We start from the raw sequence: 57671 nt of genomic DNA on the forward strand, positions 1-57671 counted from the left end.
GGTCCACCTACGCTCAGGGCAGCCTGCGCGCCGTGCGCTATTTGGCCACTCAACAGCGCGGCCTGTTCGACATGTTTGACGTGTTGAACCTGCGCTGACGTCCCCAAGCCCATTGCCATGAGCCTCAACGATTTTTTGCTGCACAGCGACCTCGTCAGCCGCGTGCTGGCCTTGGCCTTGTTGGTCTTGTCGGTGGGCAGCTGGGTGGTGATGGTTTGGAAATGGCGCTTGCTGTCGCGTGTTGGCCTGGACATGCGCCGCAGCATCGCGGCGTTTTGGCAAGCCACCGCCTTTGACGATGCCCGCCAGCGCGTGGTCCAGTTTGACCGCGATGCCTGCATCACCCCCTTGCTCGAAGCGACCTTGCTGCCCGTGGGCGGCACCCTGGCCACGGCCGGAGACCGCAGCCCCCAGCTGACGCGGGTGTTGCGCGATGCCCTTCATGGCGTGCTGCGGCGCTTGCAGTGGGGCCAGGTGTGGTTGGCCACGGCAGGGTCGATCTCGCCTTTTGTCGGACTTTTGGGCACGGTTTGGGGCATCTTCAATGCCTTGACGGGCATGGCCGAAGCCGGGCAGCTGACCATCGATAAAGTCGCTGGCCCGGTGGGCGAGGCCTTGATCATGACCGCCGCAGGCTTGGCGGTGGCCATCCCGGCGGTGCTGGGCTACAACGTGTTGGGCCGAAAAGTGAACCAGATTGAGGCCGACCTGGAAGGCTTTGCGCATGATCTGCTTGGCTTGCTGGCCGATCCACAGGACTGAGCCATGGCCTTCGGTCGCCTGGAATCGCGCCAACCGGCCGCCCCCATGAGCGAGATCAATGTCACCCCCATGGTCGACGTGATGCTGGTTTTGCTGGTCATTTTCATCCTCACCGCCCCCTTGATGACCAGCGCCATTCGACTGGACCTGCCCCAAAGCGAGGGCACTCAGGCCGGGGCTGCCCCGCTGGCCGTGATTTTGGTGGTCGATGCCCAAGGCACCTTGTTTTTGAACGACAAACCCATCACGCCAGAAGCCCTGCGTCAGCGCCTGTCAGAGGTGGCCAAGCACAACCCCCAAACCGAGCTGGAACTTCGCGCCGACCAATCGGTGCCTTATGGCCGGGTGGTCGAGGCCATGGGCTTGGCCCAAAAAGCCGGTCTGTCGCGCATCGGTTTTGTGGCGCAAACAGCCCCAGCGCTCGCCCGCTGACATTCTCCGGGGGAGACCGCCCCTCTACAATCGCAGGCTATGCAAGACAAGTACAACCACCTCGAAGTCGAACCCGCAGCACAGTCCCGCTGGACGGCCCGCGATGCCTACCGCGTCACCGAAGACGCAAGCAAAAAGAAGTTCTACGCCTGCTCCATGCTGCCCTACCCCAGCGGCAAGCTGCACATGGGCCATGTGCGCAACTACACCATCAACGACATGCTCACGCGCAGCCTGCGCATGAAGGGCTACAACGTCTTGATGCCCATGGGCTGGGACGCTTTTGGCCTGCCTGCCGAAAACGCGGCCTTGAAAAACGGCGTGCCGCCGGCCAAGTGGACGCACGAAAACATCGCTTACATGAAAAAGCAGATGCAGGCGATGGGTTTGGCGGTGGACTGGTCGCGCGAAGTGGCCACCTGCGACCCTACCTACTACAAATGGAACCAGTGGTTGTTCCTCAAGATGCTCGAAAAAGGCATCGCTTACCGCAAGACCCAAGTCGTCAACTGGGACCCGGTGGACCAGACCGTGCTGGCCAACGAACAGGTCATCGACGGCAAAGGCTGGCGCACCGGTGCCCCGGTTGAAAAGCGTGAGATTCCGGGCTATTACCTGAACATCACGTCTTACGCTCAAGAGTTGCTGGACCATGTGCAGATCGGCAACGACAAGGCCACGCTGAACGGCTGGCCTGACAAAGTGCGCTTGATGCAGGAAAACTGGATCGGCAAGAGCGAAGGCGTGCGCTTTGCGTTCCCCCACGACATCCGCGATGCCTCTGGCGAGTTGATTGGCGACGGCAAGATGTACGTCTTCACCACCCGCGCTGACACCATCATGGGCGTGACCTTTTGCGCGGTGGCGGCCGAGCACCCGCTGGCGCTGCATGCGGCCGCAAGCAACCCTGCGTTGGCGGCGTTTTTGGAAGAGTGCAAGAGCGGTGGCACCACCGAAGCCGAGCTGGCCACGCAAGAGAAAAAGGGCATGGCCACTGGCCTGTTTGTCACGCACCCATTGACCGGTGCGCAGGTTGAGGTGTGGGTGGGCAACTACGTGCTGATCAGCTACGGCGACGGTGCGGTGATGGGCGTGCCTGCGCATGACGAGCGTGATTTTGCGTTTGCCTTGAAATACGCCTTGCCGATTCGACAGGTCGTGGGCTTGGTGCCGGCTGCCTCAGCCGACGCGCGTGTGTTTGATGCGACCGCATGGTCCGAGTGGTATGCCACCAAAGACGGTGTGTGTGTCAACTCCGGTGAACTCGACGGCCTGGCCCAAAAAGCCGCTGTCAACAAAGTGGCCGAGCTGCTGGCTGCCAAAACCCACAACGGGGTGAGCCTGGGCGAGAAAAAAATCACCTGGCGTTTGCGTGACTGGGGCGTGAGCCGCCAGCGCTATTGGGGCACGCCGATCCCGATCATCCATTGCGACGAGCACGGTGCCGTGCCCGTGCCCGAAAAAGACCTGCCCGTGGTCTTGCCGCAAGACTGCATCCCTGATGGCTCAGGCAACCCCTTGCACAAGCATGAAGGTTTTCACGCGGGCGTGACCTGCCCGGTGTGCGGCAAACCCGCCCGCCGCGAGACCGACACCATGGACACCTTTGTGGACTCGTCTTGGTACTTCATGCGCTATTGCGACCCGAAGAACACCGAAAAAATGGTGGCTGGCGGCACCGACTACTGGATGCGGGACCAGCACAAGGCCACTGGCGGCAGCGGCATGGACCAGTACATTGGCGGCATCGAGCACGCGATCTTGCACCTGCTTTATGCCCGCTTTTGGACCAAGGTCATGCGTGATCTGGGGTTGGTCAAGGTCGATGAGCCCTTCACCAAACTGCTGACGCAGGGCATGGTGCTCAACCACATCTATTCGCGCCGCACCGCCAAAGGGGGCAAAGATTATTTCTGGCCGCACGACGTGGAGCATGTGCTCGACGACACCGGCAAAGTCGTCGGTGCCAAGCTCAAGAATGAAGCCGACAGCGGCGATGGCAAGTTGCCCGTGGGCACCGCCATCGACTACGAGGGCGTGGGCACCATGTCCAAGTCCAAAAACAACGGCGTGGACCCGCAAGACCTGATCGAAAAATACGGCGCTGATACGGCGCGTCTGTACACCATGTTCACTGCGCCGCCCGAGGTCACTTTGGAGTGGAATGACTCGGCCGTGGAGGGCAGCTACCGCTTTTTGCGCCGGGTCTGGAACTTCGCGTTCAAGCACCACGAGCTGCTGCGCACCGCTTCGGGCCAGGACCTGAGCCAAGCGGCTTTGGGCGATTCGGCGAAGACCTTGCGCCGCGAAATGCACCTGGTGCTCAAGCAAGTGGGCTACGACTACGAGCGCATGCAATACAACACCGTGGTGTCCGGTTGCATGAAGCTGTTGAACGCGTTGGAAGACTTCAAGCCCGATGGCAGCGCGGGTGACACTGCCGCCCTGTGTGAAGGCGTGTCGCTTTTGACGCGCATGCTCTACCCTGCCTGCCCGCACATCACGGACGAGGTCTGGCAGCAGCTGGGTTATGCCAAGGCCGTGGGCGAGTTGCTGGATGCTCCGTGGCCCATCGTGGACGAGTCGGCACTTGAGCGCGATCAGATCGAGCTGATGCTGCAAATTAACGGCAAGTTGCGTGGGGCCATCTTGGTGCCTGCTGCGGCAGACAAGGCGCAGATCGAAGCTGCCGCACTGGCCAGTGAGGCGTTTGTCAAGCAAGCCGAAGGTGCTGCACCCAAAAAGGTCATCGTGGTGCCTGGCCGCTTGGTCAACGTGGTGATCTGAGAACGCGCCCGATGACACCCTCACGCCGACTCTTTTTGACCGCTTTGGGCTTGGGCACCGTGCCTGTGTGGCTCGCCGGCTGTGGGTTTCAGCTGCGGCAAGCCCAGGACTTTGCGTTCAAAACCCTGTATGCCAATTTCTCGACCACATCGCCTTTGGGTGTGGAACTGCGCCGCAATTTACTGGGCTCAGGCCGTATTCAGTTAGGGACCGATCCCAAGCAGATGCTCAAGGCCGATGCGATTCTTGACATTCTGAGCGAAGAGCGCCAGCAGGTGGCCGTGGGCGTGAGCGCGACAGGCCAAGTGCGCGAGCTGCAATTGCGGCTGCGAGTGCGCTTTCGCCTGCGCACGCCACAGGGTGTGGAGTTGATCGAGTCGGTGGAGTTGTTTCAGCAACGTGACTTGAGCTTTAACGAAACTGCGGCGCTGTCCAAAGAAATCGAGATCGGCATTTTGTACCGTGACATGCAGACCGACATCGTGCAGCAGATCATGCGCCGCTTGTCGGCCGTCAAGCCGCGCAATACACCGCAACCTGCCTGAACGCGCCCATGCAATTGGCTCTTCCACAGTTGGCGGCACACCTGCAAAAGGGCTTGCGCAGCCTGTATGTTTTGCATGGCGACGAGGCCTTGCTGATCCAGGAGGCGGCCGACGCCATTCGCGCCACCGCCCGCGCCCAGGGCTACACCGAGCGCAGCGTGCACACCGTCTCGGGGGCGCATTTTGACTGGAGCGAAGTGCTGGCCGCAGGCGGCTCTCTCAGCCTGTTTGCCGACAAACAAATCGTGGAAGTGCGCGTGCCCTCTGGCAAGCCAGGCAAGGAAGGCAGCACGGCCATTCAGCAACTGGCCTTGTCTGCCCAAGGCAATGACACGACCTTGACCTTGTTTTTGTTGCCGCGCCTGGACGCGGCCACCCGCAAAGGGGCTTGGTTTGCCGCGCTGGAAAATGGGGGCGTTTCGATTCAGGTCGATCCAGTTGACCGCATTGCCTTGCCTCAATGGATCGCGCAGCGCCTGCAACAGCAAGGCCAGCGCGTGGTGGCGGGCGAAGAAGGTCAGCGCACCTTGCAGTTTTTTGCCGACTGCGTAGAAGGCAACCTGCTGGCGGCACACCAAGAGATTCAAAAACTCGGGTTGCTCCACCCGCCAGGCGAACTCAGCCAGGAACAGGTGGCGTCGGCGGTGGTCAATGTGGCCCGTTACGACGTGTTCAAGTTATCAGAGGCCGTGTTGTCGGGGCAGGTGGCGCGGGTGCAGCGCATGCTCGACGGTCTGCAGGCCGAAGGCGAGGCCGCTGTGTTGGTGCACTACACGCTGGCCGAAGACATCCGCGCCTTGAAACGTGTCAAAGACGCCATCGCCAGCGGCAAGCCCATGCCCTTGGCCTTGCGCGAACAGCGTGTGTGGGGCCCGCGTGAACGCCTGTTTGAACGCGTGTTGCCCCGCATGACCGAAGCCCGTCTGAATGGCTTGCTGCAAGCGGCGCACCAGGTGGATGGCATCGTCAAGGGTCTGAAAGTGCCTGAATGGCCCACCGACGGCTGGCAGGCACTGCAGCGGCTGGCCATGCGCTTCTCGCGCTTTTGCATCGTCCGTTGATTCGGCCCGCCGCGGCCGTGCCCGGCCTGTCCTTGTCATGCCCGGCTTGACCGGGTATCCATCACGGCCGAAGGCATTGACCCTCAATCGAGTCGCGGGTGACGGCTCTACTGAGCGCGAGCCCCTTGCTCGCGAATGTGTGCAGTTCCATTACAGCCATTCGGCCGCTGGGGCAGCCTCCCACAAAAACCCGGTCCGCATCTGCGAAAATGTTTGAATGACTGAATTGAACACCGCCGCACACGTCCAAGCATTGGGCCAACAGGCCAAAAATGCTTCGGCCATGATGGCCAAGGCATCGGCTGCTACCAAAAACAAGGCTTTGCGCCATTTGGCTGCCTTGTTGCGCGAGAACACCGACGCTTTGCAGCTGGACAACGCCAAAGACCTGGAGCGCGCCCGCGCTGCCGGGCTGGCCGAACCGATGGTGGACCGCCTGAAACTCACGCCCAAAGTGCTGGAAACTTGTGCGCAAGGCTGCGAGCAGTTGGCGGCCATGCCCGACGTGATCGGCGAGATCATTGGCATGAAGCAAGTGCCCAGCGGCATCCGTGTGGGCCAGATGCGTGTGCCGATTGGCGTGTTTGGCATGATCTTCGAAAGCCGTCCGAATGTGACCATCGAAGCGGCCAGCCTGTCTATCAAAAGCGGCAACGCCTGCATCTTGCGTGGTGGCTCAGAAGCCATCGAGTCGAACAAGGCCTTGGCCAAGCTGGTGCAGCAGGCGCTCACCGACAGCGGTTTGCCCATCGACGCGGTGCAACTGGTGCAAACCACCGACCGCGCCGCCGTGGGCCAGCTGATCACCATGCCACAGTTTGTGGATGTGATCATTCCACGCGGCGGTAAGGGCCTGATTGAGCGCATCAGCGCCGAGGCCAAGGTGCCCGTCATCAAGCACCTGGACGGCAATTGCCACACTTATGTGGACGATCCGTGCGACATCGACATGGCCGTTAAGGTGGCTGACAACGCCAAAACCAACAAATACAGTCCCTGCAATGCCAGCGAAGGCTTGCTGGTGGCACAGGGCGTGGCCGCCGAGTTTTTGCCCAGAATCGGTGCCATTTATGCTGTCAAAGGCGTCGAGATGCGTTGCTGCCCCAAGGCCAAGGCCATTCTGAGTCAAGTTGACGGCGCTCAATTGAAGGATGCCACCGAGAAGGATTGGTTCGAGGAATACCTCGCACCCATCATCAGCATCAAGGTGGTTGACGGGGTGGATGAGGCGATTGCCCACATCAATCACTACAGCAGTCACCACACCGATGCCATCCTGACGCGTGACCACATGCACGCCCAGCGCTTTTTGCGCGAGGTGGACTCGGCCAGCGTCATGGTCAACACCAGCACCCGTTTTGCCGATGGTTTTGAGTTTGGTTTGGGTGCCGAGATCGGTATCAGCACCGACAAGTTCCACGCCCGGGGCCCGGTCGGCATCGAAGGGCTGACGTCGCTCAAATATGTGGTGTTGGGTGAAGGCGAAGTCCGCACCTGATCTGTTTGTCTTGGGTGGCCGGGTTCACATGCCCTTGGCTTCTGTCGGGTCAGTGCTTGCAAACGCGCTGACTGGCCCCATATGATTATCTTGTTTTTGTCGTTTCAGCCCCATAAAGGTCGCCCATGGTTCCCCATCTTGTCACTGCCCTGACCGGCCCTATTAATGAGCTGGAGCAGCGCATCCTCGACTCCATGCCCGCAATTGAACGCTGGTTTCGTCTGGAATGGATGGAGCACACACCGCCGTTTTACACCTCGGTTGACATTCGCAACGCGGGCTTCAAGCTGGCCCCGGTGGACACCAACCTTTACCCCGGCGGCTGGAACAACCTGACGCCTGAAATGCTGCCTTTGGCCGTGCAGGCAGCCCAGGCAGCGATCGAAAAGATCTGCCCCGAGGCCAAAAACCTGCTGATCATTCCCGAGAACCACACGCGCAACACCTTTTATTTGACGAATGTGGTGCAGTTGCAGCGCATCTTTCACATGGCGGGGTTGAACGTGCGCATCGGCTCGATCAACCCTGAGATCAAGGAACCGACCACCATCGAGCTGCCCAACGGCGAAAGCGTCACCTTGGAGCCGGTGGTGCGCAGCAAGCACCGTCTGGGCCTGAAAGACTTCGATCCCTGCACCATCTTGCTTAACAACGACTTGTCGGCGGGTGCCCCGGGCATTCTGGAAGACCTGCACGAGCAATACCTGCTGCCACCGCTGCACGCAGGCTGGAGCGTGCGCCGCAAAACCAAGCATTTTCAGAACTACGAAGAAGTGGCCAAGCGTTTTGGCAAGCTGTTGGGCATCGACCCCTGGCTCATCAACCCGATGTTCAGCCAGTGCGGCGACGTGAACTTTGCCGAAGGCACGGGCATGGAATGCCTGCGCAGCAACGTGGACGCGCTGCTGACCAAAATCAAGCGCAAATACAAGGAATACGGCATCAACGAGAAGCCGTTTGTGGTGGTCAAGGCCGACAACGGCACTTACGGCATGGGCATCATGACCGTGCGCGATGTGGCCGACCTGGACGCTCTGAACCGCAAGACCCGCAACAAGATGAACGTCATCAAGGACGGCCAGACCGTGAATGATGTGATCATCCAAGAGGGCGTGCTGACCAACGAACGCATCAACGACGCGGTGGCCGAGCCGGTGGTCTACATGATGGACCGCTATGTAGTGGGTGGTTTTTACCGCGTGCACGCCGAGCGCGGTGTGGACGAGAACCTGAATGCACCCGGCGCCAGTTTTGTGCCACTGGCCTTCGCCGATACCCCGCACTTGCCCCAGCCCGGCGTCAAACCGGGTGCCAGCGTGCCCAATCGCTTCTATATGTATGGCGTGATTGGCCGCTTGGCCATGCTGGCGGCCAGTTACGAGCTGGAAGCGACCGACCCCGAAGCCGAGGTTTACGACTAAAGTTGCTGCACCGCAACAAAATCCCCAAAAGGACGGTGACACGGGGCTGAAATCAGGCGCAAAATAGCCGACTTGTTTCTTATCCGGCTTGACGCAGGTCAGGTCCTAGCCCGTGTCTTCCAACCGTTCTTCACTCGTCGCATTGACTTTGGGCGCCATTGGCGTGGTTTATGGCGACATCGGCACCAGCGTGCTGTATGCGATGAAAGAGGTTTTTGGCTCCGGCCATGTGCCTTTCACGCCGGGCAATGTCTATGGCATTCTTTCAATCTTTTTCTGGACCCTGACCACCATCGTGTCGGTCAAGTACGTGGTGTTGGTGCTGCGTGCCGACAACCATGGTGAGGGCGGTTTGGTGGCCATGCTGGCGCTGGCCTCGCAATCGGTCAAAGACCGACCCCAGTTGCGTAAAGTCTTGCTGGTGGTCGGCATCTTTGGCACCTGCCTGTTTTATGGCGATGGCGTCATCACCCCGGCCATCTCGGTGCTCTCGGCGGTGGAAGGCCTGGAGATCATCTCGCCAGCCTTCAAAAAATCAGTGATTCCGCTGACCTTGGTGATCCTGTTCCTGCTGTTTTGGGTGCAAAAGCGCGGCACGGCAGGCATCGGCAAGTTCTTTGGCCCCATCACCTTGGTTTGGTTTGTCGCCATCGCGGTGCTGGGGGTCTCCCACATTGTTCAGCGCCCTGAAATCCTGTTCGCCATCAGCCCGCATTACGCCTTGAGCTTCATGTGGCACGAGCCGGGCACCACGTTCATCATCTTGGGTGCGGTGGTCTTGTGCGTCACAGGCGGCGAGGCCTTGTATGCCGACATGGGCCACTTTGGCAAAAAGCCGATCCGCCTGGCCTGGTTCAGCGTGGTCATGCCCTGTCTCGTGTTGAATTATTTTGGTCAAGGTGCCTTGTTGCTGTCTGAGCCCGAGGCCGTGAAAAATCCGTTTTACATGATGGCCCCTGACTGGGCGCTGGTGCCGCTGGTCGGCTTGGCCACCATGGCCACGGTCATCGCCTCGCAGGCATTGATTTCAGGCGCTTTCAGCGTGACCAAACAAGTGATTCAGCTGGGGTATTTGCCACGCTTGCAGGTCATGCACACCAGCGAAACAGACACGGGCCAAATCTACATGCCCTTTGTGAACTGGGGCCTGTTTGTGGCCATCGTTTTGGCGGTGATCATGTTCAAGTCGTCCAGCAACCTGGCGGCGGCCTACGGCATCGCCGTGTGCACCGACATGCTGATCACCACGGTGCTCACCTTCTTTGTGATCCGTTACGCCTGGAAGCTGCCATTGGCGCTGTGCATCGGTGCGACGGGTTTCTTTTTTGTGGTCGATCTGGCGTTTTGGGCGTCCAACCTGCTCAAGCTGTTTGACGGCGGCTGGTTCCCCTTGCTCATTGGTGCGGCGGTTTTCACCCTCATGCTGACCTGGCACGATGGCCGCCGCTTGCTCAACGACTCCTTGCGTTCGGATGCGCTGAAGCTGAACGATTTTCTGGAAGCGGTTTTCATCGCGCCGCCCACCCGCGTGGAAGGCACAGCCGTGTTTTTGACGGCCGAAACAGGTGCGGTGCCCAACGCGCTGCTGCACAACCTCAAACACAACAAGGTGCTGCACGCGCAAAACCTGTTTGTCACGGTGCGCAGCCACGAAATTCCGCGCATGGAAGCAGGCAAACGCCTCGAAATTGAGTCGCTGGGCCACGACTGCTGGCAGGTGATTGTCAATTACGGCTTCAAGGACAACCCTGATTTGCCATCGGCCCTGTCTGCCATCGAGGGCGAGGGCTGCAAGCTCGACCCGATGATGACCAGTTATTTCCTGTCACGCGATATCGTGATTCCTACCATTGGTGGCGGCATGGCCACGTGGCGCGAAAAACTCTTTGCCCAGATGCACCACAACGCCAGCGCAGCAGCCGAGTTTTTGAACCTACCCACCAATGCCGTGGTCGAATTGGGCTCAAAAATCGAAATTTGAGCGCAAGCAGCGGCCTTGGCGGTGTGCGGTGTGTGGATACCCCAAGCACCGCCGTGTTGAATACAAGAGGGGAGTGCCATGCAGCGGTCTTTGCATTTAGCCCATCAATTCACGCGACGTGTGGCGTTTGGCCTGCCGCACGATGCAGCCATGCCGGATGACCCTTTGGCATGGGCAAAAGCCCAGTTGAAACGTGTGCCACCGATGGACATTCTGGAGCGGGATGGCACACGGCGCACCGATCTGCCCGATTGGGTCCAATTGCTTTGGCGCATGGACGATGTGATGCAGGCGTTTGAAAAGCACCGTCGACTCGAAGCCGAATCTTTTGACAAGGCCAAGCGCATGTCCAAAGAGCAGTACGAAGCCGAGCGCAAGCGCGATATTGGGACACCCTATTGGCAGATGGAGCACTGGAAAGAAGTCCAAGCCCGCGCGACCACCGCCTTGTATGGCCAAGCACCTGTCTTTGAAAGGTTTTGGCATTTTTGGTCCAACCACTTCATGGTGGCGCCAGGCAACCAGAACAACGACACTTTGGTGGGGCCTTTCCAACGCAGTCTGCGAGAAAAAATGACGGGGGACTTTCAGGCCCTGCTTTGGCATGCCACGACCCATCCCGGCATGTTGGTCTATCTGGACAACAACACCAACACGGGGCCCCGTTCGCGTGCTGCTCGCGAAAAATGGACCACCCACAGCATCAACGAAAACCTGGGGCGTGAACTGTTGGAACTGTTCACATTGAGCCCAGAGAGCGGCTATACCCAAAAAGATGTGGAGGCGGTCACCCTGATATTGACCGGGTGGCGCGACATGCGGCCAGACAAGCACCACAAGGCTGGAGTCCCGCTGGGTACATTTTTTGATTTCAATCACCATGAACCGGGCTCTCAAGTGGTGATGGGAAAAACCTACTCGGCCGTGTTCCGCCCATCAGCCAAGTTGGAAGATTTGATTGCTGACTTGGCCGTCCATCCGGCAACGGCAAGGCATTTGGCCCGGAAGATGTGTGTTTATTTTCTTGACGACGACCCACCTGCTGCGGCGATTCGCCACGTTGAGCAAGTTTTCTTGCAAACCAAAGGGCATCTGCCTGCCGTTCACGATGCCGTGCTCGAGATGTGTTGGGCGCACTTGGAGACCACGCGCAAATTTTTGTCGCCAGAAACATGGCTTTTACAGACCTGGAATTTGATGGGCGTTACCCCACCCAGAACAGCTCCGTTGGATGACCGAGGCGGTCTCAAAACTCAAAATGTTTTGGGCGACTTGGGGCAACCATTGCCACGTTGCCCACAACCCAACGGGTGGCCTATTCGGTCGAGCGACTGGATCTCCAAGGAAATGCTGGACCGTCGGGTGCGCTTCATGTCAGTGGTCACCAGGGATTGGTTGCAACAGGCGGCACAACCCCGTCAAACCCTGAATCAATTGTGCGAAAAGCATTTCTCACCTGACAACCCAGAGCTCGCTTTGATTCAAAACGTCATAGCCAAAGGCGATGTGCGCTCTGCACACACCTTGTTCCACGCCAGCCCCACACTGCTTTGGAGTTGATCACCATGCAAAGAAGACAATGGTTGAAAGGTGCTGGTGCGGCTGCACTGAGTTTTGCAGGCATCCCGTCTGCGTGGGCCAATGGCGCTGCCACTGCACCCCGGCTGCTGGTCGTGCTGCTGCGAGGTGGCATGGACGGATTGGCCGCTGTTCCGCCTATCGGCGATGCAAACTACGCCGCCATTCGGCCCACCATCGCGGTCCAGAACAGTTTGCGGCTGGATGGCTCGTTTGGCCTGCACCCATCGCTCAAGCACCTGCACCAGTTGTGGGGTCAAGAGCAACTGGCGGTGGTTCACAGCACCGGCTTTACTTATGCCGGGCGGTCGCATTTCGAGGGGCAGGACGTGATGCAATCGGGCATGCTAAAGCCCTACACCTCGGCGTCAGGATGGCTGGGTCGGGCGATGCAGGTGGCGCGGGTGGCAGGCGGCGTTTCGATTTCAATACCCATGCCTTTGATTCTCCGGGGCAACCCAGAATCTTCCACGAAATTTCCCAACTGGATGCCTCCCTTGACGCCGACCGTCGCAGACTCTCTGGAAGCTTTGTGGTCGAAAGACGGACTGATGTCACCCTATGCGTCCATCATCCGAGCCGAGGCGGCAACCCAGCGGCAAAGTGCCATGAATCGACAGGATTTCTCCAGCGCACGTTCTTTGCCAGAGCTGGGCCGCCTGGCCGGACAAGAAATGAGTCAACCACAGGGCCCCCGTGTGGGCCTCATCGATTTCACACACGGGTTTGACACGCACGCCAGCCAGGGTGCCGATCAAGGCGGGCACGCTGACCAATTGCTTAAGGTCGATCAATTGGTCCAGAACTTTCAAGCCGCGATGGGGCCCATGTGGGCCAATGCCCTGGTGGTGACCGTGACCGAGTTTGGCCGAACAGCGGCTGAAAACGGCACCACAGGCACAGACCATGGCGTGGGCACTTGCTGCATGCTGGCGGGCGGTTTGATTGGTCGCTCGAAGGTCTATGCCGATTGGCGTGGCCTGCACAAAGACCAATTGTTTGAAGGCCGCGACCTGCCGCCAACGATCGATGTGGCGGCGGTCTATGCGAAAGTGATTGAGCGGGTGTTTGAGGTCACCCCTGCTGCCATTCAGCAGCAGGTCATTGCGCACAAGCCCCATGCCGCATTGAACGGCCTGCTGATTTAAACCCCCCGATTAATCCAACAAGCCCATCGCCTCGCCCATCACGATCGGGCGGGTGGGCGTCCAGTCCTTGTTGAACTGCATCACGCCTTGGGGGAACAACATCACCACGGTAGAGCCGAGCAAAAAGCGGCCCATCTCTTCGCCCTGCGCCAGGCTGATGTTGCCCATTTCATAAGCCCATTCGCGCACCGTGCCTGGACGCGGTGGGTTGACCACCCCGTGCCACACCGTGGCCATGCTGCCCACAATGGTCGCGCCCACCAGCACCATCACAAAGGGGCCGTGCTCGCCTTCAAACACACACACCACCCGTTCATTGCGCGCAAACAGGCCGGGCACGCCGCGCGCCGTGGTCGGGTTGACCGAAAACAAATCGCCGGGCACATAAATCATGCGCGTCAAGCGGCCCGCGCAAGGCATGTGGATGCGGTGGTAGTCGCGGGGGCTCAGGTAAAGGGTGGCAAATTCGCCATCTTGAAACTGCGCCGCCAAGGCCGCGTCACCGCCCACCAGCGCTTGCGTGCTGTAGCTGTGGCCTTTGGCCTGAAACACCAGATCGCCCGCGATGGGGCCGCACTGGCTGATGGCCCCGTCAACCGGGCTGACAAAAGCCGCCGCCGCCAATGGGCGTGCGCTGGCTTGGAGCGGGCGGGTGAAAAATTCGTTGAAGCTTTTGTAGCTGGTTGTGTCGGGGTTGGCCGCTTCGGCCATGTTCACGTTGTAGCGCTTGACGAACCAGTCGATGATGCGGGTGGTCGTGCCCCCCCACTGGCTGCCCGCCACCCAACCCGCAAAAGCGGTCAGGGCTTGTTTGGGAATCAGGTATTGCGGCAAGACCGCCAAGCGGTCAGAAAAAGAAGGGGACATGAAGAGGCCGCCAGGGCGGTTCAAGAGAAGGCCTTGATTTTATCGGGCGATGGCCACGGGTTTCCCCGTGGGGCAGCAGGCACAATCCCAGCATGAACACCCCTTTGCTTTCGGTCGATCATTTGGTCAAGCGCTACGGCGACGCCACCGTGGTCAATGACCTGTCTTTCCACATCAACCCCGGCGAATGCCTGGGTGTGATCGGCCCCAACGGGGCTGGCAAAACCACCACACTGCGCATGTGCCTAGGCTTGTCGCAGCCCGATGGCGGCGACATCGTCTACTTTGGCGGCCAGCAAATGCCGCGCGACGCGCTGGCCATCAAGTCGCAGCTGGGCGTGGTCGCGCAGATGGACACGCTGGACCCTGACTTCACATCGGAAGAAAACCTGCTGGTCTTTGGCCGCTACTTTGGCCTGCCCGACGCCACCATCCGCGAGCGCATTCCGCAGCTGCTGGAGTTTGCCGCGCTCACCCATAAAGCCAAAGCCAAACCCGGCGAATTGTCGGGCGGCATGAAGCGACGCCTGAGCCTGGCCCGCGCCCTCATCAACCACCCGCAACTGCTCATGCTGGACGAGCCCACCACCGGCCTGGACCCGCAGGCGCGGCACCTCATGTGGGAACGCCTGCAAGTGCTGCTGCAAGAAGGCAAATCCATCTTGCTCACCACGCATTTCATGGACGAGGCCGAACGCCTGTGTTCACGCCTGTTGGTGCTGGACCAAGGCCGCAAGATCGCCGAAGGCAAACCTCGCGACCTGATCGCCGAGCACCTGGAGCCCGAAGTGGTCGAGGTGTTTGGCCAAGGCGCGGTGGCGCTGGCGCAAGAAGCCGACCTCAAAGCGCTGGCGGGCCGCATCGAAGTCAGCGGCGAAACCGTGTTCTTCTACACCCACGACAGCCGTTCGCTGCTGGCGGCCTTGCAAGCCTGGCCTGCGCTGCGCACGCTGCACCGTCCTTCCAATTTGGAAGACCTGTTCTTGAAATTGACCGGACGCCAAATCCGCGAAGAAGGTTGAGCCATGAGTCAGATTCAAAACAACATCTGGGCCGCGCCCCAACTGTCCATGCGCTGGTGGCCTGTATTTCTGCGCAACTGGTTGGTCTGGAAAAAACTGGCCATCCCCAGCCTGGTGGGCAACATCGCCGAGCCGCTGATGTGGCTGGTGGCCTTTGGCTATGGCCTGGGTTCGCTGGTCGGGCAAATTGAACTGGGGGGCGAGAAAGTGCCCTACATCCTGTATTTGGCCAGCGGCAGCATCTGCATGAGCGCCATGAACGCGGCCACCTTTGAGGCGCTGTACTCGGCCTTCTCGCGCATGCATGTGCAAAAAACCTGGGACGGCATCATGAACGCCCCAGTGCGGCTTGATGACGTGGTGCTGGCCGAAATGCTGTGGGCCGCCTTCAAGGCGCTGTTCACCGTCACCGCCATATTGGGCGTGATGCTCGCTTTGGGCATCAGCCACAGCTGGAAGCTGCTGGTGGCCTGGCCCGTGCTGTTGGGCGTGGGCATCACCTTCAGCTGCATGGCGCTGATCTTCAACGCACTGGCCAAAGGCTACGACTTCTTCACCTATTACTTCACCTTGTTCCTCACGCCCATGATGTTCCTTTCGGGCATCTTTTTCCCGCGTGAACAACTGCCCGGCTTTGTGCGTGTGATCGCCGATTGGCTGCCGCTGTCGGTGGCGGTGGATTTGGTGCGCCCCCTCTTCATGGACCACTGGCCCGACCAGCCGCTGCGCCATGTGCTGGTGCTGGCGGGGTTTGCGGTGGTGTCCTTTTGGGTGGCGCTGGCGCTGACGAGGAAGCGGTTCAGGAGTTGAATAGCTAAGGCCGAATGAGGTTTTTAGATTTAACGTGGTTTCAGTGACTGACGCTTGCCCAGGTCAAATAACCCCAGAGCACCACATACAGACACGACCCCGCAGTCAAAGCTTGTGACGAATACGTCCCCATGAACCGTTCTGTGAACAACCCCCACAGCGGTATAAATTGCTGGGCGTGTACACCCAAGAAATGGGATGGGCGAATATCCCTGTCAAGATGCCAGCCGACAATAGGCAGGCCTGACCCTGCAGGGGGCTGGTGTCCTCCCAACATGAATCCGCTGATCGTGGAAAGCACGAAGGTCAGCACCAATCCAACGATGACGGCCCATGCCGTCACTGTGAGTGGGGTAGCGCCCCGTGCTGCCCATATTTCCCAAGCCAACCAGGCTTGAGATGAAGTCAGTCCGACTGCCGCAAAGCCCATCAGACCAAACATGAAGGCATGCCAAGAATCGCTGGTGTTGTAGTGGGATGCAGCCCCTTGGGACGCCTGGTAGGTGATGTACACCACCTCGAAAAGTGATGTGAGCACGATCAATGCGCAAACGCCCAGGTATGCCTGCCCCTGCGTGATGGCTGAGTTAGCCAGTTCGGCAACCCACACGGTGGTCCAGACAAACAAGGCGGTGGCCGCCATGAATTTCATGGGCTTGACCCAGATGCCCACCTCGCGCAGGGTCCGCACATCGCTCAGCGAAAAGAGGTAAGTCAGCCCGCAGGCCAGCCACATCAATGCGCCGTAGACCATCAATGATTTGGATATCCATGACAGTGCAGAGACGTCGAAAGGTGGCCACCATGGGCCATGGCTAACGTAGGCTTCTTGCATTAAAAATCTCAAATATTGGCGCTGTGAACGCCAGGCGCATGAAAGACGCGGGAGTCAGTGAATGGCGTAGTAGCCTTCATGGCGTATTTTGCAATGTCCGCAGCATGCACTTCAGCGCAATCCAAAAATGGAAAGCCCGGGTCGGAATTTTTATTGAAAACCAGTGCCAGATCGGTACCTGCCAGCAGGATGGATTCGCAGCCTTCTTCGTCTATCAAGGCATTGGCGGCGCTCAGAAATACCGCGCGATGCTGTTCTGTCGCCACGCCTTGGCTTGCCATGGACACGTAGGCCTCGTGCACTTGCGTCAACTTGGAGGTTGGTGCAAGCACTTGGACGCCATTGAGCACGCCGTAAAACTGCGACTCCATGACCACGCGCGTGCCCAGTAAGCCTACTCTTTTTAAGCCTCGGCGATCAACCTCTGCCTTGACTGTTTCAAGAAGATCGATGACTGGGATTGGAGAAATTTTTTTGAAAGCCTCAATGCAAAAATGTCCGGCGATCGACGTCACGGCGATCATTTCTGCACCGCACTGTTTTAAGCGTTTGGCCAGTTCCATGTAAATAGCCACTTGTGCAGACTGGTCGCCCGCTGCTTGATGGCGCAGCAGTGAGGGCGTGTCAGCATGGGCCATCGTGAGTTGCAAATCCACACCTGCTTTGGCCATGGTCGCAATCAGTTGCCGATAGTAATAGTCCGTGGCAGCAGGGCCAATGCCAACGATCATGCCGATGTGCATGGATGAACTCCCAAAAAGCACTGAATGTTAGCGGGTAGAAACGACAAGGCGACATCCTCGATAACCCCATGCCCGCAACCCGGGTTGGGCCTATCTCGGCCGTCAGGCCCGTGTGAAACAGCCCCGTTAAGATGTTTGCAAATCCCATTTACCCGTTTTGAAGGACAGAACATGAGCATCCAAACCGTAGGCATCATTGGCGCAGGCACCATGGGCAATGGCATCGCACAGGCGTGTGCTGTGTCGGGCATTCCGGTGGTGATGGTGGACATTTCTGAGGCGGCCGTGGCCAAGGGCATCGCCACCGTATCGGGCAGTCTGGACCGCTTGGTTAAAAAAGAAAAGATCACCGAGGCCGACAAGGCCAAGGCGTTGGGCCTGATCAAGGGCAGCACTTCTTATGACGACCTGAAGGCCACCCAGTTGGTCATTGAGGCCGCCACCGAGAACCAGGACCTCAAGGTCAAAATCCTCAAGCAGCTCGATGGCATGTTGCCTGCCGACGTGATCATCGCCTCCAACACCTCGTCGATCTCGATCACCCAGCTGGCCGCTGCCACGCAGCGTGCCGACCGTTTCATCGGCATGCACTTCTTCAACCCCGTGCCCATGATGGCCTTGGTCGAGATCATTCGCGGCCTGCAAACCAGCGACGCCACCCACGACGCGGTGCACGCGCTGGCCACCGCCTTGGGCAAGACCCCGATCACCGTCAAAAACGCGCCCGGCTTTGTGGTCAACCGCATTTTGGTGCCCATGATCAACGAAGCGCTGTTTGTGCTGGCCGAAGGCCTGGCCACGCCCGAAGACATCGATGCGGGCATGAAGCTCGGCTGCAACCAGCCGATCGGCCCCTTGGCGCTGGCCGACATGATCGGCCTGGACGTTTGCCTTGCCGTGATGGAGGTCTACCTCAAGGAGTTCGGTGACAGCAAATACCGCCCTTGCCCTTTGCTGAAAGAAATGGTCGCTGCCGGGCGTTTGGGCCGCAAGACAGGACAGGGCGTTTACGCCTACTGATGCCTTGGTTCGAAGCCTCGGGCCGCGGCTTCGGTCGTGCGCCACAATCGGCGCATGACCGACACGAACGCTTTGCACCCTTACGCTGAACTCACCCCGGACCGCGTGATGGACGCTTTGACCGATTTGGGCCTTTGGCCCGATGGCCGTTTGCTGGCGCTCAGCTCTTACGAAAACCGCGTGTACCGCGCCCACCTGGACGAACCGGTGCAAGGCGCGTCGGCGGTGGTGCTCAAGTTTTACCGGCCTGGCCGCTGGAGTCGTGTGCAGATTCAGGAAGAGCACGACTTTGCCGCCGAACTGGTGGCCGCCGAGGTGCCTGTGGTCGCACCGATGACCCTGAATGGGCAGACCTTGCACCCAACGGCAGGCTTTGATTTTTCGGTCAGCCCTTTGCGTGGGGGGCGTGCGCCCGAGCTGGATGACTTCGAGGTGCTGGAGTGGATTGGCCGCTTTCTGGCCCGCATCCACACCGTGGGCGCGGTCAAGCCTTTTGCACACCGGCCCACGCTCGATGTGCAGACCTTTGCGCTGGAGCCTGCCCAATGGCTGCAAACCCATCAGATGATTCCGCTGGAAGTCGAGCGCGAATGGCGCGATGCGCTGGTGCCTGCGCTGGCCTTGATCGAAGCGGCGTTTGCGCAAGGCGCGTCAGAGCGACGCTTGCTGCGCCTGCATGGCGACTGCCACCCCGGCAATATTTTGTGGACACCAGCCGAGCTGCCCGGAGGTGGCCCGCACTTTGTGGACTTGGACGATGCCCGCATGGGGCCAGCGGTGCAGGACCTGTGGATGCTCTTGTCGGGTGACCGCCGTCAGCGCACGCAGCAGTTGTCGGCGCTGCTGGACGGTTATGAACAGGTGCGCGACTTTGACCGCGCAGAGTTGCAGTTGATCGAGGCGCTGCGCACGCTGCGCTTGATCCATTACAGCGCTTGGCTGGCGCGGCGGTGGCAAGACCCGATTTTCCCGATCAATTTTCCGTGGTTTGGCACGCCCGACTATTGGCGCGGGCAGGTGCTCATGCTGCAAGAGCAGGTGGAACAAATGCAGGAAGCGCCGCTCAGCGTGTGAACTGAGCGTGTGTGCTCAGCGCCGCGCAGGCTGCACGCCCAGCGCCATGGCGCAGCCAATCAAGGCCGGTTGTTCGGCGCGGATCACGTAGGTGGGGATGCGCTTCATGTAGTTTTCAAAACGGCCTTTGGCCTCAAACGCCGCCCTGAAACCCGATTGCTCAAAGTAGTCGCCCAAGCGCCCGATCACCCCACCACCGATGTAGATGCCACCGCGTGCGCCCAGCGTCACGGCCAGGTTGGCCGCCGCGTTGCCCAGCAGACGGCACATGCACGCCAGCGCTTCTTCGCAGGCCACGTCTTGGGCGGCCAGTGCGCGTTCGGTCACTTGTGCAGCCACCAGGGCTTCGGCCTCGGTTCCATTGAGTTCACAAATGGCACGGTACAAATTTTCCAGGCCCATGCCCGAGACCACGCGCTCGACAGAAACGTGGGGGTGTGTGCGCCACAAGATGCGCAAGATGTCGGCCTCGCGCTCGCAGGTGGGCGACATGCTCACATGCCCGCCTTCGCCCGCAATGGGCACCCAGTCGCCCCGCCGTGAACGCACCAGCGACGACACGCCCAAGCCCGTGCCCGGCCCGATCAGGCCTTTGGGGGCATCGGGCACGGGCTGGCCCGAACCGATTTGTTGCAGGTCGTTGCCTTGCAAGGCCGGGGCGGCCATGGCCATGGCCTCCCAGTCGTTGAGCATCAAGAGGCTGTCCAGCCCCAGCGCTTGGCGCGTGGCCTCGATGGAGAACTGCCAGTGGTTGTTGGTCATCTTCAGCACATCGCCGTCGATCGGGTTGGCAATGGCGATGCACGCTTGCTGCACACGGGGCTGGCCCACTTGCTGCAAATAAGCCGCCGCTGCTGCCGCCAAGTCGGCGAACTGGCCGGTGGGCAAAGTGATCTCTTGGGTGATGGGCGTGCCGTCGCCGTGCACCAAGGCAAAGCGGGCGTTGGTGCCGCCAATGTCGCCCAGCAGGCTTGGGGTGGTGTTGGGGGTGTGCAGGGTGTTCATGGCTGTGTGGTGTGTGGGCGCCAAGCGTATCAGCGTGGGTGTGCGGTTCGGGGCTTCCAAGTTACCAATGTGTTCCCAATTTCAAGCTGGCGCGTGCTTGGGGCTGGTCTGGGCCAGCGGCAGTTCGATGTGCACGCACAAGCCATGGGGCAGGGCCGGGGTCAGCTCTACGTGCCCGGCGCTGCGTTCCACGATTTCCTTGACGATGGCCAAGCCCAGCCCGCAGCCCTCGCCCGCATCGGTGGCCCGCACAAAACGCTCGAACACGCGTGCAAGATCGCCTGTGGCAATGCCGGGGCCGTTGTCGATCACCTCCAGCAGGGCCACCTCGGGTTTGTGCGCCATGTGGGCCACGCGCACCGTGACTTGGCTGTTTGCCCCGGCATAGTGCAAGGCGTTGTCAATCAGGTTGCTCAGTGCTTCGCGCATGAGCAGTTCATTGGCCTCGATCCAGACCGGCGGGGCGGCGGTGGCGGGGTGATCGTCGTCGCCGGTTTGTTCCATCCCCAAATCAATGCGCAAGCGCAAGGCGCGGGGCACCCATTCGGCGGTGACGACTTGGGCCATGCGGTGCAAGTCAAAGCGCTTGCGGTCGTGGGCCATCACCGATTCGGGCTCGGCCCGTGCCAAGGTCAGCAGTTGGTTGACCAAGTGGGCGCTGCGGGTGGCGCTGTCGTGCACGCGTTGCAGCCGCGCGCGCAGCTCGGGGTCGGTGGTCGATTGCAAGGCGATTTCGGTTTGGCTTTTGAGGCCCGCCAAAGGCGTGCGCAACTGGTGCGCCGCATCGCCAATGAAGCGCTTTTGTGTGGCCACAGTGTTTTGCACGGCGGCCAGCAAGGTGTTGATGGCCGTGGCCAGCGACCACAGCTCTCGCGGGGCCGATGCCAGTTGCAGCGGGGCCAAGTCGGTGGGCGCACGGCCTTCGACTTGCTGGCGCAGACGGGCCAGCGGCGACAGGACTGCACGAATGCCCAGCCACACGATCAAGGTCATCAGCAGCACCAAGCTCGACATGGGCAGCAGCATGTCGACCAAGATGCGACGGGCCAGCTCTTCGCGGTTGGCACTGCTGCGGGCCACTTGCACCAGCATGGTTTGCGGGGCGTTGGCTTCGTCACCAAAGCGCAGGTACAACGCCACCAACCGCAGGGGCTGTCCCGTGGGCGCTTGCAGTGCAGCGCGGCCCTGCATTGGCATGGTGCCATCGTGAAAATAGGGGGTGTTCAATGCGGGCTCGACGGGCGCTGCATCCTGTGTGGGCAAGATGGGGGCCGGCAAAGATTGGTTGCCCAAAATGAACTGCCCCGGCGGCGAGCTCACCATGTAAAGCAGTTTGTCCGCCGGGTCGGCCTCGAGCACATCTTGCGCGGCACGCGGAAAGTCGATCAGCAACCCGTTGCCAATGGGTTTGAGCTGCCGTGCCAGCGAGCGGCTGGCTTGCAACAAGCTCGCGTCAATCGCTTGATTGGCGTAACCCGCTGCAAATCGGTAGGTGGCCACACCACCCGCCATCCACAACACCATTTGTGGCAACAACAGCCACAGCAGCAACTGGCGAGCCAGCGAGACGCCCGCTTGACCTGCCTGTGCCGAGGGTTCATGGGCCTTTGCGGTCATGCGCGATGGCTCAGCATGTGGGACGGCCTGTCACGCCTGGGCTTCCAGCAGGTAGCCCAGGCCGCGCACCGTGCGAATGACCAGCCCCGCATCTTCCAGCTTGCGGCGCAAGCGGTGGATGTAGACCTCGATCGAGTTGCCGCCACCGGTTTCGCCGCCCTCGTCGCTCCAGGCCTGGTTGATTTGTTCTTTGGTAACCACTTTGTCGCGCTGGTTGACCAGCAGTTCCAGCAGCGTCCATTCGCGGCCACTCAGCTCCAGCGGCTCGCCACTCACCACTGCGCGGCGCGATGTGGCATCCAGTGACAGGCGACCAAAGGGGGCTGAGGCGCTGGCCGGTTGCGTGCGCCGCAGCAGGGCTTGCAGACGGGCCAGCAGCTCGGGAAAGTCAAAGGGTTTTGTCACGTAGTCGTCCGCGCCAGCTTGCAGACCGGCCACCCGGTCGTCCAGCGCATCGCGGGCCGACAACAGCAGCACGGGCAAGCTGGGGTGGGTTCGGCGGACATGCTGCAACACGGCCAAGCCGTCCATCATGGGCAAACCGATGTCCAGCACAGCGATGTCGAAATGCTGCTTTTGGAGCAGATAGTCGGCGACGGCCCCGTTGGGGGCGTGTTCCACCTCAAAACCAGCGCCGCCCAGTTGGGTGGTCAGGGCGTCGGCGAGCATGGCATCGTCTTCGGCAAGCAGCAATTTCATGCCCGAAGCTTAATGGATTGTTCAGTCTTCGGCCCTTAAATCGGCAAATTCTGGCTTAGGGTTTAACCTGATGTTAATTAATTAATGGAATATTAATATTCGATCCGTCGAGGTTCACATGGCTATTTCGCCGCCTCGCACAACCACTCAGGTCCTCAGTGGCCCTTACAAGGAGACTCTCTTGAAATCTACTCAATTGTTCCAACGTTCGATTCTGGCCACAGCCGCAGTGCTGGCCTTTGCTGCCCATGCTGGCGAAGTCGAAGTTCTGCATTACTGGACCAGCGGCGGCGAAGCCAAATCGGCCGCAGCCCTGAAAGCCACTTTGCAAGCCAAAGGCCATGTCTGGAAAGACTTCGCCGTGGCAGGTGGCGGTGGTGACAACGCCATGACCGTGCTCAAGTCGCGCGTGGTGTCGGGCAATGCCCCAGCCGCTGCGCAAATCAAAGGCCCCGCTTTGCAAGAGTGGGCCGGTGAAGGCGTGTTGGCCAACATCGACGATGTGGCCAAGGCCGAAAAGTGGGACAGCCTGCTGCCCCCCGTGGTCGCCAACGTCATGAAATACAAGGGCAACTACATTGCCGCCCCTGTCAACGTGCACCGCGTGAACTGGCTGTGGGCCAGCAACGCTGCGTTCAAGAAGGCCGGCGCCAAAGTGCCGACCAACTGGGACGAGTTCTTTGTGGCCGCTGAAGCCCTGAAAAAAGCCGGCATCATCCCCGTGGCCCACGGTGGTCAAAACTGGCAAGACTTCACCACTTTCGAGAGCGTGGCTCTGGGTGTTGGCGGTGCTGACTTCTACAAGCAAGCTTTGGTGCAACTGGACCAAGGCGCTTTGACCGGCGCGACCATGACCAAGGTGCTCGACACCTTCAAAAAGGTCAAGTCCTACACCGACAAAAACGCACCTGGCCGTGACTGGAACCTGGCCACTGCCATGGTCATCAAGGGCGAAGCCGGTATGCAGTTGATGGGTGACTGGGCCAAAGGCGAATTCGTCGCCGCTGGCAAAAAGCCCGGCGCTGACTTCACCTGCGCAGCCGCACCTGGCACTGCCAAGTCCTTCACCTTCAACGTGGACTCTTTTGCCATGTTCAAGCTGAAAAACGAAGCCAATAGCCAGGCCCAAAAGGACTTGGCGACCGCCATCATGTCGACCGATTTCCAAGAAGTTTTCAACCTGAACAAGGGCTCTATCCCTGTGCGTTTGAACATGAACCTGGCCAAGTTTGACGACTGCGCCAAGCTCAGCGCCAACGACTTCGTGGCCACTGCCAAAAACGGCGGCTTGGTGCCATCGGTGGCGCACGGCATGGCCATCGGCTCGGCCACATCGGGTGCGATCCAGGACGCCGTCAGCCAGTTCTGGAACGACGACAAGATGAGCAGCAAAGACGCTCAGGCCAAGATCGCTTCGGCAGCCAAGGTCAAGTAAGTCTTTGAGCCACCCTTAGGGTGGCCAGAACAAACCCTTGGGGTTTGTTGTCTCTTTTGCCACCGGGCTGCAGGTCACAAGCTTGCAGCCCGCGTCGGCCTCTGATTGGATCACCCATGTCTGCATCATCCCCCCAGCAAGCCGCGTGGCTGCCCAAGCTGGTCATTGCGCCCAGCTTTGTGGTGTCGCTGCTGTTCATTTATGGCCTGATGGCCTGGAACGGCTACCTGTCCATGTCCGCCTCGCGGATCTTGCCCAACTACGAATTTGTCGGCCTGCAGCACTACGCTGCCCTGATGGAAAGCGATCGCTTTCAAGTGGCCATGAGCAACATGGCCGTGTTTGGCGTTTTGTTCATCGGCGGTGCCATGGCACTGGGCGTGTTGCTGGCCATCCTGCTGGACCAAAAGGTGCGCGGCGAAGGCGTTTTGCGCACCATTTATTTGTACCCGATGGCGATTTCTTTCATCGTCACCGGTACCGCCTGGAAGTGGATTTTGAACCCCGGCCTCGGGCTAGAACACCTGATGCGCAGCTGGGGTTTCACCAGCTTCAGTTTTGGCTGGCTGGTGCAGCAGGACATGGCCATTTATTGCGTGGTCATTGCAGGTGTGTGGCAGAGCGCGGGCTTTGTCATGGCGCTGTTTTTGGCCGCCCTGCGCGGCATCGACGACTCGATCATCAAAGCCGCCCAGGTGGACGGCGCGAGCTTGCCGACCATTTACTGGCGCATCATTTTGCCCAGCTTGGGGCCGGTGTTTTTCAGCACCTTGCTGGTGGTGTCGCACTTGGCCATCAAGAGCTTTGACCTGGTGATGGCTTTGACTGCGGGCGGCCCCGGCTATGCCACTGACTTGCCCGCCACCTTCATGTACGCCACTGCATTTACACGCGGCCAGATTGGCGTAGGGGCGGCCAGCGCCACCGTGATGCTGGCCACCGTGGCCGCCATCGTGGTGCCTTACCTTTATTCTGAATTGCGAGGCAAACGATGAACCGCCTGAACTTTCATCGCCTGATCCTGTGGAGCATGTTGCTGTTGTTTGCGGCCTGGTTTCTGGTGCCCTTGTATGTGATGCTGACCACGTCGTTGAAAGACGCAGAGCAGCTGCGCGCAGGCAACCTGCTGAGCCTGCCCACCGCCCCCACGCTGGACGCGTGGTTCAAGGCTTGGGGCAGTGCCTGCACCGGTGTGCAGTGCGAAGGCCTCAAGCCCTTTTTCTGGAACTCGATGGTCATGGTCGTGCCTGCGGTGCTGTTGTCCACCCTGATCGGTTCGCTCAACGGCTATGTGCTCTCCAAGTGGAAGTTCCGTGGCAGCGAGACCCTGTTTGCCTTCATGCTGTTTGGCGTGTTCATGCCCATGCAAGTGGTGCTGCTGCCCATGAGCCAGGTGCTGGGCTGGTTGGGCGTGGCCAGCTCCATTTGGGGCCTGATGCTGGTGCACGTGGTGGCGGGCATTCCATCAACCACGCTGTTTTTCCGCAACTACTACATCGGCCTGCCGGATGAGTTGATCAAGGCCGCACAGCTCGATGGCGCGGGTTTTTGGATGATCTTTCGCCGCATCGTGTTGCCACTGTCTTTGCCGATTTTGGTGGTCACGCTCATCTGGCAGTTCACCAACATCTGGAACGACTTTTTGTACGGTGTGGTGTTCTCGGGTGCCGACAGCAAACCGATCACCGTGGGCCTGAACAACCTGGCCAACACCTCCAGCGCCGTCAAGGAATACAACGTGGACATGGCCGCCGCGCTGATCGCGGCATTGCCCACCCTGTTTGTGTACGTGGTGGCCGGTAAATATTTTGTGCGCGGCCTGACGGCTGGCGCAGTTAAGGGGTAAATCATGGGCGCACTCGCCATTCGCAACATCCACAAGACCTACAACGAGACGGTCCACATCCTCAAAGGCATCGACCTCGAAATCGAAGCCGGCGAATTTTTGATCTTGGTCGGGCCTTCGGGCTGCGGCAAATCGACTTTGTTGTCGATGATCGCTGGCCTGGACCATCCCACCAGCGGCAGCATCCACATTGGTGACCGCGACGTGACGAACCTGCCCAGCAAGGACCGCGACATTGCCATGGTGTTCCAAAGCTACGCGCTCTACCCCAACATGACGGTGGCGCAAAACATCGCCTTTGGCCTGGAGATCCGCAAGGTGCCCAAGGTCGAGCGCAAAGCCGCCGTGGACCGCGTGTCGGCCATGCTGCAAATCGGCCACTTGCTCGACCGCAAGCCGGGCCAACTGTCGGGCGGCCAGCGCCAACGCGTGGCCATGGGCCGGGCCTTGGCGCGTGACCCCAAACTGTTTTTGTTTGACGAACCGCTGTCCAACCTCGACGCCAAGCTGCGCGTGGAAATGCGCGCCGAAATCAAACTGCTGCACCAGCGCACCCAAACCACCACGGTGTATGTGACGCACGACCAAGTCGAAGCCATGACGCTGGGCGACCGCATCGCCGTGATGAAAGACGGCTTGGTGCAACAGTTCGGCACGCCCAACGAGATCTACAACCGCCCAGCCAACCGCTTTGTGGCCGAGTTCATTGGCTCACCCGCGATGAACATGGTCGACGCGCAATGGCTTGGAAGCAGCTTGACGGCCCACGGTGTGGACCTGGGACTGACCGATGCACAACGCGCCGCCCTGCAAGCCCATGGCAGCGCCGAGCTGGTTTATGGCCTGCGCCCCGAAAGCATCGGCTTTGCCGCCACGGGCTTGCCCGGCAAGCTCAGCATGATCGAGCCGACCGGCCCTGAAACCTATGCCACGGTGGACACCGCCGCAGGCAAGCTGACCGCCCGCGTACCCGGCGTGTTGCAAGCGGCCGTAGGTGACGCGGTGCACCTGCAATGGTCGGCCGAGCAGTCGCATTTGTTTGACCGCGCCAGTGGGGTGCGGGTGGGCTAAATGGTTGACGGATTGAGGGGCCAGCCAGCACGGCTGACCGCCTCTGTCTGATCAGGGGGTGCCGAGGCGTTCAGCCTTGCGCACCCGCCAAAACAGCCAGCTGGCAATGCACAGGTTCAGAAAATTCCACGCAATGCCGTTCAAAAAAGCCGCGTGGTAACTGCCCGTCACATCAAACACCCAGCCTGACATCCAGCCGCCCAAAGCCATGCCCAGCAAGGTGGCCATGATGACCGCACCCACGCGGGCACCGGCTTCTTGGGGGGCGAAGTGTTCGCGCACGATGATCGCGTAAGACGGCACGATGCCGCCTTGGAACAAGCCGAACATGGCCGACACCAGGTACAGCGGCACCATGCCATCAAAAGGCAAAAACATCAGCAGCGCCACACCTTGCAAAAACGAGCCCAGCAGCAAAGTGCGAATGCCGCCAATGCGGTCGCTGATCAGGCCAAACACCAATCGGCTGACGATGCCGCTGGCCAGCATGAGCGAGAGCATTTCTGCGCCGCGTGCCGCACCAAAACCCAGGTCGGTGCAATAGGCCACGATGTGCACTTGGGGCATGGACATGGCCACACAACACGCCACACCCGCCACAAACAACAAGCCTTGGGCATGGGCCGCTTTCAAACCAAAGGGGCGGCTGCGGTCCACTGAAGTCGCTGCGGTATGGGCTGGCGTCAAGGTCACCAGCGGTGGACGCTGGCGCATGCGAGTGGCCAGCAACAACATGCCTGCACCGCAAAAAATGCCCAGCCAGATATAAGTCTGCCGCCAGCCCAAAGTCTCGACGCCGTGTTGCACGATGGGCGGCCAGATGGTGCCCGCGATGTAGTTGCCGCTGGCGCAAATGGCCACGGCAATGCCGCGTCGGCGGTTCCACCACAAGGCGGTGTCGGCCATCAAGGGCGCAAAGGTGGACGAACTGCCCACAAAGCCCATCAGCGCATGCGCCAACCCAAAAGCCCAGATGCTGCCCGACAGGCCCGCCCACACAAAGCCGCCGCACACGGCCAGCGCGCCCACCCACAGCACCGGCATCAAACCATGCCGGTCGGCCATGCGCCCGGTGATCAGACCGCCCAAGCCCAGGCTGATCATCATCAGCGTGTAAGGCAGTGAAGCATCGGCCCGGCCCACGCCAAACTCGGTCTGCACCACCGGCAGCACCACCGAGACGATGTACATGCTGCTGTTGCCCAGCACCACCAGCCCCAGCGTGACGAGCAAGCGCCAAGCGGCTTGGCGAGAATCGATGAGGGACGGGTCGGCGGGGAGGGTTTTCATAGAGGGAAATTTAGCCGATGGCGTGGTGTTGGTTTGTCTTGTGGGTTACTGCTCATGTGGGCGCAATGATGGTCAGGCCAACGACCAAGGGTTCGTCTGAGATGACAAGTCGGACGAAGACGATAAGATTCGACGTCGAGTGCATCGCCGTCGATCCGACGCGCAGGCTTTACCCCCATCGCCGCAGCACCACGCCGCAGCACCTACCGATAGATCCCTTGAAATGACCTCGCCACTCTCCATCGAACAATGGCAATTGTTTCTTCAGATTGCGGAGTGTGGCAGTTTGACGGACACCGCCGCAGCCAGAGATGTGGCCCAGTCGGCGATCAGCCGCCAGCTGGGGGCGATCGAGCTGAGCTGCGGTGGCCAACTTTTCGAGCGAACAGCCCGTGGTGTGCGCCTCAACGACATCGGACAGCGTCTTTATCCTCGCGTCAAGGCTTGGGTGCAGGCGGGGCAGCACCTGACGGAGGACGCCAGCGGCCTGCTTCGGGAGCCGGCCGGTCTTGTGCGCGTGGGGATCATCGACTCACTGGCCGACGCACTTTGCGGGCCGATCTACGAGGAAATAGCCCGCTTGTTTCCCAAGGTCAGCTTGCATTGGGTCAGTGGCATGAGCGGGCGAGTGTCCGAAGGCCTCGAACGTGGCGAGATCGATTTGGCGCTGTTTTCTGAAAATACCCGAGGCCGCAGTGGCCGAGGCGATGGTCTGGCGAAAATGCCGCATGTGCTGATCGGTGCGCCCGGCGATGCCTTGACCGCGGCACAGACGCTTCCCTTTGACCATTTGCACCGCATTCCCCTGATCGTTCCAGGCCGCCCCTATGCTTTTCACCATGTCCTGGAGCATTGGGCCAGCCGGCGCGGTATTGAGCTGAACATTCGGCTGGAATGCGACAGCCTGAACCTGCAAAAGAAACTGGTCAAAGCGGGTGGACTTTATGCCATCGTCGGTCTGAGCGCTGTGCGTGAGGAAGTCGCCCGACATGAGTTGCAAGCGGCCCGCATCGTTCAGCCCAGTTTGGACCGTCACATCGTGCTCCGGCTTTCTTCGCATGCCGCGCCCACACAGGCTTGCCAAGTGGTTCATGACACCGTTCGCCGACATGTGGAGAGGGGCTTTCCGAGCCTCTCCCAATGGCTGCCCGAAGTCGAGTCTTGACGAGGTATATCTCCAAAGGCAAGGGTCCCGTGCTTCCCCGCGGGATACCAGCATCAGACGCCAGGCCTTAGATTCGGTACACAAGCCTGAACGGAGCGTCGGTCGGGCGCATCCAGACCGGAGAACCATGTGAAACGCATGACGGGCCCCTCACTGCTTTCGGACAATCCCTTATTTGAAGCGGCTTTCCATCGCCGCACCTTGCTTGGCGCTGCATCAGCGGCCTTGATGCCTGGAGCCTTGTGGGCGCAAGCCACCTACCCGAATAAGGCCGTGACGCTGATCGTCCCAAACCCGCCGGGGGGCAACACGGACATATTGGCCCGGATTTTTTCTGTCCCCTTGGCCAAGGCACTCGGACAAGCTGTGGTCGTGGAGAACCGCGCGGGTGCGGGTGGCGTGATCGGCATGACGGCTGCGGCCCGTGCCCCAGCGGATGGCCACACCCTGGGGTTGGGCAACCTGAGCGACCTGGTGGTCAGCCGATACGCCCAAGCCAACGTGCCTTACGACCCCGCGAAAGACTTTGTCGCGGTGGCCACCTTGGCGAAGGTCTCCATCGTCGTGACCTGCCTGCCCACCTTTGCCGCGAAGAACTTTCAGGAATTTCTGGCATTGGCCAAAGCCCATCCCGGTAAATACAAATGCGGCACCGCCGGCAACGGGACCATGGGCCACTTGTGCCTTGAAGCCCTGAAGGCTGCAGTCGGTGTCGACATTGTCCACATCCCCTACCGTGGGGGTGCGCCAGCGCTCAATGATTTGCTGGGTGGGCACATCGACTTGCTGATCGACGGCAGTGCGCTCTCGCAGGTCAAGGCCGGCAAACTCAAAGCCTTGGCGGTCACTGCCGAACGCATCTCGGTGCTGCCTCATGTGCCGACCATCGGTGAATCAGGCGTGTCGGGCTTTTCGTTTGGAAACTACTGGGGCTTGCTGATGCCGATGGGCTCGCCTGAGGCGGCTGTGACCCGAATCCATGCCGAGATCAAAAAGCTCTCAGAGCAGCCCGAAATCCGGCAGCAGTTGGAAAACGCAGGGTTTGCCTCGCTGGGCTCCACACCATCGGAGTACGGCCTGGCGCTGCAAAAATCCTACGAGCACATCGGTCAAATCGTCAAAAAATCCAAGATCACTTTCGACTGATCGTGACCAAGCCGCATGACCCATTTCATTCAAGACCTATGGCGAGCAAACCCAACGTCGTCCTGATTCTGGCCGATGACATGGGCTTCTCCGACATCGGGTGTTACGGCAGCGAGATTGACACCCCGAACATCGACCGGCTGGCCGCTGGAGGTGTTCGCTTCTCCCAGTTTTACAACACAGCCCGCTGCAGCCCATCTCGGGCATCGATGCTGACTGGCCTGCACCCGCACCAGACAGGGATTGGTATCCTCACCAAGGACGACCGCCCGCATGGTTACCCGGGCGCCCTCAACGACGGCTGCGTCACCGTGGCCGAAATCTTGTCTGGGGCAGGCTACGCGACATCCTTGGTGGGCAAGTGGCACTTGGCCTCGAACATTCGGCAAGTCAACGACGCTTGGCCCACGCGGAGGGGGTTTGAGCACTTTTACGGCACGCTCGCAGGGTCTTGTTCCTACTACCAACCGGCTTCGCTGACCCGCGGAGAAAGCAACGCAGAAGCCGAAGCTCAGGCCCAGGAAAACTACTACTACACTGATGCGATCGCGCAGGAAGCCTGCGCTTTTGTGCGGGAGCAGTCGCAGGCCAACAAGCCATTTTTCATGTACGTGGCGTACACCGCGCCCCACTGGCCACTCCAGGCGAGAGAAGAGGACATCGCCAAATACCGTGGCCGCTACGACGAGGGCTGGGATGTGCTGCGTGAGCGACGGATGCAGCGTCTGCGCGAATCTGGTTTGCTGGCGGATGCCGTCCACGATTGCGAACGCGACCCTGAAGAGCCCGCGTGGGAGCAAGCTGAGCACAAAGCTTGGGAAGCCCGCCGCATGGAGGTTTATGCAGCCCAAGTGCACCGAATGGATCAGGGTATTGGCGACATCCTTGACACGCTCGAGCAAACAGGACAGCTTGAAAACACACTCGTATTTTTCTTGTCGGACAACGGCGCCTGTGCCGAAGTGCTGCCCCTGGACGGCAGCGCCGAAGCATTCATTCAGCGTCGGCCCGATCTGAAACGCTTGAAGCCACGCAACGGCTGCGATTTGCAAGTGGGCAATGAACCTGCCATCGTTCCGGGGCCGGAAGACACTTACGCGAGCTATGGCCGTGCCTGGGCCAATTTGTCGAATACCCCTTTTCGGCTCTACAAGCGTTGGACGCACGAGGGCGGTATTTCCACGCCATTGATCGTGCATTGGCCCGCCGGGGGTTTGGACAATGGTGCCATTGTCCGGACGCCATCCCAACTCACGGATGTGTTGCCCACCATCCTGGAGGCAACGCAGTCCTCATACCCTGAGCGCTACAGGGGGTGCGACATTCCGCCCTGTGAGGGCAACAGTCTTTTATCTGCGTTGCGTGGCGGCCAGCCAACGGATCATCCACTGTTTTGGGAACACACAGGTAATGCGGCCATTCGGCTGGGCCGATGGAAACTGGTGCGTGAGTACCCCAAGCCCTGGGAGCTTTACGACATGCAGACCGATCGTGCTGAAACCCAAGATTTGGCAACGCTCAGACCGGACATGGTTTTGGACATGGCCGTGCAATGGGCGGCTTGGGCCCGCCGAGTCGGTGTGGTGCCCTGGGATGATGTGTTGGAAGGCTACCGCGCCGATGGCAAGCAGGCCTCAGAAGCCGCGGGTTGAAGCCAAGAAGCCAGCGCCTTTTGTGAGCGTCGCGCATGAAAAAGCCCCGCCAGACGCAAGTCCGGCGGGGCTTTTGACTGGGGCGGAGCGTGATCAGCTCAGCAACGCATTGACCCGTTTCACATAGGCCGCAGGGTCGGCCGGCAAGCCCCCCTCGGCCAGCAGGGCCTGGTCAAACAGGATGTGGGCCAGGTCGTGGAAGTGGACCGAGCCGTCGAGCTTCTTGACCAGCGCGTGTTCGGGGTTGACTTCGAGCACGGGCTTGACTTCAGGGGCTTGCTGCCCGGCTTGCTTGAGCATGCGGGCCAGTTGCATGCTCATGCCGTCATCGGTCACCACCAGGCAGGCGGGGCTGTCCACCAGGCGGCTGGTCACACGCACGTCTTCGGCTTTGTCTTTGAGCGCCTCTTTCAGTTTGGCCAGCACGGGCTTGAAGGTTTCGGCGGCATCTTCGGCGGCTTTCTTTTCTTCTTCGTCTTGCAGTTTGCCCAGGTCAAACGCGCCTTTGGCCACGCTTTGCAGCGGGGTGCCGTCGAACTCGTGCACAAAGTTCAGTGCCCACTCGTCCACGCGGTCGGTCATCAGCAAAACCTCGATGCCTTTTTTCTTGAAGACTTCGAGCTGTGGGCTGTTTTTAGCGGCGGCCAGAGTGTCTGCGGTGATGTAGTAGATCGCGTCTTGGCCTTCTTTCATGCGGGCTTTGTAGTCGGCAAAGCTCACGCTCACGGTGTCGCTGGTGGACGAGGCAAAGCGCAGCAGTTTCGACAAACGACCTTGGTTGCCAAAGTCTTCGCCCAGGCCTTCTTTCAGCACCGCGCCGAACTCGGCGTAGAACTTGGAATACTGGCCGAGTTTGGCTTTGTCTTCCTCGCTCAAGACATCAGAGACCCCTTCGGTCGTCGCGGCGCTAGCCCCTTCGCTGGCTTCAGGCGCTTTGTCGTGTTTGGCCAGGTCTTCGAGCATCGACAGCACGCGCTTGGTGCAGCCTTCGCGGATGGCTTTGACGTCGCGGCTTTCTTGCAGCAGCTCGCGGCTCACGTTCAGCGGCAAATCGGCCGAGTCCACCACACCCTTCACAAAGCGCAGGTAGCTGGGCATCAGCGCTTCGGCTTCGTCCATGATGAAGACGCGCTTGACGTACAGCTTGATGCCGGCTTTTTTGTCGCGGTTCCACAGGTCTTGCGGGGCTTTGCTGGGGATGTAGAGCAGCTGGGTGTATTCGGTGCTGCCTTCGACGCGGTTGTGCGTCCAGGTCAGTGGGGCTTCAAAGTCGCGGCTGATTTGTTTGTAGAAGTCGGCGTATTGCTCGTCGGTGATGTCTTTCTTGGGTCGGGTCCACAGGGCGCTGGCCTTGTTGATGGTTTCCCACTCGCCGGTCTTGACCATGGCGCCGGGCTGGCGACCACCTTCTTCGTTGTTCGGGTCGATCAGCTCGCCGTCTTTCCACTCTTCCTTTTCCATCAGGATGGGCAGGCTGATGTGGTCGGAGTATTTGCCGACAATTTCTTTCAATTTCCAGCTGTTGGCGTAATCCAGCGCTTCTTCGCGCAAGTGCAGGATCACGCTGGTGCCGCGTTCGGTGCGGTGGATGGTCTCAACTTCAAAGTCGCCCGTGCCACCGCTGATCCAGCGCACGCCTTCGGCGGCTGGTGCGCCTGCGCGGCGGGTTTCGACCGTGATTTTTTCGGCCACGATGAAGCCGGAATAAAAGCCCACGCCGAACTGGCCGATCAGCTGGGCATCCGATTTCTGGTCGCCGCTCAACTTGTTCATGAAGTCTTTGGTGCCGCTCTTGGCGATCGTGCCCAAGTGGTCAATCGCTTCTTGCGCCGTCATGCCGATGCCGTTGTCGGAGATGGTCAGCGTCTTGGCTGTTTTGTCGAACGACAAACGCACTTGCAATTCAGGCGCGTCTTCGTAGAGGGCGGTGTTGTTGAGCGCTTCAAAGCGCAGCTTGTCGCAGGCGTCCGAGGCATTGGAGATCAGCTCGCGCAAGAAAATCTCTTGGTTGGAATACAGCGAGTGGGTGACCAGGTGCAGCAGTTGTGCGACTTCGGCCTGAAAGGCATGGGTTTGCTTGCTCATATCGATTCGAGGGGTAAAAAAAGATCAAAAAACAACAACGCCCCACAGTTTGGGGCGTTGAGGCGGAATTTCAAGAGTGGGTTATTTAGACAAGCTGCTGACTTCTTTGTTCCAACGCTCCAGCAAGCGCCGGCGCTCGGCGGATTTGCCGTACTTTTCAAAGTCATATTTGATCAGGCGCACATTGTCCATAGACGGGATGCGTGGATCGGGCTTGAAGGTCTTGTTGGCCGGGCTCTGCAGGCTGTCGGCTTTGGCACCAATGCTTTGGCCTGCAGGGCTCATGAGCCAGTCGTAATAGCGCTTGGCGTTGGCCGTGTTGCGTGCGCCTTTGACCAGCGCAATGCCACCGATTTCATAGCTGGTGCCTTCACAGGGTGCTGCGGTGGCCACCGGGTATTTGTTGTGTCGCCAGCCGTCAAAACCAAAGATGAAGCTGATGCCTACCGCCACCTCGCCCTTGGCGACGTTGGGCGCTTGCGCTGTACCGCTGCGGGTGTATTGGGTCACGTTTTTGTGCAGGGCTTTCATGTAGTCAAAGGCCTCGTCTTCGCCCATCAACTGCACCAGCCCGGCCAAGATGGTGTATGCCGTGCCGCTGGATGCGGGGTGCGAAATCTCGACTTCGCCTTTATAGATGGGCTTGACCACATCCGACCAGCACTTGGGCTCGGGCAATTTCTTTTTCTTAAGCAGATCGGTGTTCCAGCCAAAGCCAATGGCACTGGTGTAAAAACCGCCCACCATGTTTTGTGTCATGGCGTATTGGCGCACGCTCCAGCTGTGCAGGTCGTTCAGGTAGTCGGGTCGGTAAGGGGTCAGCAGGCCGATTTCTGCGGCCTGCAAAAACGGGTCACCTGTGCCTCCCCACCAGATATCGGTCTTGGGGTTGGCCGCTTCGGCACGCAATTGGGCCAAGGCTTCACCAGTCGCTTTGCGGGTTTGGTTGACGGTGATGCCAGTTGCCTTGGTGAACTCTTTGGCAGCCATTTCGCACCAGCTTTGGTCGGTGCTGCAAATCGCGTTGAGGCTGCCAGTTTGGGCCGATGCGGCACCTGCAGACAAAGCGGCTGCCATGACAAAAGTGACTGTGAACTTCAGGGGCATTTGGCGTCTCCAGAGTTGATGGGTGAGCTTGTCGGAGGTTTCAGCCCCGACATGCAGCGGTCGCTGTCAAAACGATTCGTGAGGCCCCAGGTAGCGCCATTGCCCCGCAGGCATTTGCCCGAGTTGCACGCCGCCCATGCGGATGCGTTTGAGGCCGACCACCTTCAGGCCAACCTGCTCGCACATGCGGCGAATTTGGCGTTTTTTGCCTTCGGTCAACACAAAGCGCAGCTGCTCAGGGTTTTGCCACTCCACCTTGGCGGGCTTGAGCGGTTTGCCGTCCAGGCTCAGGCCATGGCGCAGGCGCGCCAGTTGGGCGGCCGGGAACACGGCTTGCACGTTGGCACTGACGCGGTCAAAGTCGCCAATCACAGTGAGCTGGTTGGCTTTGCCGCCATAGGTGGCCGATGCGGCAGAGGCGGCGGCGGTGTTTTCGTGGCCGGTGTAGGCCACGCGCACCAGGTATTCTTTTTCCATCTCCGAGTCTTCGCCGATCAGCTGACGCGCCACGCGGCCGTCTTGCGTCAGCACCAACAGACCTGTGGAATCGATGTCGAGCCGACCCGCCGGGGCCAGGCCGCGCAGGTGCGGTGGCGTGAAGCGCAGCTTGGAAGGGTCGCCCATCCAGTGGCTGCGCGGGTTGATGAGGGTGATGGCGGGCTCGTGCCCGTCTTCGGCCTGGCCACTGACATAGCCCATGGGCTTGTGCAGCAAGATGGTCACTTGCCGGTCTTGTTGTTGTTCGGCGGCTTTGTCGATGGTGATGCGGTCAGACAGCGTGACTTGTTGGCCCATGCTGGCGGGCAGGCCGTTGACCAAAACCCAGCCTTGTTCGATCCAGGCGTCGGCCTCGCGGCGTGAGCACATGCGCAACTCGGCCATGCGTTTGTTCAGGCGCGAGGTGCCGCTGGCTGCGGCAGCATCGCCTTTGCCTTCGGGTCGAGGGGCACGTTTGAAAGCCGGGGGCTGGGTCATGGGGTCAGGGGGTGAAAAGAAGTTGCCCGATTGTCCGCTGTTTTTGTGTCTTGGCGCGTCATTTCACTTGAATTGCACGGTGCGCAGGCCCTGCATATCCAGGATGCGCAGGCCGCCGTATTCGATGCGAATCAGTTGTTGCGCTTGCAGTACTTTGAGCGCCTCGTTCACCCGTTGGCGTGACAGCCCCACCAGATACGCCAGCTCTTGCTGGGTGATGCGCAGCACTTCGCCCACACCCGAAAACAGCACCGGGTTGAACAGCGCGGCCAGGTGCCTGGCCAGGCGCAGTTCGGGGTTGGTCATGCGGTCCATCTCTCGCGCCGCGATGAACTGGCCCAGCCGCTCGTTGAGCTGCTGCATGATGAATCGGTTGAAGCCCAGCGAGTGGTCAATGAGCCAATGAAAGGTGTCCAGCGGCATGCCCGCCACCACGCTGGGCCTGAGGGCCTGGATGTTGTAGCGGTAGATTTCGCGTTTGAGCGCAGTGCCTTCGCCAAACCAGCCGCCGGGCGGCACGCCGGTGAAGGTCATGGTCTGACCGCTTTCGTTGTCGCTGCTCATTTTGAGCAAGCCCGAGATCACGCCAAACCAATAGGTCACGGGCCGTCCGACGCGGCAAACGTAGTCGCCTGTTTGGGGGTCACTCACCACCAGTTGCGGCACGATTTGCTGACGCTCTGAATCGCTCAACAAGCCCAACCACGGAATCTCTTGCAGCTCGGCCCCGGTGGGGGCGCGGCGGCGTTGGTGTACGCTGATTTCTTTGGGCATAGGGTGTTTGGGGCTTGTCAGGCTGCGGTCAGTCGCGCTAGGGGTCTTCCCTGAATTGTCGTCCAAATGACAACTCAACGTCAAATGACTCCCTACGATCTGCACAAGTTCAGTCGCATTGCATTCAATGCACCGTTTTGGAGACAGGTCAGGTCATGCAAACAACGTTTCCCCGTTTGATGCTCACGCACGCTGCCGAGCGCCCCACCGCGCCCGCATTGCGAGAGAAAGAATATGGCATTTGGCAGACCACCACTTGGTCTGATCTGGCCCGTTTGGTTCAGTCCGTCGCTTGTGGCTTGCACCAGGCGGGCTTGCGACGGGGTGAGCACCTGATCGTGGTGGGCTCTAATCGGCCACGGCTGTACGCCACCATGTTGGCGGCCCAGTCTTTGGGTGCGATCCCAGTGCCCTTGTACCAAGATGCCGCGGCGGCCGAATGCGTCTTTCCCATCACCAACGCCGAAGTGCGCTTTGCCGTGGTGGAAGACCAAGAGCAGGTTGACAAGATGCTGGAAGTGCGCGAGCAGTGCCCGCAGCTGAGCCATATTTATTACGACGACCCACGGGGCCTGCGCAAGTACACCGAAGAGGGCTTGGGCTCGCTCGAAGAGCTGATCGCGGCGGGCGCTGTGTTTGCCACGCAACATCCACAGTTTTTTGCCGATGAAGTCGATCAAGTCCAGCATGGCGACGTGGCGGCGATGTTCTTCACCTCGGGCACCACGGGCAACCCCAAGGGCGTGGTGCACACCCACAGCACCTTGATCGACCGCGCCGATGCGGGTGCCGAGTTTGACAAACTGACCAGCGCCGAAGATGTGCTGGCCTATATGCCGCCTGCTTGGGTGGGGCAAAACATCTTCAGCTACGCCCAATGGTTGGTGTGTGGCTATGTGGTCAATTGCCCCGAGTCGGCGGCCACGGTGACCATCGATTTGAAAGAGATTGGCCCGACGTATTACTTCGCGCCGCCCCGCGTGTTCGAGGGCATGCTGACCAGCGTGATGATCCGCATGGAAGACGCGGGCAGTTTCAAGCGCAAGCTGTTCCACTATTTCATGGGCGTGGCCAAAAAAGTCGGCCCGGCTTTGATGGATGGCCAATCGGTCGGCTTGCTCGACCGATTGGTGTATGGCCTGGGCAACCTCATGGTGTATGGCCCCTTGCGCAACAACATGGGCTTTAGCCGTGTGCGTGTGGCCTACACCGCGGGCGAGGCCATTGGCCCTGACTTGTTCACCTTCTTCCGATCCATTGGCGTGAACATCAAGCAGCTCTACGGTTCCACCGAGACGGCGGTCTTTGTTTGTTTGCAGCCCGACAACGAAGCACGTGCCGACACCGTGGGTGTGCCTTGCAAGGGTGTGGAAATCAAGGTGGCCGACAACGGCGAGATCTTGGTCAAATCGCCCGGTTTGCTCAAGGAGTACTACAAGAACCCGGCGGCCACAGCCGAGGTGCTGACGGCCGATGGTTGGTACCACACCAGCGATGCGGGCTTCATTGACAGCCATGGCCACCTCAAGATCATTGACCGTGTGAAAGACGTGGGCCGTATTCTGGGCGGTGCCAACGATGGCGCGATGTTTGCGCCTAAATATGTCGAGAACAAGCTGAAGTTTTTCCCGCACATCAAAGAGGTGGTGGCCTATGGCGACCAGCGCGAAAAAGTGTGCGTGATGATCAACATCGACTTTGACGCCGTGGGCAACTGGGCAGAGCGCCGCAACTTGCCCTATGCCGGCTACACCGACCTGGCGCAAAAGCCCGAGGTGTACCAGCTCGTCAAAGAGTGCGTTGAAAAAGTCAATGCCGATCTGGCCGAAGACAGCATGTTGGCCGGCAGCCAAGTGTCCCGTTTCCTGATCCTGCACAAAGAGCTGGACGCCGACGATGGTGAGTTGACCCGCACCAACAAAGTCCGCCGTGGCTTCATCGCCGACAAATACAAACCGTTGGTCGATGGCCTCTACGAAGGCCGAACCGAGCAGTACATCGAGACGGTGGTCAAGTTCGAAGACGGCCGCACCGGCAGCGTGAGCGCCACGCTCAAAATTTCCGACGCCAAAACATTCACACCCGTGAAGGCAGCAGCATGACCAAAAAAATCGGCGACGTCATTTTGGACGTCAGCAACATCAGTTTGCGGTTTGGTGGCGTGAAAGCGCTGACCGACATTTCGTTCAACGTGCGCGAACACGAGGTCCGCGCCATCATTGGCCCCAACGGGGCAGGCAAAAGCTCGATGCTCAACTGCATCAACGGGGTGTACCAGCCGCAAGAAGGCAGCATCACTTTCCGTGGCCAAAAGTTTGACCACATGAACAGCCGCCAAGTGGCCGAGATGGGCATTGCCCGCACATTCCAAAACTTGGCCTTGTTCAAGGGCATGAGCGTGATCGACAACATCATGACCGGTCGCAACCTGCGCATTAAAAGCAATTTGTTCATGCAGGCTTTGCGCCTTGGCCCGGCCCAACGCGAGGAAGAAGAGCATCGCGAGTTCGTCGAGCACATCATCGACTTTCTGGAGATCCAGGCCTTTCGCAAAACGCCCGTGGGCCAGCTGCCTTATGGCTTGCAAAAACGCGTGGACTTGGGCCGCGCTTTGGCCATGGAGCCGCAAGTGCTGCTGCTCGACGAGCCCATGGCCGGCATGAACATGGAAGAAAAGCAGGACATGTGCCGCTTCATTCTGGATGTGAACGACGAATTTGGCTCGACCATCGTGTTGATCGAGCACGACATGGGCGTGGTGATGGACATCTCGGACCGTGTGGTGGTGCTGGACTACGGCAAAAAAATCGGCGACGGGACTCCCGAAGAAGTGCGCAACAACGAAGAAGTGATCAGTGCCTATCTGGGCACCAGTCACTAAGGAGAAAAAGACACGGCATTTTTCCTGGAAGCTCTTTTGGGTGGACTGATGGCCGGCATGCTTTACGCGCTGGTGGCGCTGGGCTTTGTGCTGATTTACAAAGCCTCTGGCGTGTTCAACTTTGCGCAAGGCGCGATGGTGCTGTTTGCCGCTCTGGCCATGGCGCGTTTTTCAGAATGGATTCCTGGCTGGTTGGGTCTGGAGGACAAGTTTTTGGGCAACCTGTTGGCCTTTGCGCTGTCGGCCAGCGTCATGTTTGTGCTGGCCTGGCTGATCGAGCGCTTGGTGTTGCGCCACTTGGTCAACCAAGAGGGCGTGACCTTGCTGATGGCCACGCTGGGCATCACTTACTTTTTGGATGGTTTGGGCCAGACCATTTTTGGCAGCGACATTTACAAAATCGATGTGGGCATGCCCAAGGATCCGGTGTTTTTGCTTGACTCGATTTTTCCTGGTGGTGTTTTGGTCAATCTGGAAGACGTGTATGCCGCGTGCATTGCGGCCTTGCTGGTGGTGGTGCTGTCGCTGTTTTTCCAGAAAACCAGCACCGGTCGGGCCTTGCGTGCGGTGGCCGATGACCATCAGGCCGCCCAGTCGATTGGCATTCCGCTCAACCGCATTTGGGTGATCGTCTGGTTTGTGGCGGGCATCACAGCCTTGGTGGCCGGCATCATTTGGGGCTCCAAGATGGGTGTGCAGTTTTCGCTGACCACAGTGGCTTTGCGGGCTTTGCCTGTGATTATTTTGGGCGGACTGACCTCGGTGCCCGGTGCCATCATCGGCGGCCTGATCATCGGTGTGGGTGAGAAGTTGTCCGAGGTGTATCTGGGCCCTTATGTGGGCGGCGGCATCGAAATCTGGTTTGCTTACGTGCTGGCGCTGGTGTTCCTGTTGTTCAGGCCACAGGGTCTGTTCGGCGAAAAAATCATCGACCGCGTGTAAGGAGATAAAACATGTTTTACAGAGAAAACGGTCAATTCAAGACCTCTTACCGCAGTGACCAGCAAATCTTCGCTATTGCGCAAGACCGCTGGGCCATCCTTGCACTCATCGCCTTCGCCGCCATCGGTGTGCCCCTGCTGGCCGATGAATACATGTTCCGCGCCATCTTGATTCCGTTCCTGATATTGGCCCTCGCAGCTTTGGGTGTGAATATTCTGGTGGGTTATTGCGGCCAGATTTCACTGGGTTCGGGCGCGTTCATGGCGGTGGGGGCTTACATGGCCTACAACACTTACATCCGCATCGAGGGCATGCCCTTGATCGTGGCACTGCTGGCGGGGGGCTTTTTTGCGACCCTGGTGGGGGTGTTTTTCGGTATTCCAAGTTTGCGGGTCAAAGGCCTGTATCTGGCGGTGGCCACTTTGGCGGCGCAGTTCTTTTGCGACTGGGCTTTTCTGCGCATCGGCTGGTTTACCAACAACAACGCCTCGGGCTCGGTCTCGGTGTCCAACTTGAATGTCTTTGGCTGGTCCATCGACACGCCGCTGCAAAAATACCTCTTCTGTTTGGCATTTCTGCTGGTGTTTGGCTTGTTGGCTAAAAACCTCGTGCGCTCGGCCGTTGGCCGTGAGTGGATGGCCATTCGCGACATGGACGTGGCCGCAGCCGTGATCGGCATTCGACCGATGTACGCCAAGCTCAGTGCTTTTGCGGTCAGCTCTTTCATTGTGGGCGTGGCAGGTGGCCTGTGGGGCTTTGTGCACCTCGGTTCGTGGGAGCCCGCGGCATTTTCGATCGACCGCTCGTTCCAGCTGCTGTTCATGGTCATCATTGGTGGCATGGGCTCCATCATGGGCAGCTTTTTTGGTGCTGCCTTCATCGTGATCTTGCCCATTTTTCTGAACCAGTTCCTGCCTTGGGCGGGTGATCTGGCCGGTGTCCATATTTCGACTGCGACGGTCTCGCACACCGAGTTCATGATCTTTGGCGCCTTGATTGTGTGGTTCCTGATCGTGGAGCCGCATGGCCTGGCCAAGCTCTGGTCGGTGGCCAAGCAAAAGCTGCGTCTGTGGCCCTTCCCGCATTGATGTCAAAACGATTTTCCCAAGTGCTTTCAATTATTTTTAACAGGAGACAAACCATGAAACTTCGTCAACTTGCACTCGCCACGACAGTGGTTGCTGCCGGCCTTGCCAGCGCCTTGGTCAGCACCATCGCCACGGCTCAAACCAAAGAACAGTTTTTCCCTGTTCTGGTGTACCGCACAGGCGCTTACGCCCCCAATGGCGTGCCCTTTGCCAACGGCTATGTCGACTACCTCAAGCTGGTCAATGCGCGTGGCGGTGTCAACGGCGTCAAGCTCAGCTTTGAAGAGTGCGAAACCGGCTACGCCACCGATCGCGGCGTGGAGTGCTACGAGCGCCTGAAGGGCAAGAACGGCGGCGCGACCGTGTTCCAGCCGCTGTCGACGGGCATCACTTTTGCGCTGACCGAAAAAGCACCCGGCGACAAAATTCCATTGATCACCGCAGGCTATGGCCGCAGCGAATCGGCTGACGGCGGCGTGTTCAAGTGGAACTTCCCCTTGGCCGGTACTTATTGGGTGGCCGGTGACGTCATCATCCAGGACATCGCCAAAAAGCTCGGCGGTGCTGACAAACTCAAAGGCAAGCACATTGCACTGGTCTACCACGACAGCCCATTTGGCAAAGAAGCCATTCCCATTTTGCAAGAGCGTGCGGCCATGCACGGTTTCAAGTTGAGCCTGCTGCCTGTGACGCACCCTGGTGTGGAGCAAAAGTCCACTTGGCTGCAAATTCGCCGTGACCGCCCTGACTACGTGGTCAACTGGGGCTGGGGCGTGATGAACTCCACCTTGCTCAAAGAGGCGCAAGCCACAGGCTATCCCCGCGAGAACATTTATGGCGTGTGGTGGGCCGGTGCCGAGCCTGACGTGAAAGACGTGGGCATGGGCGCCAAAGGCTACAACGCCATCACCATGCAGCATGGTGTCGAAAAAGGTTCCGCTGTCGTGAAAGAAGTGTTGGACAAGTTGCACGCCAAAGGCCAAGGCACCGGTCCTAAGGACGAAGTGGGCGAAGTGCTGTACATGCGCGGCTTGTTCAGCGCCATGTTTGCCGTTGAAGGCGTGCGCCAAGCGCAAGAAAAATACGGCAAGGGCAAAGTCATGACCGGCGAGCAAGCGCGCTGGGGCTATGAAAACCTGAACCTGACTCAGCCCAAGCTCGATGCACTGGGCTTCAAGGGTGTGTTGCGTCCCGTGTCCACTTCGTGTGCTGACCACATGGGTGCCAACTGGGCACGTATCCACACATGGAACGGCAGCAAGTGGGAGTTCTCCAGCGACTGGTACCAGGCCGACGAGCAGATCATCAAGCCCATGGTGAAAGCCGCTGCCGACCGTTACGCCGCCGAAAAGAAACTGACACGCCGCACCCCTGCGGATTGCCAGTCCTGATCGTTGCCAAGCCCGCCGCGCAAGCGGTGGGCTGTCGCTGCAACGGGCACGGCCCGTCTGCAGCCGCCAAACCAAACCCTTGCGTGCAGCGGTTTGGTTTGGCTTGAACCCAGAGTTAAAAAAGGCAAAGTCCATGAGCGACAAAAACATTGTTCTGAACGTCAACGGCATCGAGGTCATTTACAACCACGTCATCTTGGTGCTCAAAGGGGTTTCCCTGCAGGTGCCCGAGCAAGGCATCGTGGCTTTGCTGGGTGGCAACGGCGCGGGCAAAACCACCACGCTGCGGGCCATCTCCAACTTGCTGCAAGGCGAGCGCGGCGAGGTCACCAAGGGCAGCATCGAGCTGCGCGGTGAACGCATCGAAAAACTCTCGCCTGCCGACTTGGTCAGCCGGGGGGTGGTGCAGGTCATGGAAGGGCGGCACTGCTTTGCCCACCTGACCATCGAAGAAAATCTGATGACCGGCAGCTACACCCGCACCGACAAGGGCGAGGTGGCGGCCAATTTGGACAAGGTCTACACCTATTTTCCGCGCCTGAAAACGCGCCGCACCTCGCAGGCGGCCTACACCTCGGGCGGTGAGCAGCAGATGTGCGCGATTGGCCGCGCCCTGATGACCAACCCCAATATGGTCTTGCTGGACGAGCCCTCGATGGGCCTGGCCCCGCAGATCGTCGAAGAGGTGTTCAACATCGTCAAGGATTTGAACGAGAAGGAAAAAGTCACCTTCTTGATCGCCGAGCAAAACACCAACATGGCCCTGAAGTACGCCGACTACGGCTACATCATGGAGTCGGGCCGCATCGTGATGGACGGTGCCGCTGAAGACCTGCGCACCAACGAAGACGTCAAAGAGTTTTATCTGGGCATGGGCGGTGGTGAGCGCAAGAGCTTCAAGGACGTGAAAAGCTACAAGCGCCGCAAGCGCTGGTTGGCTTGAAGGCCCGCAAGCCAAACTTGATTTGGGTGAGCGCATGCCCCTGCACGCGAATGAGTCATCCTCACCTCCGTTTTTCGTGCGCAGGGGCGCGCGTTCTCCTCGATCAGTCCATCACCCATGAAGCACTACGACGCCCTTGAAACACGTGCCCCCGAAGTCCGTGAAGCCGCTTTGATGGCCGCTTTGCCCGCGCAGGTGGCGCACGCCAAAGCCCATGCGCCCGCCTTTGCCGAATTGCTGCAAGGCGTGGATGCGGCCAGCGTCAACAGCCGCGCCGCGCTGGCCAAGTTGCCGGTGATTCGCAAATACGAGTTGCTGGAGCGCCAAAAGGCTTCGCGTGCGGCCAGTGGCAATGTGTTTGGGGGATTCAGTACCCTGGGCTTTGGCAAAACCATGCCCCGCGTGTTTGCCAGCCCCGGCACCATTTACGAGCCCGAAGGCACCCGCCCGGATTACTGGCGCATGGCGCGCACGATGTTTGCTGCCGGCTTTCGCCCGGGCGAATTGATTCACAACTGCTTCAGCTACCACTTCACGCCCGCAGGCTCCATGATGGAAACCGGGGCCCATGCGCTCGGTTGCACCGTGTTTCCGGGGGGCATTGGGCAGACCGAACAGCAAGTGGGCGCGATGGCCGAGTTGCAGCCTGCGGGCTACATCGGCACGCCCAGTTTCTTGAAAATCATCATTGAAAAAGCCGCCGAGATGGGCGTGGCCCTGCCCAGCTTGCGCAAGGCGCTGGTCTCGGGTGAGGCCTTTCCGCCCAGTTTGCGCGATTGGATGACGGCGCACGGCGTCGATGCCTACCAGTGCTACGCCACTGCCGATGTGGGCTTGATCGCTTATGAGACCGCCTCGCGTCAAGGCTTGGTGTTGGACGAAGGGGTGATCGTCGAGATCGTGCGCCCCGGCACCGGCGACCCGGTGCCCGAAGGCGAGGTGGGCGAGCTGGTGATCACCACGCTCAACCCCGACTACCCGCTGATTCGCTTTGGCACAGGCGACCTCTCGGCCATTTTGCCGGGCACCTGCCCGACCGGCCGCACCGGTCAGCGCATCAAAGGCTGGATGGGCCGGGCCGATCAGACCACCAAAATCCGGGGCATGTTTGTGCACCCCGGTCAGGTGGCCGAGATCGTCAAACGGTTTCCTGAAGTGACCAAAGCGCGTTTGGTCGTGACCGGAGAGATGGCCAACGACCAGATGGCGTTACACGTCGAAACCACCGCCTTGACGGACGCGGGCCTGAAGTCGCGTTTGTCTGATGCTGTGCGCGATGTCACCAAGTTGCGTGGTGAGGTGCACTTGGTGGTGCTCGGCAGTTTGGCCAATGACGGCAAGGTGATCGAGGACGCCCGCAGTTACGAATAAAGGTTGACTGGGCCTTCAGGCTGGTCCATGACTTTGTTTCGGATGGAGAAATTAGGGAAATCGTCTAAGTATTTTCCGCCATGACAAGCCTTAACTTTGGTTCTAGACTAAGTGCTATTTTTAGGGTCTTGAAATGATAAAACTGTTTGCCTTGGCCGCATTGGCCGCTGTTTCGGTGGGTGCTCAGGCCCAGACTTTTCCTGGTAACAAACCGATTTCCATCGTCGTGCCCTTTGCTGCCGGCGGGCCGACTGACCGTGTCGCCCGTGATTTGGCAGAAGCCATGCGCAAGCACATTCCTGGCAGCAATTTTGTGGTCGAAAACGCCGCGGGTGCGGGTGGCACGATCGGTGCCAACAAAGTGGCCAAAGCCACCCCTGATGGCCACTCGTTGCTGTTGTTTCACATCGGCATGGCTGCAACGCCAGCCCTTTACCGCAAACTGTCATACAAGCCGCTGGAAGATTTTGAGTATTTGGGCATGGTCAATGATGTGCCCATGACCTTGATCGGCAAGCCCCAGTTGCCCGCCAACACCTACCGGGATTTTGAAAACTACATCCGTACCAACGCGGGCAAGTTGAACATTGCCCACGCCGGCTTGGGTTCTGCGTCGCACATCTGTGGCTTGCTGTGGCAGACCAACTTGCAGACCAAAGACGCCATGACCACCATCCCGTTTGGCGGTACAGGTCCCGCCATGACTGCCTTGATGGGGGGCCAGGTCGACGTGATGTGTGACCAAACCACCAACACCACATCCCAGATCGAAAGCGGTCGTGTCAAGGCGTTTGCTGTGACCACGGCCAAGCCCTTGGCCGGTCACCCTGTGCTCAAGCACTACCCCAGCTTGCAAGAGATGGGTTTGAAGGGCTTCAACCTGACCATCTGGCACGGTTTGTATGCCCCCAAAGGCACCCCGGCTGCGATCACCAAGACACTCAACGATGCCTTGAAGAAAGCCTTGAAAGATCCCGAGTTCATCAAAAAGAACGAAGGCTTGGGTGCTTTGGTGGTGACGGACAACCGCACCGATCCGGCTGAACACAAGAAGTTTGTGGCCGCCGAGATGATCAAGATCAAGGCTGCTGTGGATGCAGCAGGCAAGTACGCTGACTGATCATCAGCCTGCCCCACGAAAAAGCCGCTTTTTAAAGCGGCTTTTTCTTTGGCTGTAACGCCGCGCATTTGTCGAGTTTGCAACGTCTGGTCTTTTGTTCTAGGTCTAATTTGTTATTGAACAGGCGGGTGTGCAACCCTAGGATGAACGCACTTGTTCAGATTCAACATCACGCAGGCCAGCACGACCAACACCATGCGCAACATTTATATCCGTTACACCGCTTGCTATGGGATAACCGCCCTGTTCTTGGTGATGGCTGGCACGTCCTACGCTGCTTCACAAAATGGGGATTCTGCCGAGAAGGTGGCCACCCAGTCAGATGCGGCCATTACCATGACGGGGCTATGCCGTAATGGGGAGGCTTTTCGCCTGGTTTCCTATGAGAAACAGGTGGGTGGGATGTGGAAGTCCTTTTATGACTACCAAGGCCCTGTTGGGGCGGGTACGGTCAAAACAAAAACCGTACCCAAAGTGATGGTCAGCAGGGTCTGCATTGCCATGGCCGAAATTGCCAGTGATGAACATTAACGGGCTGCGCCAATCTACAAGCCACGCACCCCCTCGCAGGATCAGATGTGGGTCGAGATGAATTTCTCAACGCTTTGTATATCAATGGGTTTGTACATGACATCGATATTGTGCTGGCTGAACAATTCCAAATGTTGAGGAGATGTGTCTGCTGTGACGATGCACGCAGGGATGTCGTGATTGAATTCTTCGCGCAATTGCTGGATGAAATAAAGCCCATCTTTTTTGCCCAGACGGAAGTCGCTCAAGATGAAGTTCAGTTTGGGTAGCAAGGCCAGGCACTCGTGAAACGCTTCTTGTTCATAGGGCAAGAGGTGAACACAGTAGCCGGCTTGGGTGAAGTACTGTCGGTAAGCCTGTAACAGTGCTTCATCGTTTTCAAGAATACCCAAATGGCGGCTTGAGGCAGATGCCCTTTGTTCGCGCGTAGGGGTACTTGATGCTGTTGCCGCTGTGTTGGGTTCAAGGCGAGAAGGCAGCTGACCGATGCTCTGGGCTGGAATGACGGGAAAGTGGGTGTGAACCGTGAATACAGAGCCTTTGCCAATTTCCGATTGCACCTTGCATTGACCGTTGATCTTCTTCACGATGCGATGAACGATGGCCAATCCAAGACCTAAACCATCACATTGGGATCGGGAATGGTCAGAGCGATAAAACTCGTTGAAAATCAAGGGCAAATCCACTTCCGGAATGCCACAGCCCGTGTCTTCAACAGAAAAGCTCAGTGAATCTGAGGTGGCGCCGAAAGCCACTTCGATGCGGCCACGGTCGGTATATTGAATCGCATTGGCCAGCAAGTTTCTCAAGATTTGCTCGAGCAAATGGAGATCTCCACGGATCTGGTGCGCGCTCCCCTTGAAGGACAACTTGATGTTCTTTTCAGTGCAGAGATCGCTGAAGCTGTCCTCTAGGCTGTGAACGATTTCAATCAGATTGAACTCACGTTCACGCACCACAAAGCTGGAATCTAGCTTGCTGATATCCAGCAGAGTGTTGAACATCCGGTTCAATACGGTGACGCTCTTTCGCATGCGGTTGAATATGGCGCTGTAGTTTTCGTTCAACTGCGCGGCGTCAATCATTTCAATAAAAATGTTGATGGACTGCATCGGTTGACGCAAGTCATGACTGGCGGTAGCGATGAACTCTGACTTGGCGACATTGGCGGCCAAAGAGGCGTTTTTTTCTTCGGTTAATTGATCAATGAGCGCGTCGTTTTTCATACGCAGTGCAAATGATTTTTCCCAGGAGCTTGAAAATAGAAAAGCCATCTTCAAAGCCAAATAAAAAGCGACCATGGAGCCCATGGCAATGGGCCAAACGATTTGGCTGAAATTCAGGGCGATAAAAATCAGTTCAGGGGCCTTGAGGGGCACGACAAAAGCAAAAAAAGTTTTCCAGTTGATGCAATAGCCGACCATCCCGACAAACAGCACAGTGAGGCTGATGATTTGGTACAGCAAATAGCTCACCATGTCGGCGGGCTGCACAAAAACAAACCAACCCATTCCCCACGTGAGCGTGACCAAGCCAATAGCAATGTTCAGTACATTGGCGTTTTGGGGTGGGTTAGACAAAGTGCGGATCGATCTGAGCAACACATACCGTGTAATGACTGCCACGGTCATGGCCGCAAACCAGGCGCCGAAGCGAAGCGGTTCTGTGACGTCCAAATACAAAGGGATGCACAACAATGGCGCCAATACGGTTGCTATGGTGCTGGATTTGGAGTAATCGAGCATGTATTGCAATTTTTCAATGGCAATCAATTGCTGATCTTGAGGCCCTCCATTCATCGGTAAACGGCCATGCTCAGAAGGGTTCATGCCGTCATAAGTCTTTAGGGGTGACGGTCGGGATCAAGAGTTTTTGAGCCTTCAAGACGGCTTGGGTTCGGTTAAAAACCCGCAACTCTTTGAAAATTTGGTTGATGTGTATTTTGACCGTTTGCTCTTTGATCTCCAGCAAATCGGCAATGACCTTGTTGGGGTGCCCCATCGAAATCAAAGTCAAAACTTCCAGTTGCCGCTGGGTTAACCGGTACTCACTGGAGGTGTTCAATGGGCTTTGGGGTTCGTGCCATTGGGTATCGTTGTAAAGCGTTTTGATTCTTTTGAAAATCGCGGCTGATGTGTTGTTTTTTGATAAAAACAAGGCCGCGCCTGCTGAGACGGAGCGCGGTTCCCAAGCATCGGAGTCTAGGCCAGAAATGGACACGACGTGCGCAACGTTGGGTTTGCTGCTGAACACTTTGATGCCGGCCAATCCGCTCAGGCCCGGCATCAACATGTCCAACAAAACAATCCACGAATGGTTTGATTCGTCTACCAAAGTCATGCCTTCGCTGGCGTTGCTGGCTGTTTTCACGGCCACACCCAAAGTGCTGAACTCTTTGGCCAGGGCTTCGCCTAATGCTTCGCGGTACACCGGGTGATCGTCAATGATGAGCAGTGCATGTTGACTTGTGGCTGAAGCATTCATAGGCCTTGAATACTACTCTTGTAAGGGTTATTTTCAATGGAACTTAGGTTGTAGGCAGAGGGTCAGATCAATGCGTAAATCCTTCGCTGCCCACAACGCGCAGCGGGGTCAAGTTCGCGCGTTTTGCCTCTGCTATGACCAAAGATTCAGGCTGGTTTCAACGCCCGATGTGACCCATCGGGCTTTTTTCATCCCCGTCTGGACCTTGCAAGGGACGCCTTGCTGGAGGGCTCAAATGCAAAAAATCGGTGCTCAAATTGCAAGCGTTTGCAAGGTTTTGTTGTTTTCAAGCAAAAAACGATGTTTCGTACTTGTTTGGTAACCAAAAATAGGGTTTTCCATGAGTTGCAATCGTTTGCATGATTTGTTTAATTGGGAACGTTGAACACCGTGAAGAGCCGATCGGAGCGGGTCAATCAAACCTGATCACATCCTTAATTTTTTGGAGAAAAACATGCAAACTCAAATTCGTCTCGTGGCCGTTGCTGCGGCATTGGTTGCCGCTGGTGCTGCACAAGCTGGTGTGTCTTTTGATGCCAACCTGGAACACGATGTCTTGTTCAAGGGCAAGCAAGGCGCTACCAGCAGCGCGACAACCAACGGTGGCCGTGTGGAATTGAATGCCAACGCCGCCTTGGTCAAGTCGGGTGATAACTTTGTCAACGCAAAAGCCACAGTCACCGTTCCCACAGGCAGTGGTGACAGCGTGGGCATCGACGACGCCTGGATTCAGTTTGGCAACAGTGCCGCCGATCTGAAAATTGGCCGCCACGAAGCCGCTGATTTGTTCCCATTGGGCAAAGATGTGGTGGTTGAAGCTGCAGGCGCCTACGGCTACCGTACCAATGCCTTGCGCGGTCGCTTCAAGACAGGCCAGTTGCACGCCGTGGCTGGTTTGAATGCAGCCCCTGGTTTGCGCGTTGAATTGGGTTTGGTGACTGAAAAATCGGCTGACGCAACACAAGCTTATGGCCTGCGTCCCACCTTGGTTTACACCGCAGGTGCTTTGACTTTGCGTGCTGGTGTCGAGTCCTACAAAAAGAACAACGTCAGCTACTCCGGTACCGGCGTGTCGGTGGGTTATGCATTGAGCAGCAGCGCTTCGGTGAATGCGAACTACGGCAAAAACAGCGATCTGAACAACTCTAGCTCGCTGGGCCTGAACGCCGTTTTCGGTGATGCTGGCGTCGGCATGGTTCAGGACAAAACAGCTGCCAACAAAGCCACGACTTACTACGCGGCTTACAGCTTCCCCTTGTTGGGCGTGAAGGGTGCAACCATCACCCCGGCTCTCAGCACATCCAAAGCCACTGGCGTCGAGAACCTGAATGCGTTCAAGGTGCGTTTGAACTACGCTTTCTGAACGTTGTAATCGTTTCTTCAAAGTTTCATTGATACCGTCCAAAGCTGCAAAGCTTTGGACGGTTTTTTTGTGGTCTTTTGAATGCCACCTCCTGTTGGCCATGACGGCTTCAGCGCGCGTGAAATAATCAATGCCATGAGTCCTGCTTCATCTGTCCCTCGCCGCACCCAAATGGTCGATATTGCCCGCATGGCCGGGGTGTCTTCATCCACCGTTTCGCGGGCCTTGAGTGGCAGCGCCTTGATCCCCGAAGCCACGCGTGAGCGCATCTTGGAGTTGGCGCGCTCACTGAACTACCAAGTCAATGTGGGCGCGGCCAATTTGCGCAAACGGTCGGTGCAAACGGTGGGTGTGGTGGTGCTGGGCGACAGCATGCAATCCATTTCGGACCCTTTCATTTTGAATTTGTTTGGCAGCGTGGCCGATGCCCTAGATGAGCAAGGCAGCAGCGTTTTGCTGACAAGGCTGCACGAAACTCGCAATGCCAGCATGCAATCCTTGGTCACCAGCGGCCAAGTTTCTGGCTTGGTGGTGATTGGCCAGCTGACCTGGCACGAACACCTGAATCGCTTGCAGCATTCGGGGCTGAAGTTTTCGGTCTGGGGTGCTGCATTGCCCGATGCGGCCTACCCGGTGGTGGGGGGCGACAACGAGCAAGGCGGTTACCTGGCTGCTTCGCATTTGCTTGCGCGCGGCTGCAAAAAGATTGCCTTCTTCGGTGACATCAACCACCCAGAGGCGGGTTTGCGCTACGCCGGTTATTTGCGTGCGCACCGCGAGGCGGGTGTCACGCCCGACGAGCGGCTGCGGCAATCGGTGTTGTTTGGCGAGCCTAGGTTGCTCCATGTAGTGCAAGAGTGGCTGTCACAAGATCTGGTCTTTGATGGTGTTTTTGCCACCAGCGATGTGGCTGCCATTGCCTTGATCAGTGCGCTCAACGCCCGCGGGATCGATGTGCCGCGCGATGTCAAGGTGGTTGGCTACGACGACATTGACATGGCCGGGCACGTTTTTCCTAGCCTGACTTCTATCAGGCAGCCGACCAAACTGGCCGGCCATGCGCTGGTGACATTGCTCAATGAGGCGCAGTCGGGCATGCCGAAACGCGCGGTGATCTTGCCTACCGAACTGATCGAGCGCGACAGCACGCGTTGAACAGGTCCAGCGCGACAGGACGCGCTGAAGTTACGTACCGCAATCAAACGACTTCGTTTTAGGGAAAACCCGCTAATGCAATCGATTGCACGAATGGTCAAATACGCTTGCGCTCACCGCTGAAAGGGTACGGGGGCGATGTGTACAACCTAAATTTACAGAGGCAATCAGATGACATTCACATCACGAAGCACAGCGGTTAAATGGGCTGCTGCATTGGTCGCAGCGCCCTTGATGGCCGTTTCGGCTCAAGCGGCCACCATCACCATTTCTTGCGGCTCGGTCGGTCAAGACTTTGAGTTTTGCAAAAAGCACACCGCCGAGTGGGCTCAGAAAACCGGCAACGAAGTCAAGCTCTTCACCATTCCCAACAGCACCACCGACATCTTGGCTTTGTTCCGCCAAATGTTCGCCGCCAAATCGACAGACCTCGACGTCATCAACGTTGACGTGGTCTGGCCTGGTGTGATCAAAGACCACTTGCTGGACCTCAAGCCCTACAGCAAAGGCGCTGAAAAGGCCCACTTTCCAGCCATCGTGGCCAACAACAGTGCTGACGGCAAACTGCTGGCCATGCCTTGGTTCACCGATGCCGGCTTGCTGTTCTACCGCAAAGACCTGGTCGAAAAATACGGCGCTAAAGCCCCTGCGACTTGGGAAGATCTGGCCGCGACTGCCAAGAAAATTCAAGACGGCGAGCGTGCCGCTGGCAACAAAGATTTCCAAGGTTTTGTTTTCCAGGCAAAAGCCTACGAAGGCCTGACCTGCGACGCCGTAGAGTGGATCCACAGCTACAAAGGCGGCAACATCGTTGACGACAAAGGCAACATCACCGTCAACAACCCTAACGCTGTCAAGGCGCTGAAGACCGCTGCCTCTTGGATTGGCACCATCGCACCTCAAGGCGTGTTGAACTACGCCGAAGAAGAAGCCCGTGGCGTGTTCCAAAACGGCAATGCCGCCTTCATGCGCAACTGGCCTTACGCCTGGTCGCTGGGCAATGGCGCCGACTCCAAGATCAAAGACAAGATCGGTGTGGCGGCACTGCCTAAAGGTGGCGCTGACGGTCAAAACGCCGCCACCTTGGGTGGCTGGCAGTTGGCTGTTTCCAAGTACTCCAAGAACCCTGATGCCGCCGCTTCTTTGGTGATGTACATGACCAGCCCAGAAGTGCAAAAAGAGCGCGCCATCAAAGGCTCTTACAACCCCACCATCGCTGCTTTGTACAAAGACAAAGAAGTGTTGGCCGCCAACCCCTTCTTTGGCAGCTTGTTTGACGTGTTCACCAGCGCCGTGCCACGCCCAGCGACCGCCACAGGCTTGAAGTACCCTGAAGTCAGCGCTGCCTTCTGGAACGCGACGCACGACGTGTTGTCGGGCAAAGCCACTGCCGAAGACAGCCTGAAGCGCCTGGACGGCAAGCTCAAGCAAGTCAAGCGCAACCAGTGGTAATTTGAACTGAGTGCCCGCCAAGGTCCGGGTGCTTTGCATCCGGACTTTATCGTTTGACGACCCCTCTTGGAAACTCATGAACAACAAGACGCGCACAGCCTGGCTGTTCTTGGCCCCCATGTTGGTGGTGCTGTTGTTGGTGGCTGTTTGGCCTTTGGGGCGGACCATTTGGTTCAGCTTCACCGACGCCAACATCAACAACCTCGAAGCCAGCAAATTCATTGGCCTAGAAAACTACTTTGGTGAGTTTGGCCTGTTTGCCAACCCCAACAACACCGATGGATTTTTTGCCGGCGATTGGGGCATCTCCATCCTCAATACATTGAAGTTTTCCATCGTCTCGGTGACCTTGGAGACCCTGCTGGGCCTGGCCGTGGCCATGTTGCTCAACCAAGAATTCAAAGGCCGCACCTTGGTGCGCACCGCGGTGCTGGTGCCTTGGGCCATTCCCACCATCGTCTCGGCCAAGATGTGGGGCTGGATGCTGCACGACCAGTTTGGCGTGATCAACCAGTGGCTGTTTGACCTGGGCTGGATTGCCCAAAAAATCGCTTGGACCGCGCAGCCCGAATACGCCATGTGGACCGTGGTGGCGGTTGACGTGTGGAAAACCACGCCCTTCATGGCCCTGCTGATCTTGGCCGCTTTGCAAACCTTGCCCAAAGACTGCTACGAAGCTGCGCAAGTTGATGGTGTGCACCCCTTGCGCGTTTTCTGGAAAGTCACGCTGCCCTTGATCAAACCCGCGTTGATGGTCGCCATGATCTTCCGCTTGCTCGACGCCTTACGCGTGTTCGACCTGATCTATGTGCTGACCTCGAACAACAACACCACCATTTCCATGTCGGGCTTTGTGCGCCGCGAAATGATCGATAACGGGTACATGGGTTACGGCTCTGCCGCGTCGACCGCGCTGTTCCTCATCATTGGCCTGTGCACTGTGCTGGCCATCAAAGCCAGTCGCATGAAGTTGGGAGACGACTGATGAAAACCCCATTGCTTGGGCGCATTGCGCTCTACGTAGCCGCCACCGTGCTGGTGTTGGTCTCGGTGTTCCCCTTTTTGTACGCCTTGGCCACCTCGTTCAAAACCGGCGCTTCGCTGTTTGACAGCAGCTTGCTGCCCAGCAGCGTGTCTTGGCGCAACTACAGCTCTTTGTTCACCTTGGCCGAGCAACCCTTTGGCCGCCACATCTTGAACTCGGTGATGGTCTCGATCGTGGTGGTCACGCTCTCACTTTTTTTGGGCATCTCGGCTGCGTATGCGCTGGGCCGCATCACCTTCAAAGGCCGGGGCCTTTTGTTGACCGCCATTTTGGGGGTGTCGATGTTCCCACAAGTGGCGGTACTGGCCGGCATGTTCGAGTTGATCCGGTTTTTGGGCCTGTACAACAAGGCGCTGGGTTTGGTGTTGCCCTACATGATCTTTACGCTGCCCTTCACCGTCTGGGTGCTCACCACCTTCATGAAGCAGCTGCCCAAAGAGCTCGAAGAGGCGGCCATCATGGACGGTTGCAGCCCGTGGCGCATCATCAAAGACGTGTTCATGCCGCTGCTGTGGCCCGCTTTGGTGTCGACAGGCTTGCTGGCTTTCATTGCCGCATGGAACGAATTTTTGTTCGCACTGACCTTTGTGCTCGACAACAACGAACGCACGGTGCCCGTGTCGATCTCGTTGATCTCCGGTGCCAGCAAATACGAAATCCCATGGGGCAACATCATGGCCGCCTCGGTGCTGGTGACCTTGCCACTGCTGGCCTTGGTGCTGGCGTTCCAGAAAAAGATCGTCTCTGGCCTGACGGCCGGTGCGGTCAAAGGTTAAACCCTCTTTGTTCATACCCATGATTGAAAAAGCACCCAACAATGGCTGGTGGCGCGGTGGCGTCATCTACCAAATCTACCCCCGCAGCTTTCAAGACAGCAACGGGGACGGCATTGGCGACCTGCCCGGCATCACCGAGCGCTTGGCCCATGTGGCCGAGCTGGGGGCCGACGGCATTTGGCTCTCGCCCTTCTTCAAAAGCCCGATGAAAGACTTCGGCTACGACGTGAGCGATTACTGCGACGTTGACCCGATGTTTGGCAACATCGCCGACTTCAAAGCCTTGCTCGCACGCGCGCACAGCTTGGGCCTGAAGGTCATGATTGACCAAGTGCTCTCGCACGCCAGCGACCAGCACCCATGGTTCGTGGAAAGCCGCGCCAGCCGCGACAACCCCAAGGCCGACTGGTTTGTCTGGGCCGATGCACGCGAAGACGGCACGCCCCCCAACAACTGGTTGTCCATCTTTGGGGGCAGCGCATGGCAGTGGGACACGCGCCGCTGCCAGTACTACCTGCACAACTTTTTGAGCAGCCAACCCGATCTGAACTTTCACCACCCTGAGGTGCAAGCGGCATTGTTGCAAACCGTGAAGTTCTGGCTCGACATGGGTGTGGACGGCTACCGTCTGGACACCGCCAACTTTTACTTTCATGACGCTTTGCTGCGTGACAACCCGGGCCGAGGTGCCCCCAGCCGCGACAACCCTGACCCGGCGGTCAACCCCTTCAATCCCTACGCGTGGCAAGCCCACGTCTACGACAAAAGCCGCCCAGAAAACCTGCCTTTCCTGGAAAACCTGCGTGCATTGCTCGACCAATACCCCGACACCACCATGGTCGGCGAGATCGGTGACGACGACGGTTTGGCCCGCGTGGCCGAATACACCAGCAGCGGACCGCAAGGCCAACGCCGTTTGCACATGGCCTACTGCTTTGACTTCTTGGGCGAAGCCCACAGCGCCCCGTTCTTGCACGGCGTGCTGCAGCGCTTTAACCAAGTGGTGGGCGATGGCTGGCCTTGCTGGGCTTTGTCCAACCACGACTGCGTGCGCTCGGCCACGCGTTGGGGCGGTGTCCAGCCCGATGCCCGCTTGCTGCGCTTGGCGGCGGCCTTTCAAATGGGCTTGCGCGGCACCGTCTGCCTGTACCAAGGCGAAGAGCTGGGTTTGCCCGAGGCCCAAGTGGCCTTTGAGGATTTGCAAGACCCGTATGGCATCACCATGTGGCCCGAATTCAAAGGCCGTGACGGTTGCCGCACCCCCATGCCCTGGCAAGCCGCTGCGCCGCACGCGGGCTTTTCCAGTGCGGCCAAAACCTGGCTGCCCGTGGACGCACGCCACACCGCCTTGGCGGTGGACCAACAAACCGGCCCAGACAGTTTGTTGGGCTATTTCAAGCAAATCATTGCTTGGCGAAAAACCCAGCCTGCACTCATCCACGGCGACATGCAGCTGTGGGCTGCACACGCGCAAACCTTGGTCTTTGTGCGCGAGCACGCGGGCCAGCGGGTGCTGTGTGCCTTCAACTTCAGCGACCAGGTTGCCGAGCTGAGTCTGCCCGCAGACTGGGCGGGTGCCCAGGCCTTGAGCGGCAGCGGCACCAGCGGTGTGCATGTCGATGCACAGCGCCTGCGCTTTGAGCCTTGGGGCTGCGCCTTCTTGAGCCCATCCAAGGGC

The 57671-nt window shown here is 58.8% G+C and carries 50 protein-coding genes (2 of these 50 running past the window's edge); 37 read left to right on the top strand and 13 right to left on the bottom strand.

The features are described 5' to 3' along the window. The 11 genes from dapB to BN3544_RS01825 form a co-directional block, all read left to right on the top strand. Positions 1-98: the final stretch of a 4-hydroxy-tetrahydrodipicolinate reductase gene (gene dapB, locus BN3544_RS01775; RefSeq protein ID WP_019429670.1), read on the top strand. 718 nt of this gene lie to the left of the window's left edge; the window shows 98 of its 816 coding nt (coding positions 719-816); the start codon falls outside the window, past its left edge; it ends in the stop codon at positions 96-98. A 19-nt stretch (positions 99-117) separates the two neighbouring features. Then, entirely contained in the window at positions 118-762 is a 645-nt protein-coding gene (locus BN3544_RS01780; RefSeq protein ID WP_019429669.1) for a MotA/TolQ/ExbB proton channel family protein, read from the top strand. 3 nt (positions 763-765) lie between these two features. Continuing rightward, on the top strand, positions 766-1194 hold the full coding sequence (locus BN3544_RS01785) for an ExbD/TolR family protein (RefSeq protein WP_019429668.1): 429 nt from the start codon (positions 766-768) through the stop codon (positions 1192-1194). Positions 1195-1233: 39 nt separating this feature from the next. Beyond that, on the top strand, positions 1234-3981 hold the full coding sequence (leuS, locus tag BN3544_RS01790; RefSeq protein WP_019429667.1) for a leucine--tRNA ligase: 2748 nt from the start codon (positions 1234-1236) through the stop codon (positions 3979-3981). Positions 3982-3992: 11 nt separating this feature from the next. Next, a complete protein-coding gene (lptE, locus tag BN3544_RS01795) occupies positions 3993-4526 on the top strand; it encodes an LPS-assembly lipoprotein LptE (protein WP_019429666.1) in 534 nt (177 codons plus the stop codon). 8 nt (positions 4527-4534) lie between these two features. Further along, on the top strand, positions 4535-5587 hold the full coding sequence (gene holA, locus BN3544_RS01800; RefSeq protein ID WP_019429665.1) for a DNA polymerase III subunit delta: 1053 nt from the start codon (positions 4535-4537) through the stop codon (positions 5585-5587). 217 nt (positions 5588-5804) lie between these two features. Continuing rightward, complete coding sequence (locus BN3544_RS01805; protein WP_019429664.1) at positions 5805-7085, top strand: glutamate-5-semialdehyde dehydrogenase; 1281 nt, start codon at positions 5805-5807, stop codon at positions 7083-7085. 125 nt (positions 7086-7210) lie between these two features. Beyond that, a complete protein-coding gene (gshA, locus tag BN3544_RS01810) occupies positions 7211-8506 on the top strand; it encodes a glutamate--cysteine ligase (RefSeq protein WP_026036594.1) in 1296 nt (431 codons plus the stop codon). A 112-nt stretch (positions 8507-8618) separates the two neighbouring features. Continuing rightward, positions 8619-10487, top strand: coding sequence for a potassium transporter Kup (locus tag BN3544_RS01815; protein ID WP_026036593.1), 1869 nt, complete (start codon positions 8619-8621; stop codon positions 10485-10487). Between the two features lie 78 nt (positions 10488-10565). Next, a complete protein-coding gene (locus tag BN3544_RS01820; protein WP_019429661.1) occupies positions 10566-12047 on the top strand; it encodes a DUF1800 family protein in 1482 nt (493 codons plus the stop codon). Between the two features lie 5 nt (positions 12048-12052). Further along, complete coding sequence (locus BN3544_RS01825; protein ID WP_026036592.1) at positions 12053-13213, top strand: DUF1501 domain-containing protein; 1161 nt, start codon at positions 12053-12055, stop codon at positions 13211-13213. A gap of 9 nt (positions 13214-13222) precedes the next feature. Here the strand turns inward: BN3544_RS01825 and asd are convergent, their stop codons facing one another. Next, entirely contained in the window at positions 13223-14080 is an 858-nt protein-coding gene (gene asd / locus BN3544_RS01830) for an archaetidylserine decarboxylase (RefSeq protein WP_019429659.1), read from the bottom strand. 92 nt (positions 14081-14172) lie between these two features. Here asd and BN3544_RS01835 point away from each other — a divergent pair, with 92 nt between their 5' ends. Both BN3544_RS01835 and BN3544_RS01840 read left to right on the top strand, forming a co-directional pair. Then, positions 14173-15102: an ATP-binding cassette domain-containing protein gene (locus BN3544_RS01835; RefSeq protein ID WP_019429658.1), complete on the top strand. Its 930-nt coding sequence runs from the start codon at positions 14173-14175 to the stop codon at positions 15100-15102. A gap of 3 nt (positions 15103-15105) precedes the next feature. Beyond that, positions 15106-15912 (top strand): ABC transporter permease, encoded by an 807-nt coding sequence (locus BN3544_RS01840; protein WP_019429657.1) that lies wholly within the window; start codon positions 15106-15108, stop codon positions 15910-15912. A gap of 40 nt (positions 15913-15952) precedes the next feature. On the opposite strand, the gene BN3544_RS01845 is transcribed toward BN3544_RS01840, so the two are convergent. Next, positions 15953-16747, bottom strand: coding sequence for a hypothetical protein (locus tag BN3544_RS01845; protein ID WP_019429656.1), 795 nt, complete (start codon positions 16745-16747; stop codon positions 15953-15955). An 8-nt stretch (positions 16748-16755) separates the two neighbouring features. Continuing rightward, positions 16756-17490: an aspartate/glutamate racemase family protein gene (locus BN3544_RS01850; RefSeq protein ID WP_019429655.1), complete on the bottom strand. Its 735-nt coding sequence runs from the start codon at positions 17488-17490 to the stop codon at positions 16756-16758. 171 nt (positions 17491-17661) lie between these two features. On the opposite strand from BN3544_RS01850, the gene BN3544_RS01855 reads away from it, so the two are divergent. Both BN3544_RS01855 and BN3544_RS01860 read left to right on the top strand, forming a co-directional pair. Further along, positions 17662-18510 carry a 3-hydroxybutyryl-CoA dehydrogenase gene (locus tag BN3544_RS01855; protein ID WP_019429654.1) on the top strand — a complete coding sequence of 283 codons (849 nt, stop codon included), beginning with the start codon at positions 17662-17664 and terminating at the stop codon, positions 18508-18510. Positions 18511-18564: 54 nt separating this feature from the next. Then, on the top strand, positions 18565-19584 hold the full coding sequence (locus tag BN3544_RS01860) for a serine/threonine protein kinase (protein WP_019429653.1): 1020 nt from the start codon (positions 18565-18567) through the stop codon (positions 19582-19584). A 15-nt stretch (positions 19585-19599) separates the two neighbouring features. On the opposite strand, the gene BN3544_RS01865 is transcribed toward BN3544_RS01860, so the two are convergent. The 3 genes from BN3544_RS01865 to BN3544_RS01875 all read right to left on the bottom strand — a co-directional run bounded on the left by BN3544_RS01865 (position 19600) and on the right by BN3544_RS01875 (position 22905). Then, positions 19600-20589: a glucokinase gene (locus BN3544_RS01865; RefSeq protein ID WP_036074985.1), complete on the bottom strand. Its 990-nt coding sequence runs from the start codon at positions 20587-20589 to the stop codon at positions 19600-19602. Between the two features lie 81 nt (positions 20590-20670). Continuing rightward, positions 20671-22206, bottom strand: coding sequence for a sensor histidine kinase (locus tag BN3544_RS01870; RefSeq protein WP_019429651.1), 1536 nt, complete (start codon positions 22204-22206; stop codon positions 20671-20673). Between the two features lie 30 nt (positions 22207-22236). Continuing rightward, positions 22237-22905 (bottom strand): response regulator transcription factor, encoded by a 669-nt coding sequence (locus tag BN3544_RS01875; RefSeq protein WP_019429650.1) that lies wholly within the window; start codon positions 22903-22905, stop codon positions 22237-22239. Positions 22906-23101: 196 nt separating this feature from the next. On the opposite strand from BN3544_RS01875, the gene BN3544_RS01880 reads away from it, so the two are divergent. From BN3544_RS01880 to BN3544_RS01895, 4 genes are all read left to right on the top strand, one after another. Then, positions 23102-24340: an ABC transporter substrate-binding protein gene (locus BN3544_RS01880; protein WP_019429649.1), complete on the top strand. Its 1239-nt coding sequence runs from the start codon at positions 23102-23104 to the stop codon at positions 24338-24340. Positions 24341-24456: 116 nt separating this feature from the next. After that, positions 24457-25335 (top strand): carbohydrate ABC transporter permease, encoded by an 879-nt coding sequence (locus BN3544_RS01885; RefSeq protein ID WP_019429648.1) that lies wholly within the window; start codon positions 24457-24459, stop codon positions 25333-25335. Further along, the gene (locus BN3544_RS01890; RefSeq protein ID WP_019429647.1) at positions 25332-26186 is read left to right on the top strand and encodes a carbohydrate ABC transporter permease; all 855 of its coding nucleotides are present in this window, start codon (positions 25332-25334) and stop codon (positions 26184-26186) included. The genes BN3544_RS01885 and BN3544_RS01890 overlap by 4 nt, the downstream gene beginning before the upstream one ends. A 3-nt stretch (positions 26187-26189) precedes the next feature. After that, a complete protein-coding gene (locus BN3544_RS01895) occupies positions 26190-27257 on the top strand; it encodes an ABC transporter ATP-binding protein (RefSeq protein ID WP_019429646.1) in 1068 nt (355 codons plus the stop codon). A 51-nt stretch (positions 27258-27308) separates the two neighbouring features. Here BN3544_RS01895 and BN3544_RS01900 read toward each other — a convergent pair whose 3' ends face one another. After that, the gene (locus tag BN3544_RS01900; RefSeq protein ID WP_019429645.1) at positions 27309-28547 is read right to left on the bottom strand and encodes an MFS transporter; all 1239 of its coding nucleotides are present in this window, start codon (positions 28545-28547) and stop codon (positions 27309-27311) included. Positions 28548-28770: 223 nt separating this feature from the next. Between BN3544_RS01900 and BN3544_RS01910 the strand changes: the two genes are divergently transcribed. The 3 genes from BN3544_RS01910 to BN3544_RS01920 all read left to right on the top strand — a co-directional run bounded on the left by BN3544_RS01910 (position 28771) and on the right by BN3544_RS01920 (position 32510). Beyond that, positions 28771-29712: a LysR family transcriptional regulator gene (locus tag BN3544_RS01910; protein ID WP_019429643.1), complete on the top strand. Its 942-nt coding sequence runs from the start codon at positions 28771-28773 to the stop codon at positions 29710-29712. 138 nt (positions 29713-29850) lie between these two features. Beyond that, positions 29851-30858 carry a Bug family tripartite tricarboxylate transporter substrate binding protein gene (locus BN3544_RS01915; protein ID WP_059355976.1) on the top strand — a complete coding sequence of 336 codons (1008 nt, stop codon included), beginning with the start codon at positions 29851-29853 and terminating at the stop codon, positions 30856-30858. 38 nt (positions 30859-30896) lie between these two features. Beyond that, positions 30897-32510: an arylsulfatase gene (locus BN3544_RS01920; protein WP_019429641.1), complete on the top strand. Its 1614-nt coding sequence runs from the start codon at positions 30897-30899 to the stop codon at positions 32508-32510. Between the two features lie 93 nt (positions 32511-32603). Here BN3544_RS01920 and htpG read toward each other — a convergent pair whose 3' ends face one another. The 4 genes from htpG to BN3544_RS01940 all read right to left on the bottom strand — a co-directional run bounded on the left by htpG (position 32604) and on the right by BN3544_RS01940 (position 37451). After that, the gene (gene htpG / locus BN3544_RS01925) at positions 32604-34595 is read right to left on the bottom strand and encodes a molecular chaperone HtpG (RefSeq protein ID WP_019429640.1); all 1992 of its coding nucleotides are present in this window, start codon (positions 34593-34595) and stop codon (positions 32604-32606) included. A gap of 81 nt (positions 34596-34676) precedes the next feature. Beyond that, positions 34677-35702 (bottom strand): ABC transporter substrate-binding protein, encoded by a 1026-nt coding sequence (locus BN3544_RS01930; RefSeq protein WP_019429639.1) that lies wholly within the window; start codon positions 35700-35702, stop codon positions 34677-34679. Positions 35703-35768: 66 nt separating this feature from the next. Further along, the gene (locus BN3544_RS01935) at positions 35769-36677 is read right to left on the bottom strand and encodes a pseudouridine synthase (protein WP_019429638.1); all 909 of its coding nucleotides are present in this window, start codon (positions 36675-36677) and stop codon (positions 35769-35771) included. A 63-nt stretch (positions 36678-36740) separates the two neighbouring features. Next, positions 36741-37451 (bottom strand): Crp/Fnr family transcriptional regulator, encoded by a 711-nt coding sequence (locus BN3544_RS01940; RefSeq protein ID WP_019429637.1) that lies wholly within the window; start codon positions 37449-37451, stop codon positions 36741-36743. 155 nt (positions 37452-37606) lie between these two features. On the opposite strand from BN3544_RS01940, the gene BN3544_RS01945 reads away from it, so the two are divergent. The 9 genes from BN3544_RS01945 to BN3544_RS01985 all read left to right on the top strand — a co-directional run bounded on the left by BN3544_RS01945 (position 37607) and on the right by BN3544_RS01985 (position 47718). Next, positions 37607-39553, top strand: coding sequence for an AMP-dependent synthetase/ligase (locus BN3544_RS01945; protein WP_019429636.1), 1947 nt, complete (start codon positions 37607-37609; stop codon positions 39551-39553). Beyond that, on the top strand, positions 39550-40332 hold the full coding sequence (locus tag BN3544_RS01950; protein WP_019429635.1) for an ABC transporter ATP-binding protein: 783 nt from the start codon (positions 39550-39552) through the stop codon (positions 40330-40332). Before BN3544_RS01945 ends, BN3544_RS01950 begins: the two co-directional genes overlap by 4 nt. Positions 40333-40380: 48 nt before the next feature. After that, positions 40381-41274 (top strand): branched-chain amino acid ABC transporter permease, encoded by an 894-nt coding sequence (locus BN3544_RS01955; protein WP_019429634.1) that lies wholly within the window; start codon positions 40381-40383, stop codon positions 41272-41274. Between the two features lie 11 nt (positions 41275-41285). Beyond that, positions 41286-42362 carry a branched-chain amino acid ABC transporter permease gene (locus tag BN3544_RS01960; RefSeq protein ID WP_019429633.1) on the top strand — a complete coding sequence of 359 codons (1077 nt, stop codon included), beginning with the start codon at positions 41286-41288 and terminating at the stop codon, positions 42360-42362. Between the two features lie 53 nt (positions 42363-42415). Beyond that, positions 42416-43753, top strand: coding sequence for an ABC transporter substrate-binding protein (locus BN3544_RS01965; protein ID WP_019429632.1), 1338 nt, complete (start codon positions 42416-42418; stop codon positions 43751-43753). Positions 43754-43886: 133 nt separating this feature from the next. After that, positions 43887-44696: an ABC transporter ATP-binding protein gene (locus tag BN3544_RS01970; RefSeq protein WP_019429631.1), complete on the top strand. Its 810-nt coding sequence runs from the start codon at positions 43887-43889 to the stop codon at positions 44694-44696. Positions 44697-44813: 117 nt separating this feature from the next. After that, positions 44814-46067, top strand: coding sequence for a phenylacetate--CoA ligase family protein (locus BN3544_RS01975; protein WP_019429630.1), 1254 nt, complete (start codon positions 44814-44816; stop codon positions 46065-46067). A gap of 133 nt (positions 46068-46200) precedes the next feature. Continuing rightward, a complete protein-coding gene (locus tag BN3544_RS01980; protein ID WP_019429629.1) occupies positions 46201-47187 on the top strand; it encodes a tripartite tricarboxylate transporter substrate-binding protein in 987 nt (328 codons plus the stop codon). Positions 47188-47340: 153 nt separating this feature from the next. Continuing rightward, positions 47341-47718, top strand: a complete 378-nt coding sequence (locus BN3544_RS01985; protein WP_019429628.1) for a hypothetical protein — start codon at positions 47341-47343, stop codon at positions 47716-47718. Positions 47719-47759: 41 nt separating this feature from the next. Here BN3544_RS01985 and BN3544_RS01990 read toward each other — a convergent pair whose 3' ends face one another. Both BN3544_RS01990 and BN3544_RS01995 read right to left on the bottom strand, forming a co-directional pair. Beyond that, positions 47760-49547 (bottom strand): ATP-binding response regulator, encoded by a 1788-nt coding sequence (locus BN3544_RS01990; RefSeq protein ID WP_019429627.1) that lies wholly within the window; start codon positions 49545-49547, stop codon positions 47760-47762. 4 nt (positions 49548-49551) lie between these two features. Beyond that, positions 49552-50202 (bottom strand): response regulator transcription factor, encoded by a 651-nt coding sequence (locus tag BN3544_RS01995; protein WP_019429626.1) that lies wholly within the window; start codon positions 50200-50202, stop codon positions 49552-49554. A gap of 454 nt (positions 50203-50656) precedes the next feature. On the opposite strand from BN3544_RS01995, the gene BN3544_RS02000 reads away from it, so the two are divergent. The 6 genes from BN3544_RS02000 to BN3544_RS02025 form a co-directional block, all read left to right on the top strand. Continuing rightward, on the top strand, positions 50657-51565 hold the full coding sequence (locus tag BN3544_RS02000) for a carbohydrate porin (RefSeq protein WP_019429625.1): 909 nt from the start codon (positions 50657-50659) through the stop codon (positions 51563-51565). Positions 51566-51700: 135 nt separating this feature from the next. Then, on the top strand, positions 51701-52720 hold the full coding sequence (locus BN3544_RS02005) for a LacI family DNA-binding transcriptional regulator (RefSeq protein WP_036074983.1): 1020 nt from the start codon (positions 51701-51703) through the stop codon (positions 52718-52720). A 171-nt stretch (positions 52721-52891) separates the two neighbouring features. Further along, the gene (locus BN3544_RS02010; protein ID WP_019429623.1) at positions 52892-54172 is read left to right on the top strand and encodes an ABC transporter substrate-binding protein; all 1281 of its coding nucleotides are present in this window, start codon (positions 52892-52894) and stop codon (positions 54170-54172) included. Positions 54173-54248: 76 nt separating this feature from the next. Next, positions 54249-55157, top strand: a complete 909-nt coding sequence (locus BN3544_RS02015; protein ID WP_019429622.1) for a carbohydrate ABC transporter permease — start codon at positions 54249-54251, stop codon at positions 55155-55157. Continuing rightward, the gene (locus BN3544_RS02020; protein ID WP_019429621.1) at positions 55157-55993 is read left to right on the top strand and encodes a carbohydrate ABC transporter permease; all 837 of its coding nucleotides are present in this window, start codon (positions 55157-55159) and stop codon (positions 55991-55993) included. Before BN3544_RS02015 ends, BN3544_RS02020 begins: the two co-directional genes overlap by 1 nt. A gap of 19 nt (positions 55994-56012) precedes the next feature. Continuing rightward, positions 56013-57671, top strand: partial view of an alpha-glucosidase family protein gene (locus BN3544_RS02025; RefSeq protein ID WP_019429620.1) — the 5' portion only. Its footprint extends 6 nt past the window's final position; only the first 1659 of its 1665 coding nucleotides appear in the window; it begins with the start codon at positions 56013-56015; its stop codon lies off the right edge, out of view.

This window comes from Limnohabitans sp. Rim47 (genome assembly GCF_001517545.1).
Classification (GTDB): Bacteria; Pseudomonadota; Gammaproteobacteria; order Burkholderiales; family Burkholderiaceae_C; genus Limnohabitans_A.

What these genes read in the sequence shown, in the direction of transcription:
- BN3544_RS01820 (WP_019429661.1), top strand. Translation starts at nt 10,566, where the DNA reads ATGCAGCGGTCTTTGCATTTAGCCCATCAATTCACGCGACGTGTGGCG.
- BN3544_RS01910 (WP_019429643.1), top strand. Translation starts at nt 28,771, where the DNA reads ATGACCTCGCCACTCTCCATCGAACAATGGCAATTGTTTCTTCAGATT.
- BN3544_RS01865 (WP_036074985.1), bottom strand. Translation starts at nt 20,589, where the DNA reads ATGAACACCCTGCACACCCCCAACACCACCCCAAGCCTGCTGGGCGAC.
- BN3544_RS01825 (WP_026036592.1), top strand. Translation starts at nt 12,053, where the DNA reads ATGCAAAGAAGACAATGGTTGAAAGGTGCTGGTGCGGCTGCACTGAGT.
- holA (WP_019429665.1), top strand. Translation starts at nt 4,535, where the DNA reads ATGCAATTGGCTCTTCCACAGTTGGCGGCACACCTGCAAAAGGGCTTG.
- asd (WP_019429659.1), bottom strand. Translation starts at nt 14,080, where the DNA reads ATGTCCCCTTCTTTTTCTGACCGCTTGGCGGTCTTGCCGCAATACCTG.
- BN3544_RS01970 (WP_019429631.1), top strand. Translation starts at nt 43,887, where the DNA reads ATGAGCGACAAAAACATTGTTCTGAACGTCAACGGCATCGAGGTCATT.
- BN3544_RS01960 (WP_019429633.1), top strand. Translation starts at nt 41,286, where the DNA reads ATGTTTTACAGAGAAAACGGTCAATTCAAGACCTCTTACCGCAGTGAC.
- BN3544_RS01930 (WP_019429639.1), bottom strand. Translation starts at nt 35,702, where the DNA reads ATGCCCCTGAAGTTCACAGTCACTTTTGTCATGGCAGCCGCTTTGTCT.
- BN3544_RS01840 (WP_019429657.1), top strand. Translation starts at nt 15,106, where the DNA reads ATGAGTCAGATTCAAAACAACATCTGGGCCGCGCCCCAACTGTCCATG.
- leuS (WP_019429667.1), top strand. Translation starts at nt 1,234, where the DNA reads ATGCAAGACAAGTACAACCACCTCGAAGTCGAACCCGCAGCACAGTCC.
- BN3544_RS01955 (WP_019429634.1), top strand. Translation starts at nt 40,381, where the DNA reads ATGGCCGGCATGCTTTACGCGCTGGTGGCGCTGGGCTTTGTGCTGATT.
- BN3544_RS01875 (WP_019429650.1), bottom strand. Translation starts at nt 22,905, where the DNA reads ATGAAATTGCTGCTTGCCGAAGACGATGCCATGCTCGCCGACGCCCTG.
- BN3544_RS01855 (WP_019429654.1), top strand. Translation starts at nt 17,662, where the DNA reads ATGAGCATCCAAACCGTAGGCATCATTGGCGCAGGCACCATGGGCAAT.
- BN3544_RS01850 (WP_019429655.1), bottom strand. Translation starts at nt 17,490, where the DNA reads ATGCACATCGGCATGATCGTTGGCATTGGCCCTGCTGCCACGGACTAT.
- BN3544_RS01895 (WP_019429646.1), top strand. Translation starts at nt 26,190, where the DNA reads ATGGGCGCACTCGCCATTCGCAACATCCACAAGACCTACAACGAGACG.
- BN3544_RS01845 (WP_019429656.1), bottom strand. Translation starts at nt 16,747, where the DNA reads ATGCAAGAAGCCTACGTTAGCCATGGCCCATGGTGGCCACCTTTCGAC.
- BN3544_RS01805 (WP_019429664.1), top strand. Translation starts at nt 5,805, where the DNA reads ATGACTGAATTGAACACCGCCGCACACGTCCAAGCATTGGGCCAACAG.
- BN3544_RS01780 (WP_019429669.1), top strand. Translation starts at nt 118, where the DNA reads ATGAGCCTCAACGATTTTTTGCTGCACAGCGACCTCGTCAGCCGCGTG.
- htpG (WP_019429640.1), bottom strand. Translation starts at nt 34,595, where the DNA reads ATGAGCAAGCAAACCCATGCCTTTCAGGCCGAAGTCGCACAACTGCTG.
- BN3544_RS02010 (WP_019429623.1), top strand. Translation starts at nt 52,892, where the DNA reads ATGACATTCACATCACGAAGCACAGCGGTTAAATGGGCTGCTGCATTG.
- BN3544_RS01980 (WP_019429629.1), top strand. Translation starts at nt 46,201, where the DNA reads ATGATAAAACTGTTTGCCTTGGCCGCATTGGCCGCTGTTTCGGTGGGT.
- BN3544_RS01885 (WP_019429648.1), top strand. Translation starts at nt 24,457, where the DNA reads ATGTCTGCATCATCCCCCCAGCAAGCCGCGTGGCTGCCCAAGCTGGTC.
- BN3544_RS01940 (WP_019429637.1), bottom strand. Translation starts at nt 37,451, where the DNA reads ATGCCCAAAGAAATCAGCGTACACCAACGCCGCCGCGCCCCCACCGGG.
- BN3544_RS01990 (WP_019429627.1), bottom strand. Translation starts at nt 49,547, where the DNA reads ATGAACCCTTCTGAGCATGGCCGTTTACCGATGAATGGAGGGCCTCAA.
- lptE (WP_019429666.1), top strand. Translation starts at nt 3,993, where the DNA reads ATGACACCCTCACGCCGACTCTTTTTGACCGCTTTGGGCTTGGGCACC.
- BN3544_RS01890 (WP_019429647.1), top strand. Translation starts at nt 25,332, where the DNA reads ATGAACCGCCTGAACTTTCATCGCCTGATCCTGTGGAGCATGTTGCTG.
- BN3544_RS01935 (WP_019429638.1), bottom strand. Translation starts at nt 36,677, where the DNA reads ATGACCCAGCCCCCGGCTTTCAAACGTGCCCCTCGACCCGAAGGCAAA.
- BN3544_RS02000 (WP_019429625.1), top strand. Translation starts at nt 50,657, where the DNA reads ATGCAAACTCAAATTCGTCTCGTGGCCGTTGCTGCGGCATTGGTTGCC.
- BN3544_RS01785 (WP_019429668.1), top strand. Translation starts at nt 766, where the DNA reads ATGGCCTTCGGTCGCCTGGAATCGCGCCAACCGGCCGCCCCCATGAGC.
- BN3544_RS02005 (WP_036074983.1), top strand. Translation starts at nt 51,701, where the DNA reads ATGAGTCCTGCTTCATCTGTCCCTCGCCGCACCCAAATGGTCGATATT.
- BN3544_RS01835 (WP_019429658.1), top strand. Translation starts at nt 14,173, where the DNA reads ATGAACACCCCTTTGCTTTCGGTCGATCATTTGGTCAAGCGCTACGGC.
- BN3544_RS01860 (WP_019429653.1), top strand. Translation starts at nt 18,565, where the DNA reads ATGACCGACACGAACGCTTTGCACCCTTACGCTGAACTCACCCCGGAC.
- gshA (WP_026036594.1), top strand. Translation starts at nt 7,211, where the DNA reads ATGGTTCCCCATCTTGTCACTGCCCTGACCGGCCCTATTAATGAGCTG.
- BN3544_RS01870 (WP_019429651.1), bottom strand. Translation starts at nt 22,206, where the DNA reads ATGACCGCAAAGGCCCATGAACCCTCGGCACAGGCAGGTCAAGCGGGC.
- BN3544_RS01915 (WP_059355976.1), top strand. Translation starts at nt 29,851, where the DNA reads ATGACGGGCCCCTCACTGCTTTCGGACAATCCCTTATTTGAAGCGGCT.
- BN3544_RS01945 (WP_019429636.1), top strand. Translation starts at nt 37,607, where the DNA reads ATGCAAACAACGTTTCCCCGTTTGATGCTCACGCACGCTGCCGAGCGC.
- BN3544_RS01965 (WP_019429632.1), top strand. Translation starts at nt 42,416, where the DNA reads ATGAAACTTCGTCAACTTGCACTCGCCACGACAGTGGTTGCTGCCGGC.
- BN3544_RS01975 (WP_019429630.1), top strand. Translation starts at nt 44,814, where the DNA reads ATGAAGCACTACGACGCCCTTGAAACACGTGCCCCCGAAGTCCGTGAA.
- BN3544_RS01950 (WP_019429635.1), top strand. Translation starts at nt 39,550, where the DNA reads ATGACCAAAAAAATCGGCGACGTCATTTTGGACGTCAGCAACATCAGT.
- BN3544_RS01920 (WP_019429641.1), top strand. Translation starts at nt 30,897, where the DNA reads ATGGCGAGCAAACCCAACGTCGTCCTGATTCTGGCCGATGACATGGGC.
- BN3544_RS01900 (WP_019429645.1), bottom strand. Translation starts at nt 28,547, where the DNA reads ATGAAAACCCTCCCCGCCGACCCGTCCCTCATCGATTCTCGCCAAGCC.
- BN3544_RS02020 (WP_019429621.1), top strand. Translation starts at nt 55,157, where the DNA reads ATGAAAACCCCATTGCTTGGGCGCATTGCGCTCTACGTAGCCGCCACC.
- BN3544_RS01995 (WP_019429626.1), bottom strand. Translation starts at nt 50,202, where the DNA reads ATGAATGCTTCAGCCACAAGTCAACATGCACTGCTCATCATTGACGAT.
- BN3544_RS02015 (WP_019429622.1), top strand. Translation starts at nt 54,249, where the DNA reads ATGAACAACAAGACGCGCACAGCCTGGCTGTTCTTGGCCCCCATGTTG.